Source organism: Bradyrhizobium sp. GW821-FHT13H05, from assembly GCF_058804065.1.
In genome coordinates this window covers 336,752-394,422 of the sequence record NZ_JBXAPO010000004.1, presented here as the reverse complement: position 1 = coordinate 394,422, position 57,671 = coordinate 336,752, and the positions used below count along the sequence as shown (strand labels likewise).

47 protein-coding genes (2 of these 47 running past the window's edge) are annotated in these 57,671 nt (G+C 63.8%); 25 read left to right on the top strand and 22 right to left on the bottom strand.

Annotation, left to right across the window (positions count from 1 at the left end):
- Positions 1-330, top strand: the final stretch of a protein-coding gene (locus AC1RR3_RS15130; protein WP_492823871.1) for a lipopolysaccharide biosynthesis protein. The gene continues 1,128 nt to the left of window position 1, outside the view; only the last 330 of its 1,458 coding nucleotides appear in the window; its start codon lies off the left edge, out of view; the stop codon is at positions 328-330.
- Positions 331-349: 19 nt separating this feature from the next.
- Positions 350-1,714: a polysaccharide pyruvyl transferase family protein gene (locus AC1RR3_RS15125; RefSeq protein ID WP_492823869.1), complete on the top strand. Its 1,365-nt coding sequence runs from the start codon at positions 350-352 to the stop codon at positions 1,712-1,714.
- 14 nt (positions 1,715-1,728) lie between these two features.
- On the opposite strand, the gene AC1RR3_RS15120 is transcribed toward AC1RR3_RS15125, so the two are convergent.
- From AC1RR3_RS15120 to AC1RR3_RS15090, 7 genes are all read right to left on the bottom strand, one after another.
- Positions 1,729-2,850: an acyltransferase family protein gene (locus AC1RR3_RS15120; RefSeq protein WP_492823867.1), complete on the bottom strand. Its 1,122-nt coding sequence runs from the start codon at positions 2,848-2,850 to the stop codon at positions 1,729-1,731.
- Positions 2,851-3,094: 244 nt separating this feature from the next.
- The gene (locus AC1RR3_RS15115; RefSeq protein WP_492823865.1) at positions 3,095-7,006 is read right to left on the bottom strand and encodes an RHS repeat protein; all 3,912 of its coding nucleotides are present in this window, start codon (positions 7,004-7,006) and stop codon (positions 3,095-3,097) included.
- A 531-nt stretch (positions 7,007-7,537) separates the two neighbouring features.
- Positions 7,538-8,929 (bottom strand): hypothetical protein, encoded by a 1,392-nt coding sequence (locus AC1RR3_RS15110; protein ID WP_492823863.1) that lies wholly within the window; start codon positions 8,927-8,929, stop codon positions 7,538-7,540.
- Complete coding sequence (locus AC1RR3_RS15105; protein WP_492823861.1) at positions 8,926-10,200, bottom strand: glycosyltransferase family 4 protein; 1,275 nt, start codon at positions 10,198-10,200, stop codon at positions 8,926-8,928. Before AC1RR3_RS15105 ends, AC1RR3_RS15110 begins: the two co-directional genes overlap by 4 nt.
- 31 nt (positions 10,201-10,231) lie before the next feature.
- The gene (locus tag AC1RR3_RS15100; RefSeq protein ID WP_492823859.1) at positions 10,232-11,566 is read right to left on the bottom strand and encodes a cellulase family glycosylhydrolase; all 1,335 of its coding nucleotides are present in this window, start codon (positions 11,564-11,566) and stop codon (positions 10,232-10,234) included.
- 103 nt (positions 11,567-11,669) lie between these two features.
- Positions 11,670-12,848, bottom strand: a complete 1,179-nt coding sequence (locus AC1RR3_RS15095) for a glycosyltransferase (RefSeq protein ID WP_492823857.1) — start codon at positions 12,846-12,848, stop codon at positions 11,670-11,672.
- Positions 12,849-13,057: 209 nt separating this feature from the next.
- On the bottom strand, positions 13,058-14,161 hold the full coding sequence (locus AC1RR3_RS15090) for a glycosyltransferase family 4 protein (protein ID WP_492823855.1): 1,104 nt from the start codon (positions 14,159-14,161) through the stop codon (positions 13,058-13,060).
- A 505-nt stretch (positions 14,162-14,666) separates the two neighbouring features.
- Between AC1RR3_RS15090 and AC1RR3_RS15085 the strand changes: the two genes are divergently transcribed.
- Both AC1RR3_RS15085 and AC1RR3_RS15080 read left to right on the top strand, forming a co-directional pair.
- Positions 14,667-14,825, top strand: coding sequence for a hypothetical protein (locus tag AC1RR3_RS15085; protein ID WP_492823853.1), 159 nt, complete (start codon positions 14,667-14,669; stop codon positions 14,823-14,825).
- A 47-nt stretch (positions 14,826-14,872) separates the two neighbouring features.
- A complete protein-coding gene (locus AC1RR3_RS15080) occupies positions 14,873-16,285 on the top strand; it encodes a mannose-1-phosphate guanylyltransferase/mannose-6-phosphate isomerase (protein ID WP_492823851.1) in 1,413 nt (470 codons plus the stop codon).
- Between the two features lie 60 nt (positions 16,286-16,345).
- Here AC1RR3_RS15080 and AC1RR3_RS15075 read toward each other — a convergent pair whose 3' ends face one another.
- Positions 16,346-17,845: a phosphomannomutase/phosphoglucomutase gene (locus AC1RR3_RS15075; protein WP_492823849.1), complete on the bottom strand. Its 1,500-nt coding sequence runs from the start codon at positions 17,843-17,845 to the stop codon at positions 16,346-16,348.
- A gap of 328 nt (positions 17,846-18,173) precedes the next feature.
- Here AC1RR3_RS15075 and AC1RR3_RS15070 point away from each other — a divergent pair, with 328 nt between their 5' ends.
- Positions 18,174-19,058, top strand: a complete 885-nt coding sequence (locus AC1RR3_RS15070) for an aldose 1-epimerase family protein (RefSeq protein WP_492823847.1) — start codon at positions 18,174-18,176, stop codon at positions 19,056-19,058.
- 28 nt (positions 19,059-19,086) lie between these two features.
- Here AC1RR3_RS15070 and AC1RR3_RS15065 read toward each other — a convergent pair whose 3' ends face one another.
- Both AC1RR3_RS15065 and AC1RR3_RS15060 read right to left on the bottom strand, forming a co-directional pair.
- Entirely contained in the window at positions 19,087-19,935 is an 849-nt protein-coding gene (locus AC1RR3_RS15065) for an MBL fold metallo-hydrolase (protein WP_492823845.1), read from the bottom strand.
- Positions 19,936-20,013: 78 nt separating this feature from the next.
- Positions 20,014-21,171 (bottom strand): acyltransferase family protein, encoded by a 1,158-nt coding sequence (locus AC1RR3_RS15060; RefSeq protein WP_492823843.1) that lies wholly within the window; start codon positions 21,169-21,171, stop codon positions 20,014-20,016.
- A gap of 296 nt (positions 21,172-21,467) precedes the next feature.
- On the opposite strand from AC1RR3_RS15060, the gene AC1RR3_RS15055 reads away from it, so the two are divergent.
- Positions 21,468-22,283 (top strand): winged helix-turn-helix domain-containing protein, encoded by an 816-nt coding sequence (locus AC1RR3_RS15055; RefSeq protein ID WP_492823841.1) that lies wholly within the window; start codon positions 21,468-21,470, stop codon positions 22,281-22,283.
- Positions 22,284-22,560: 277 nt separating this feature from the next.
- Here the strand turns inward: AC1RR3_RS15055 and AC1RR3_RS15050 are convergent, their stop codons facing one another.
- Positions 22,561-23,364, bottom strand: coding sequence for a lytic transglycosylase domain-containing protein (locus tag AC1RR3_RS15050; protein ID WP_492823839.1), 804 nt, complete (start codon positions 23,362-23,364; stop codon positions 22,561-22,563).
- Between the two features lie 96 nt (positions 23,365-23,460).
- Positions 23,461-24,594 carry an alpha/beta hydrolase family protein gene (locus tag AC1RR3_RS15045; protein WP_492823837.1) on the bottom strand — a complete coding sequence of 378 codons (1,134 nt, stop codon included), beginning with the start codon at positions 24,592-24,594 and terminating at the stop codon, positions 23,461-23,463.
- A 173-nt stretch (positions 24,595-24,767) separates the two neighbouring features.
- On the opposite strand from AC1RR3_RS15045, the gene pgm reads away from it, so the two are divergent.
- The 4 genes from pgm (at position 24,768) to AC1RR3_RS15025 (ending at position 29,507) form a co-directional block, all read left to right on the top strand.
- On the top strand, positions 24,768-26,414 hold the full coding sequence (gene pgm, locus AC1RR3_RS15040; protein WP_492823835.1) for a phosphoglucomutase (alpha-D-glucose-1,6-bisphosphate-dependent): 1,647 nt from the start codon (positions 24,768-24,770) through the stop codon (positions 26,412-26,414).
- 292 nt (positions 26,415-26,706) lie between these two features.
- Positions 26,707-27,756: an aromatic ring-hydroxylating dioxygenase subunit alpha gene (locus tag AC1RR3_RS15035; protein WP_492823833.1), complete on the top strand. Its 1,050-nt coding sequence runs from the start codon at positions 26,707-26,709 to the stop codon at positions 27,754-27,756.
- Between the two features lie 6 nt (positions 27,757-27,762).
- On the top strand, positions 27,763-28,515 hold the full coding sequence (locus AC1RR3_RS15030; protein ID WP_492823831.1) for a GntR family transcriptional regulator: 753 nt from the start codon (positions 27,763-27,765) through the stop codon (positions 28,513-28,515).
- 11 nt (positions 28,516-28,526) lie between these two features.
- A complete protein-coding gene (locus tag AC1RR3_RS15025; protein ID WP_492823829.1) occupies positions 28,527-29,507 on the top strand; it encodes a PDR/VanB family oxidoreductase in 981 nt (326 codons plus the stop codon).
- Positions 29,508-29,554: 47 nt separating this feature from the next.
- Here the strand turns inward: AC1RR3_RS15025 and AC1RR3_RS15020 are convergent, their stop codons facing one another.
- Together AC1RR3_RS15020 and AC1RR3_RS15015 are read right to left on the bottom strand one after the other, a co-directional pair.
- Positions 29,555-31,516, bottom strand: a complete 1,962-nt coding sequence (locus AC1RR3_RS15020; protein ID WP_492823827.1) for a putative bifunctional diguanylate cyclase/phosphodiesterase — start codon at positions 31,514-31,516, stop codon at positions 29,555-29,557.
- Between the two features lie 293 nt (positions 31,517-31,809).
- Positions 31,810-33,303, bottom strand: a complete 1,494-nt coding sequence (locus AC1RR3_RS15015) for an FAD-dependent oxidoreductase (protein ID WP_492823825.1) — start codon at positions 33,301-33,303, stop codon at positions 31,810-31,812.
- A gap of 50 nt (positions 33,304-33,353) precedes the next feature.
- On the opposite strand from AC1RR3_RS15015, the gene AC1RR3_RS15010 reads away from it, so the two are divergent.
- The 3 genes from AC1RR3_RS15010 to AC1RR3_RS15000 all read left to right on the top strand — a co-directional run bounded on the left by AC1RR3_RS15010 (position 33,354) and on the right by AC1RR3_RS15000 (position 38,353).
- Positions 33,354-33,833: a MarR family winged helix-turn-helix transcriptional regulator gene (locus AC1RR3_RS15010; RefSeq protein ID WP_492823824.1), complete on the top strand. Its 480-nt coding sequence runs from the start codon at positions 33,354-33,356 to the stop codon at positions 33,831-33,833.
- Positions 33,834-33,857: 24 nt separating this feature from the next.
- Positions 33,858-34,301: an arsenate-mycothiol transferase ArsC gene (locus AC1RR3_RS15005; protein WP_492823823.1), complete on the top strand. Its 444-nt coding sequence runs from the start codon at positions 33,858-33,860 to the stop codon at positions 34,299-34,301.
- Between the two features lie 233 nt (positions 34,302-34,534).
- Positions 34,535-38,353: an autotransporter outer membrane beta-barrel domain-containing protein gene (locus tag AC1RR3_RS15000; RefSeq protein WP_492823822.1), complete on the top strand. Its 3,819-nt coding sequence runs from the start codon at positions 34,535-34,537 to the stop codon at positions 38,351-38,353.
- Positions 38,354-38,372: 19 nt separating this feature from the next.
- On the opposite strand, the gene AC1RR3_RS14995 is transcribed toward AC1RR3_RS15000, so the two are convergent.
- A complete protein-coding gene (locus AC1RR3_RS14995; RefSeq protein WP_492823821.1) occupies positions 38,373-38,738 on the bottom strand; it encodes a nuclear transport factor 2 family protein in 366 nt (121 codons plus the stop codon).
- A gap of 301 nt (positions 38,739-39,039) precedes the next feature.
- Between AC1RR3_RS14995 and AC1RR3_RS14990 the strand changes: the two genes are divergently transcribed.
- The 3 genes from AC1RR3_RS14990 to hemC are packed head-to-tail and all read left to right on the top strand — an operon-like array spanning position 39,040 to position 42,317.
- Positions 39,040-39,630, top strand: coding sequence for a TetR/AcrR family transcriptional regulator (locus tag AC1RR3_RS14990; RefSeq protein WP_492823819.1), 591 nt, complete (start codon positions 39,040-39,042; stop codon positions 39,628-39,630).
- A gap of 53 nt (positions 39,631-39,683) precedes the next feature.
- Positions 39,684-41,309 carry a GMC family oxidoreductase gene (locus tag AC1RR3_RS14985; RefSeq protein WP_492823817.1) on the top strand — a complete coding sequence of 542 codons (1,626 nt, stop codon included), beginning with the start codon at positions 39,684-39,686 and terminating at the stop codon, positions 41,307-41,309.
- A 27-nt stretch (positions 41,310-41,336) separates the two neighbouring features.
- Complete coding sequence (gene hemC / locus AC1RR3_RS14980) at positions 41,337-42,317, top strand: hydroxymethylbilane synthase (RefSeq protein ID WP_492823815.1); 981 nt, start codon at positions 41,337-41,339, stop codon at positions 42,315-42,317.
- A 330-nt stretch (positions 42,318-42,647) separates the two neighbouring features.
- Here hemC and hemE read toward each other — a convergent pair whose 3' ends face one another.
- Entirely contained in the window at positions 42,648-43,682 is a 1,035-nt protein-coding gene (hemE, locus tag AC1RR3_RS14975; RefSeq protein ID WP_492823813.1) for a uroporphyrinogen decarboxylase, read from the bottom strand.
- A gap of 105 nt (positions 43,683-43,787) precedes the next feature.
- On the opposite strand from hemE, the gene AC1RR3_RS14970 reads away from it, so the two are divergent.
- Both AC1RR3_RS14970 and AC1RR3_RS14965 read left to right on the top strand, forming a co-directional pair.
- Positions 43,788-44,003 carry a hypothetical protein gene (locus tag AC1RR3_RS14970; protein WP_492823811.1) on the top strand — a complete coding sequence of 72 codons (216 nt, stop codon included), beginning with the start codon at positions 43,788-43,790 and terminating at the stop codon, positions 44,001-44,003.
- A 173-nt stretch (positions 44,004-44,176) separates the two neighbouring features.
- Positions 44,177-46,078: a diguanylate cyclase domain-containing protein gene (locus tag AC1RR3_RS14965; protein WP_492823809.1), complete on the top strand. Its 1,902-nt coding sequence runs from the start codon at positions 44,177-44,179 to the stop codon at positions 46,076-46,078.
- A gap of 6 nt (positions 46,079-46,084) precedes the next feature.
- On the opposite strand, the gene AC1RR3_RS14960 is transcribed toward AC1RR3_RS14965, so the two are convergent.
- Together AC1RR3_RS14960 and trhO are read right to left on the bottom strand one after the other, a co-directional pair.
- Entirely contained in the window at positions 46,085-46,303 is a 219-nt protein-coding gene (locus tag AC1RR3_RS14960; protein WP_492823807.1) for a SlyX family protein, read from the bottom strand.
- Positions 46,293-47,045, bottom strand: coding sequence for an oxygen-dependent tRNA uridine(34) hydroxylase TrhO (trhO, locus tag AC1RR3_RS14955; protein ID WP_492823805.1), 753 nt, complete (start codon positions 47,043-47,045; stop codon positions 46,293-46,295). Before trhO ends, AC1RR3_RS14960 begins: the two co-directional genes overlap by 11 nt.
- Before the next feature lie 208 nt (positions 47,046-47,253).
- Here trhO and ggt point away from each other — a divergent pair, with 208 nt between their 5' ends.
- Positions 47,254-48,840 carry a gamma-glutamyltransferase gene (gene ggt, locus AC1RR3_RS14950; RefSeq protein ID WP_492823803.1) on the top strand — a complete coding sequence of 529 codons (1,587 nt, stop codon included), beginning with the start codon at positions 47,254-47,256 and terminating at the stop codon, positions 48,838-48,840.
- Positions 48,841-48,910: 70 nt separating this feature from the next.
- Complete coding sequence (locus AC1RR3_RS14945; RefSeq protein ID WP_492823801.1) at positions 48,911-49,375, top strand: FKBP-type peptidyl-prolyl cis-trans isomerase; 465 nt, start codon at positions 48,911-48,913, stop codon at positions 49,373-49,375.
- A 164-nt stretch (positions 49,376-49,539) separates the two neighbouring features.
- On the opposite strand, the gene AC1RR3_RS14940 is transcribed toward AC1RR3_RS14945, so the two are convergent.
- Positions 49,540-49,758, bottom strand: coding sequence for a CsbD family protein (locus AC1RR3_RS14940; protein WP_492823799.1), 219 nt, complete (start codon positions 49,756-49,758; stop codon positions 49,540-49,542).
- 127 nt (positions 49,759-49,885) lie between these two features.
- Between AC1RR3_RS14940 and AC1RR3_RS14935 the strand changes: the two genes are divergently transcribed.
- The 3 genes from AC1RR3_RS14935 (at position 49,886) to AC1RR3_RS14925 (ending at position 51,489) form a co-directional block, all read left to right on the top strand.
- Entirely contained in the window at positions 49,886-50,398 is a 513-nt protein-coding gene (locus AC1RR3_RS14935; RefSeq protein ID WP_011085194.1) for a cupin domain-containing protein, read from the top strand.
- A gap of 130 nt (positions 50,399-50,528) precedes the next feature.
- Positions 50,529-50,957 carry a VOC family protein gene (locus tag AC1RR3_RS14930; RefSeq protein WP_492823795.1) on the top strand — a complete coding sequence of 143 codons (429 nt, stop codon included), beginning with the start codon at positions 50,529-50,531 and terminating at the stop codon, positions 50,955-50,957.
- Between the two features lie 43 nt (positions 50,958-51,000).
- Complete coding sequence (locus AC1RR3_RS14925) at positions 51,001-51,489, top strand: VOC family protein (RefSeq protein WP_492823793.1); 489 nt, start codon at positions 51,001-51,003, stop codon at positions 51,487-51,489.
- Between the two features lie 128 nt (positions 51,490-51,617).
- Here AC1RR3_RS14925 and AC1RR3_RS14920 read toward each other — a convergent pair whose 3' ends face one another.
- The gene (locus tag AC1RR3_RS14920) at positions 51,618-52,772 is read right to left on the bottom strand and encodes a hypothetical protein (RefSeq protein ID WP_492823791.1); all 1,155 of its coding nucleotides are present in this window, start codon (positions 52,770-52,772) and stop codon (positions 51,618-51,620) included.
- Positions 52,773-52,774: 2 nt separating this feature from the next.
- Complete coding sequence (locus tag AC1RR3_RS14915) at positions 52,775-53,476, bottom strand: FecR family protein (protein WP_492823789.1); 702 nt, start codon at positions 53,474-53,476, stop codon at positions 52,775-52,777.
- Between the two features lie 51 nt (positions 53,477-53,527).
- On the opposite strand from AC1RR3_RS14915, the gene AC1RR3_RS14910 reads away from it, so the two are divergent.
- Together AC1RR3_RS14910 and AC1RR3_RS14905 are read left to right on the top strand one after the other, a co-directional pair.
- A complete protein-coding gene (locus tag AC1RR3_RS14910) occupies positions 53,528-54,958 on the top strand; it encodes a phospholipid carrier-dependent glycosyltransferase (RefSeq protein ID WP_492823787.1) in 1,431 nt (476 codons plus the stop codon).
- A 96-nt stretch (positions 54,959-55,054) separates the two neighbouring features.
- A complete protein-coding gene (locus AC1RR3_RS14905) occupies positions 55,055-57,004 on the top strand; it encodes a hybrid sensor histidine kinase/response regulator (RefSeq protein WP_492823785.1) in 1,950 nt (649 codons plus the stop codon).
- Between the two features lie 46 nt (positions 57,005-57,050).
- Here AC1RR3_RS14905 and AC1RR3_RS14900 read toward each other — a convergent pair whose 3' ends face one another.
- Positions 57,051-57,671: the 3' portion of an OmpA family protein gene (locus tag AC1RR3_RS14900; RefSeq protein WP_492823783.1), read on the bottom strand. Its footprint extends 18 nt past the window's final position; only the last 621 of its 639 coding nucleotides appear in the window; its start codon lies beyond the right edge, outside the window — the gene reads right to left on this strand; its stop codon occupies positions 57,051-57,053.

Genomic DNA, 57,671 nt, shown 5'->3' with positions numbered 1-57,671 from the left:
CCGTCCCACGACATAGGCCAGCTCGCCACGATATTCGCCTTTGCGCAGCTCGTGGTGACACCGGTGACTTTCGCGCTGGCGCTCCGGCTGCTGGGTTTGAGCTGGAGTCAGTTTCTGCGGCCGATCGCCGGCTGCCTTTGCGCCATTGTCCTGGCCTATGGGGCGGTCGTGCTGTGCCGTGAGGCGACCCCGAATCTGAACCCCTATTTGCGGATGGGGCTGCTGTCGTCGTGCTTCGGAGCGACGTATCTGGTGAGTATCCTGCTGTTCTGGCGGAAGCAGCTCTTCTCCCTGATCGATTTCGTCGTGAAGCGCGGTGCGGCCGCTTAATGAAGACGTGGAGGATGTCGTGAAGCAATTGATCCCCGTGCCCGTCCGCAGGCACCTCCGAGGCTGGCTCAACAGCGCGAAGAATACACCCTTTGCAGTCGATCTGCTCGAGCTGCGCAGGTGGCAGATTGCGAGGAAGGACGTCGGCGTCAACGCCGCGCCGCGCAACGATCCGCGGCGGCTCGTTCTGCTGCCGTCCGATCCCTGGAGCATCCATCAATCGCGCGGCGATGAGGCGATGATCGAGGCGGCGGCCGGCGAGGTCAAGCGAACCTATCCGGACGTCGAGATCCACATCGTCACCGCAACTGCGGCGGCCAGCGCCGACGTGCGCGCCATGGGCTACAAGCCGCTGGAGATCTGGAGGCAGCCGTTTTCCTACGAGACGGTGGCGCGGGAGTTGTCCCTGATCCGGCCGGACTTCGGACTGGTGTTGGGGGCCGATGTGCTTGACGGCTATTATTCTCCGGTGGACGCCGCGCGCATGCTGCTCGTTGCCGACCTGATGGCGGCGTTCGGCGCCAAGGTGAGCGTACTCGGCTTCAGTTTCAATTCCCGGCCGGCGAGGGCGCTGCGCGAAGTGTTTCGATTGCTGGATCCGGGCGTGGTCCTGAATCTGCGCGATGCGATATCCCTCCGTCGTTTCGACGACTTCGCTCAGAAGCGCGCGCGTCTCGTCGCCGACGCAGCGTTCATGCTGACGCCGCGCACCGAGACCGCCTCGGTAAAGCAGATTGCAGCCACGATCGCGCGGCAGCGTGAGCAGGGTCGCAAGGTCTTCGTTTTCAACATCCATCCGATGTTGTTCAAGAAGCCGGAGCCCGCCAAGCTCCAGCAGATGATCGAGCTTGCGGCGGGGGCCATGGAGCGCCTGACGCGGGAGCACAACGTGAGCTGGTTGTTGCTCGCGCACGACTATCGCCCCGGCATCGCCGACGACAATTGTCTTCGGCCGCTGGCCGATCGGCTTCGCACCACGCTTGGCGAGCACGTACATCATGTCGAGCTGGTTCTGTCGGCTGGCGAGATCAAGGCCGTGGTTGGTCTGGTCGACGGCGTGATCACCGGCCGCATGCATTTGGCGATTGCTGCGCTGGGGCAGGGAACGCCCGTCGCGGCGATCACCTACCAGGACAAGTTCCAGGGCCTGTTCGCGCATTTTGGCGTCAGCGAATCCCTGCTGCTATCGCCGGCCCAGTTCCTCGTCGCGGACAGTTTTGAGAGGTTTCTGCTGCATTTCTTCGGCACGTACCAAGCCGCCGGCGAGCAGGTGCGCCAGGTGCTGCCGGGCGTCATGGAGCTGTCCCGTGCCAACATTGCGCCGCTGCTGGGCGAGGGCGCAGCGATGCGGATCGTGCAGGAGGCCGGCGGGAGGGTCGCCTGAGCGCCTTGCAGGCGTCAGTTGGTTGCCTGCTCCGTGTTGTCGAAACGCAGTGGTGTTTCGACGGGCTGAGCCTTGCGTGCGGGCATGGATCCGGCGTCGGCCCAGCGATTGATCAGGCGCCGCGTGGGGTTTTCGAAATAGGCGTAGGTGCGATCTGCGATGATCGTCAGCACCGCGCAGCAGGCCAGGGCGAACAGGCCGAACTGGTCCGTGCGCAGTCCGAGTGCGGTCCACAACGGCTTGAACGCACCGATGAGAACGGCATCGTGCAGCATGTAGATTGCATATGACGTGTTGCCGAGCCGTCCGAGCAGCCGCGCGCCCGGGACTTTGGCGAAGGCGCTTTCGCCCACAGCGGTGAGGAGGATGGCGCCGGAGAACAGCAGAATGGCCAGATCTGGCTTGGCGAAGACGTTGAGCACGAGCACGGAGACGGCGAACATGGCGATGCCGGCGAACACGACCCGCTTGTCCCGGTAAGGCGGCGACAGGCGGAACAGAATGGCGAGCAGAATGCCGTTCAGGAAGCTCGGCAGCGCACGGAGCATGCCGTAGTCGTAATTGGCCCCGTACATCTGCGATCGTTCCTGCCAGATCGGCAGATGGCCATGCGCCAGGACCAGATAGAGAACCGCGACGATCGCTGCCAGCACCACCGGCTTGACCTTGCGGGCGAGCAGCATCAGCAGCGGAAAGATCAGATAGCAGAAGAATTCGGCGCTGATCGACCAGGACGGCGAGTTGAAGCTGAGGTGATCGCTGACGCCCCAAGCCTGGACCAGAAAGAGGTTGTACAGGAAGTCTAGCGGGGTCGACCTTGCCGTGCGCTCCAGGCCGACGCCGATGAGCAGCACGAAGATGAGCAGGCTCAGCAGATGCAGGGGATAGATCCGCGCAATGCGGCGGATCATGAAGCGGGAGTAGCCGCGCACGCCACGTGCGTCCGACGGATAGGAATATGAGATCACGAAGCCCGACAAGATGAAGAACATGTCGACGAAAAGGCCATAGGACCCGTTCCAGGCCGGCGAGATGCCCTGATCAATGGTCTTCAGATGGAAGATGAAAACGCCGAGCGCGGCAACGAAGCGGTAGAAGTCGAGAACGACAAAACGTCTTGCTTCACTGACTTCCATCGGGCGTCGAATTCCTTGCGGCGGTGGCTCCTTCTAGAGATCAATTGTGACGCAAGTTCGCTGCGTCCGATCGACCGACACGGCGCAGTTGCAGATCAGCTCGCTTGGAATGGCGGACCTGGCCAGCTTCGCACAAAACTGAATCATCAAAGCGCAGGCGCCTGCCTCTCGGTGAGGCAGGCGCCTAGCTAATTTACAAGGCAGGGGCCTGCCTTGGCCGGTCCCGCATGACGATCTGCGGCGATCAGACGAACACGAAGTCGTGGCTCGTCAGGCTGCTCACATAGACGTTCTTCAGCAGGATCGAATCGCTCTCCGACAGCGTGATGACGGCGTTGTTGCCGGACTGCGTGATCTGCAGATGGCCGTAGTCCGCAGCCAGCAGTTTCGAGATCGCGATCGTGTCGTGATTGGTGGCATCGCCGGCATGGAAGTTCAGGATCTGGTCCTGGCCGTGATCGTAGGCGACGGTCGTCGAGCCTGGCGCCGTCGAGAACACGTCGTTGCCGGCCCCGCCCTGGATGGTCACGCCGCTCGCGACGGCCGTGACGTTGTGCGTGCCGTCGGTCTTGGTGTCGTCGAAGTACTGCAGCGCGCTGGCCGCATTGTAGTGCTCGTGCTGCGTCGTGCCGGTCTGTCCGTTGAAGTTGAACAGGAAGACGTCCTTGCTGCCGTCGGCGTTGTTGGCGACCTCCTGGGTCTTGGTGCCGGAGCTGTCGTAGATGTCGGTCAGCTTGCTGCCGTCATTGTTGACGATTTGGGTGTAGTCCAGCGTGCCGTCGGCGTGGGTCCGGGTGAGGGCCACGATGTTCCCGGATGCATCGAGGTGCTGATGCTGGGTGGTGTAGGATTGTCCGGTGATGTTGAAGCCCCAATTGTCGGATGTGCCGTCGGCGTTCTTGATGTAGGCGGCGGTTTTCACGCCGCCGGTATAGACGGTCGTCGAACTGTAGCCGTCGAGCTTCGTCGTGACCTCGCTGGTCAGGACCCCCTTGGAATCATACCAGTCCGAGGTCTTGGTGCCGTCGGCGGTCTGCGCCAGCGTGAAGGCCAGGCTGTTGTCGGCATGGGTGCGCACGATGCTGGTGAGGAAGCCCGTCGTATCGTAAGCGTCGTGCTCGGTCGTATAGGTCTGGCCGACGATGTTGAACAGGAACACGTCCTTCGAACCGTTGGCGTGATAGTCGGTTTCCGTCGTCTTGATGCCGGATGCATCGTAGTTGGTGACGACGCTGCTGCCGTCGCTGTTGATTACCTGGGTGTAGTCGAGCGAGCCGTCGGCATGGGAACGGACAACCTCGGTCGTGTTTCCGGATGGGTCGAGGTGCTGATGCTGCGTCGTATAGCTCTGGCCGGTGATGTTGTAGCTGTAATTGTCGTGGCTCTGATCGGCATTGGTGATGTAGAGCGCGGTTTTAACTCCGCTGGTGTACACCGTCGTCGCATTGTAGCCGCTCGGCTTCTGAAGGACCTCGCTGGTGAGAACGCCGCTGGCGTCGTACCAGTCCGTCGTCTTGATCCCGTCGCTGCTCTGCACCAGCCGGAAGGCGAGGCTGCCGTCGGCGTGGCTGCGCACCAGCGTGGTGAGGAAGCCGGTCGTATCGTAGATGTCGTGCTCGCTGGTGTAGTTCTGACCGGTGATGTTGAAGAGGAAGACATCCTTGCTGCCGTCGGCGCGAGTGTCGGTTTCCCTCGTCCGCGCTCCCGCGGCATCGTAATTGGTGACGACGCTGCTGCCGTCGGCATTGATGACCTGCGTATAGTCTAGCGTGCCGTCGGCATGCTTGCGGGTCACGGCCGTGACCTTGCCGGACGGATCGACGTGCTGGATCAGCGTGGTGTAGCTCTGGCCGGTGACGCCATAGGCGTAATTGTCCTGGCTACCGTCGGCATTCTTGACATAGGCGTTGGTCTTGACGCCGTTGCTGTAGAGCGTGGTCGAGGTAAAGCCGTCGGCCTTCTGAACGACCTCGCTGGTGAGGCTGCCGGCGGCATTGTACCAATCGGTCGTCTTGGTGCCGTCGGCCGTCTGGACCAGCTTGAAGGCGGGGCTGCCGTCGCTGTGCAGGCGCGTCAGCGTGGTGAGGAAGCCGGTCGCGTCATAGACGTCGTGCTCGGTCGTGTAGGTCTGGCCCTTGATGTTGTAAGTCCAGACGTCCTTGCTGTGGTCGGCATGATAGGTCGTCTCGACCAGCTTGACCCCCGTGGCGCTGTACGTGGTGATCACGCTGCTGCCGTCGCTGTTGAAGACCTGGGTCGAATCCAGCGAACCGTCGGCATGGGTACGGGTCACCGAAGTGACCTTCCCCGTCGAATCAAGATGCTGGACCTGGGTCGTGTAGGTCTGTCCCTTGATGTTGTAGGTATAGTTGTCCTGGGAATGATCGGCATTCTTGACGTAGGCGGCGGTCTTCACGCCGCTCGTATAGAGCGTGGTGGAGTAATAGCCATCGGACTTCTGGACGACTTCGTTCAGAAGAGTTCCGGCCGTGTTGTAGGTGTCGGTGGTCCTGGTTGCGTCGGTGCCGATATGAACGAATTTCGTCTTCACACCGGCGGTGTAGCTGATCAGGTCCTGGGAACCATCGGTGTAGACGACGGTGGTCGAGGTCGGCTGCCCGCTTGAATTGAGGCCGGTGTCAGACTTCGAGAGGAGCTTTCCGCTCGCGTCGTAAGTCTTCGTGTTGGTCCAGGTCGCGGCCGAGTTCGTCACCGAGAACGAGTATCCGTCCTGGATCTTGGAGAGGGCGCTGCCGTAATGAGCGATGATGTAATCCATGGTCGCCGTCGAGGCGACCGGCAGGACGTGCGAGTCGGTCAGCGTGATGGTCTGCAGCGCCGTCGACGTGCTGAGGTCGGACAGTTGCGGTACGATCTCGGCAGCCGTACCGCTGACACTGGTCCTTGTGTCCGGCGGAGTTCCGGTGGTGGCAGGCGCATCGATCTCGATGATCAGCGGGTGATCGCTGACCGGAATGGTGATCGTGCTGACGTCGGTGTAGCTGGCGATCGCCGTGGTTCCCGTCAGCGTATCGTAAACCTTCACCGTATGGTGCACGGCGCCGAGGTTCACCGTGACCGTCTGGGCCGTGTTGGCGACTTCGGTATCGGTGGCGTCGTTCCAGAGTTTCGGCTCGGCCCACACGACCAACTCGTAGGCACCGTTGCTCTTGCCGAGCACCATGCTGTTGCCCGAGGCCGGCATGTTGCTCAGGGTGTAGTTCAACGGATCAGTAGGCTGCTGACTACCCTTGCCGTCATCGGCCAGAATGGTCGTCAAGTTGTGGATCGCGGTCGCGGCGAGCTTGGGCGTCCCGTCGGAATTGAACAGTCCGAAATTGGCTTCGGGATTGGTGTTGCTCGCGGACGAGTCGCGGTCGAACAATTCGTACAGATAAGTCGCGCTCACGCCGGCCTTGTAGGCATCGACCAGGGTGTTCAGGATCGACTTGGCCTGCACCGTCTCGTTGACACCGAGATATTGGGTGTTGGCTTGCGTGGTGTAGCCGGTTTCCGTGATGACGACGGGCTTTCCTGGTGCCGCGGTCGAGACGGCGCTCAGTGTTGCCGCAAGTGAGCTGCTGGGTGTCAGGCTGGTGCTGACATAGGCGTGCGCGTTGGCGTAGTCGACCGAGCCCGACATGTTGCCGAGCTGGCTGTAACCCTGGGGATCGTTGTAGGCCAATGACAGATTGTAGACGGGGATGCTGGCGAGCGCGGCATCGGCATTGACGGCCTGATAGAGCGCACTCTGGAACTGAGCGGCGGCCGTGAGGCTCGAGCTACCGTTGTAGCTGAATGGCTGGTGATTGGCCTCGTTGAGTCCCTCGATGGCGCTGATGCTGCCCGGATGGCTCGCCACGAATTTCTCGAGCGACACGATGTAGTTCTGCAGTCCGGTCGTGCCGGTCTGGGGCAGGGCGGACGACACCAGGAAGTCGAACTTGTAGCCGGCGGCGGCCAGACCCTCGATGACAGGTTGCGCAGCCGGGCTGGTTCCCATCGCGTCGCGGAGATGGGTGACGCCGAGATACTTGAGGTCATCGACCATCATGGCGAGGTTGTTGTAGTCGGTCCACCCGAAGCCGGCATGCGTATTGACGCCGATGGAGTTGATGAAGCCGCTGGCGGAAAGGACGGTTTGATCTGACGACATTTCACACTCGAATTTCAGCGCGAGCAAAATTGCTCGCAGGGATTTGCGTTCAGTCTTCTCTGTCGAGTGTGAATTTCAGATAAAAATCGAAGCTACAAATCGCTGGCGAAGCGGGGTTCCTTGTGCAGGAACAGGCTTGCTCATGTGCAGCACAATATCGATCTGATGCCGGCGTACGATGGCGTGAGGAAGGCGCTTTCGAGATTTCCACGCTCTGCGCTGCTGAATGAATGCGCAGTTCGCGCGACTTTCGCTCCACGCATCGGACTTTGGCCGAGCGGTGCAACCTGCTCGCAGCACAATTGGGGGATAACGTTGTCGTCCTGTCTGCTGTTCGCGTCGAATTATCCCGCCTCTTATGCAATCTCATTCGTCCGACTGCACGAGGCGGGTGCATCTGCCTTTTCTGTAGGCGGGTAGATGGAGTAATTTTATCGTCATGGTTGTGTCATGCTCAGGCATGGCGCAAACCGCCGCTTGACATGACAGGGGTGACCGGCGGTTCCGCGTCAGAGCCGGAGACCGGCGGAGTCAGCCGCGGCGCGCCAACATGAGAAAGTCCCCGCGCCAGCCGATCGTGGCCGTTGCGATCGCAGCGATTGCGATCTTGCCGGCAAGCCATGCCGCCGGCTCCGTTGGCATGGAGCCGAGCGATCCGATCAGGATCGCGGCCACCAGCGCCTGCATGACCAGCGACCAGCGCGGGAATGCCTCGAATCGCAGGGTCGGGCCGAGGGCGACCAGAATCGTGGCGAGCGTTGCGGCCGCGGCGCAGCCGACCGCCCCTCGCGGCGACAGTCCGGCCAGCACCGCGACCAGGGACGAGGCCACGACGATCGCAAGCTGGCTGGCCGCGACGACGACGAGCCTGGTCGCAAGCTTCTCCAGATGGGGAACGACCGCGATGGTCGCCTGCAGATGGGTATGCAGGAAATAGAAGGCGGCGACCGTGGGCGCCGTCTCGAGGAATCCAGCGAGGCTCTCCTGCGGGACCAGGATACGGGCTGCATCCGGGATGAAGCCGACCAGACCGCCGAGCAGCACCAGGGTCGTGCAGATCATGAATTCGAACATCCGCCGGGCCGATTGGACCGATTTTGCGACGGTCCCATTTTCGAAGTCGTTGACCACCTCGGGATAGCTCACAGTGTGGATGGCCGCGTTGAGCACCCAGAAGGGACGTTGCAGCAAATCGAGCGCGATCGAAAATCCGGCCCCGGCCCCCGTCGCACCCAACCGGCCAATGACAATGACACGAAGCAGCACCGGCACCGACAGATGGATGACCGACGCGCCCGCCGCGAGCATGCCGTAGCGGGAGAACTCCTTCCAGTCAGCGAGCGTCGTGCGCAGCGACACGCGCTCCAATGGCGTGCGATAGGCGACCAGCGCGGCGAGGAGGCCCAGAGCGTGCCCCGACGCGATCCCTGATAGCGCAGCTTCGGCCGTTCCTGAAATCACACCTCCAGCAGCGGCCCCGGTCAAAAGCGCGGTGGCGCGCAGCGCAAGAAGAAGAGACGCGACGCCCAGCCGGTCAGACAGACGCACCGAGAGGAAATAGAGGTCGGCCAAGCCCTGAAGGACGGATATGCCGAGGCCAAGCGCGATGATCCCGGTCGGAAGAGCGCTGGCCAGAGAGGCACAGCTCCCGACCACGATGAGTGCTCCGGCACTCGTCAGACCCGCTGCAAACAGCGACCATCTCAGCCGGGGCGTTTCGTTCTCCCGGGCGGCGGCCAGAAAGCGCAGCCCGGCGAGCTGGAGCCACTCGAACGTCAGGACGCAGAGCAATTGGCTCGAGGCGAGTGCGAGGGAGAAGTTGGTGTAGTCGGCCGCAGGCAGCAGATGGCTGATCGCGAAGATCAGGACGATCGCCGCGGCGCTCTGATAGAAATAGCCCGCGATCGCGAAGAGGCGTGTCATCTCGGAATGAGGCGTTCCTTGCCCACCGTCGGTCCTTGCGGCGCCTCCGCCGTCGCGGCATGCAGGCGGGACATCCGCTGTTGACGCAATTGTTCATACAGGTTCTTGTATGAAGACAGCACGTCGGCAAAAATCCACTTGTTGGTATCTGCGATGAGGCGCCGGCTGATCTCGTCGATCTTCTGTGGATCCGCCGCGACTGCGAGCATGCTCTTGGCCAGGGATTGCGGATCGGCTTCGGTGAGCCAGCCGGTCACGCCGTGCTCAATGACTTCAGGCATGCCGCCAAAGCGCGTCCCGAGCAGCGGCCTGCCGGCGGCCTTGGCGTCTGCGACGACGAGCGGGCCGGGATCGTGCCAGATTGATGGGGCGACCACCACGTCGACCTGCTTGTAGAAATCATCCGGCACCACGAAGCCCATGAACTCGATTCGCGCATCCGGCGCGAGCGCCCTGAGGCGTCGTTTCTCCTCGTCGCTAACACGACCTGCGATCAACATCCGAATGCGGTCACGGGGCAGCAGAGCAAGCGCCCGCATCAGATTCTCGATGCCCTTTTCCTCCGTGAGACGGCCGATGAATCCGAACGTTACTTCCGTGGTGCAGACCGGACGCGGATAGGGCGCACGCGGTGGCTCGGTCGAAGCATTGCGGATTACGGTGCGAATTGGCGTCTCGGCGAACATGCCCATGTCGGTATGAATAGACAGGACGCGTTCACTCACGCCGACTACGGCGCTGAGCCAATGCGTGGCACGTTTGCGGTGAAAGGTCAGAATTCCGCAGCTCGTGCAGGTGTGTTCGCAAGAGCGTCCCGTCTCAAAGCGAGAGCAGCGCGGACAGGTCAGATAATAGTCGTGAAGCGTATGGAGTACGGGAACGCCGAGCTGGGCGGCAACGCGCCAGATCGCGGTCGTCAGGCCCGACAAGTTGTTGGAATGCAATACGTCGGGCTTGAATGCCCGGACACGCTCCGCAATCAACGGGGCTTGCATCTGCCAGTCGTCGACGGCGTGCCAGATGCTGCGCAGCGCGAGGTTCTTCCGCTCGGCGAAGGGCAGATAGATGTTCCGCACCGGCGAGGAATAAACGTTGATGCCGTTGCAGCTTTCGCGCGCCTGCCCAGGCGAGGACGCGGCCCGTATCACCTCCACCTCGTCACCGCGCTGGACCAGGCCTTCGGCGAAACGCCGCGCGAAGATCTCTGCACCCCCAACGATCTTCGGGGCCTGAGGCGTCGGATAAAGCGTGGACGTCAAAAGAACTTTCATCGCGTCAACCTCATGCCTGCAAAAATTGCGTTTACCGCGCCGGCCTTATCTCCAGGACGGGAACGGCACTGTCATTGGCTGCAATCAGGACCGGTGTGCTCGAGACCGGGATCCAGACGCCGGAGGCAGGTCTTGCCGCTGAGTCGCACGGCGTTGCAAAGCTTGCACCTTGCGGATCGCCCTTGAGCCGGATTTCGTAGCGCCGGTCCGGAGTCTCGGACCAGACCGCAACTCTGCCGCCGGACGTCGTTGATGCATTGATCGACACGACGCCGCTGGCGAGCTCTCGTCGCTCCGCGCCCAGGCTGGAGCGAATGAAGGCCCAGGCTCCCTGAGCCGCGCAGGCAACCGGCTTCGGCGAATTGTCGAAACGATAGAGGCCGAAATTGTCCTCGAGCTCCGACGGATTCTTCCCACTGTCCTTGAGCTCGTAGATCCACATCCCCTTCAGCCAGCGTGCGGCGGTCGACGCCCACAGGATCAGCTGGGCCGTATTGTCCGCTTGAGCCTGCTCGCTGACGCCACATTTGTTGGTCGCAGTGGTCCAGCCGGTCTCGGTGACATAGACAGGGAAGTCGACGTTTCCGCTGGCCTGGCCGACGAGGCGGTGAAACGCCGTGAGCCGGTCGATGACCTCAGCCGAGGTGCGCTTGGATGGTCCCATGCAGAAATTGTACAGATGGATCGATGCGCCGTCGGCATATTGGAGAATGCCGGTCTGGAGCATCTTCTCCGTCCACGTCCAACCCGGATCGTCGCCGAGCGCGCCGATCAAGAAAGGTGCATTCGGCGCGACCCGCTTGACCGCCGGTCGCGTGACCTCGGCAAGCGCCCGATAGTTTTCGGGTGAGAATGCGGGATCTTTCTTCGCCGCAAGGTTCCATTCATTCCACAGTTCGAACACCGGATGCTGCGGCAACACCGATTGCGCCGCTGCTGCAGCATAGTCGGAAAACCGCTGCCGGGCTTCGTCGGTCGTTGGAGGGGAGGAATTCGGGACGAGATGATGACCGAATGCGAGAATGAGGAGGGGGCGGGCGACGCCGGACCTGACTTGCGCCTCGAGCCTACTGAGCCGCGGAGTGAAGCCCATCCGGCGTCCAGCCAGCTCGAAATCGGACCAGGGAAAATCATCGCGGAAGGCGTTGAAGCCCAGTTGCTTGATCTGGGCGATGTTCTCCGAAGGCGCATATCCGCGCGCGCTGACCGGGCCACCAAGCCCCTGATGGGTGCCGACACCGAGCAGGAATCGAGCATCCAGCGGTTGAGCTTGCTGAGCACAGACAGGGGCCGACAGAAGAACGGATGCGATGATGATGCTTGTGAGGCGGAGGGTATCGCGAACCAAGATGCGTGGCAGTGTCATCGGCTAGATCATGCTCGAGAGTAATGCGTTCGCGGTGACACCAAATCCGGTCCATGACATTGCCATCGCGATCTCCTGCGTCTGCGAGGGCAAGCGTGGACCATCAGAAATTCTTGGAGAGATCCGATTGCAACCCCGCCTCGGCCTCGATCGGTGTCCGGTTGTCCTGGAGGAGCTCGGCGTAGACCTGCTGCAATTGTCCATGCGTCTTCTGAACGTCATAAAGCTGCTTGAACCGATCGTAGCCGCGCTGCCCCAACACTTTGAGATCGAGATCGAGCGCTCGTCGGAAACCTTCGACGAGCGGTTGAATGGCGACGGGCTCGCAAAGCACGCCGGTAACGCCATCGACGACGATCTCGGGTAGTGCTCCGCTGCGGAAGGCCAGGATCGGCTTGGCTGCGCGCATCGCTTCCAGGGCAACGAGGCCGAAGGCTTCCCATCGTGACGGGATCACGACGAGATCGGCGGCCTCGAGCTGGGTCTCGATGGTCGGGCGGTCCAGCCATCCCAGCAAGGACACGTTGGTTGGGACGGAAGGGCCTTCGAACTTATTGACGACGGAGGCGCCGACGATGCGGACGTCCAGGACGTCCTCAAGCAGCCGTGCGGCTTCGATCAGGAGATCGAAGCCCTTCTGCCGGTCCAGGCGCCCGATGAACAGGACCTTGATCTTCTTGGACGTCCAATCTGCCGCGACGGGGTGCGGCGTGCGGCTCTTCGATATGCCGTTGTGGACGAGGGTAAGGCGCTCGGCAGGAATTCCAGCGCGGACCGCTTCGTTGAACTCGTCGCCGGAGATGCAGATGATTCGGTCGGAGGTGCGCGCTAAAAGATTCTCCGCTGCCCTCGTCACGAGATGACTGAGGCGGCCGGTCTCGCGTGAAAACGCCCATCCGTGTGGACAATAGACCACACGCGGCCCTTCGGAACGGGCCGCCAGCGCGGGGCGAAGCACCAGACCTGCAAACGAGGAGTGCAGATGCACCACGTCCGGCCGAAAGGCATCCAGCGCTTGCATGCTGGCGCGCAGCATCTGAAACAGCCCGGAAATGCTGCGGCCCGACCGTTCGAACGTCGTGATCTGGCTGTCATCTATCGCGGCGAGGTCATGACGATGATCGGAGGGCACCACGTAGTGAACGTTCTCGATCCCGAAGCTTGCCTGTTGCTCCGGGTGCAGCTCGTTCAGGTAGCTTGCGATTCCGCCGCGGATCGTCTCGGCGACGTGCAGCACCTTCATCGTTTGCCTTGCGTAGGGCTGCGTGGGAGAGCCGGACATCGTGGATCCTCATTCTGAGCTCGCTGATGCGAACAGAGTTCCTCGAATACGTAGCGATATTGGGGCAGGGATGTGGTGATCTTGCGCCAAGATCTTTGGTGGGAGATTCTCGCAAGACCGAAAAAATTTTCATGGAACTATGCATGGGGCCGCGAGTTGCAAACTGTTTGTGCAAAACCATTGCGCGCGACAGGGAGTTTCTTCGAATTTCAGGTGGCGCTGGCGATGTTTGCCGGCCCAGCGAGATGATCGAGCAGGGCTTTCGCCGACTTCGTCCACGAATAGAATGCCACGCGATCCTGCTGCCTCATGCGTTCCTGATCAGAGATTGCGCCGGCCGCCAATCTTTCGAGCATAAGCTGCTTCAGCGCTTCGGCATCGTTGGCGCGAAAATACGCAGCCGCGTCACCGCACGTCTCCACGACGGCATCAGCTGTTGAGGCGATGACCGGACAACCGAAGATCATGGCTTCGAGCGGTGGCACGCCGAACCCTTCGTAAAGCGAAGGGAACACGAATGCCGACGCATGCGCATAAAGGGCTGCGATCTCACTGTCCGTCAGACGCCCGGCCAGCAGCAGGCCGGAAGTGCCTTCGCCCGAATTGTCCTGAAATACCTTGCTGTTGTCGCCACCGACGATGACCAGAGGAACGTCGGCCCGGTCAAGCAACCGGAGGGCGCGGATCGCGACAGAAAGATTCTTGTTCTTGGTCCTCGAGCCTACGTAGAGAAAGAATTTTTGCGACTGGACGCCGAGCCGGTCAATAATGCCGGGATCTGGCTTCGTCTTTGCGAAATGTTCTGCGCTGTTGGGGAAGACCGGGATCTCCGTTGCCGATAGTTTCAACACCTCGGCAAGTTCTCTGCGGGAAAAGGCCGATACGGTTGCAACGATTGCGTGCCGGGCGAGTAGCCGGTCCATCGTTCGGTGGACTGCCATATATCGCCAGTTGAAGAAGTCGGGCCTGCGAAAGACCTGCGCGTCGTGGATGACGACAAGGTGGTCGCGGTGGAGCACTGGGCCGGAATTGGCGAGGCTCAAGAGACGCGTGCCGGCGGCAGCGCGTGCTAAATCGATTTGATCCCACGCGTGTCCCTTCAATGTTCCGACTTGTTTGATTTGAATGTGGCGAAGTTCAGTCAGCTTTTGCGCGCCGGGCGGTACGAAAATTTTCCACTCTGCGTCCAAGAGTTGTCGTGGGGCCTCCCCGTTCGTGAGCAGGTGATCCATCGCTTTGACCATTTCGGCGGCGTAGCGCTGAACACCCGTTAGCGACTGTGACAGGAACCGACCGTTGATGGAGACTTTCAAAGCTGACCCTATTTGCTACGCGTCATCGCCCGCGCTTGCCTTAAGACTGAGCAGTCGCGCCGATCATACGATGTATTGCATATGTGACGCTTAAGTTAGAGCATTTGCAGCCGATAGCATGCGGCCATGCACGATGCCATCATGTTCCTGTCCATTTCGATGCGCTCGCTCGGAGCCGCTTGGTCATGACGGTTGTCGCAATCGTGTTGGACTTGCCTCTCATGTCTTGGTCTGGCATTCCTATGCGAATGGATGCGTTGATACTCTTGCGGCCGGTGATCGTTACTGGCGCTGCCGGCTTTGTCGGAATGCATGTTTGTGAGCGGCCGTTGATGCGCGGTAGCGCTTGTATTCGACGAGGTCTGGCCCGACCGCGTCGTGCATCTGGCGCGCAGCCCGACATGCGCGTGATCGACGCTCCCATCACCAGCAACCGCGTCAATTATGACGGTCTTGTCACTGTGCTCGAACCGGCCTGCATGGCCGGGAGTATCGCGTCTACGCCTTGTCGAACTCGGTGTATAGCGCAGACTACGTCCTGCCGCATTCGACCGAGCATTCCGCGAAGCAGCCGGTCAGCCCTTTCGCCGCGAACGTCCGGCGCGACATCGGCTTCGCGCCATCGACGCCGCTCGTCGAGACCCTGGAACGCTTCGTTCAATGATATCGACAGTATCACCATGTATAACCCCTCGCGTGAGTAGCTCGCCAATGTCCTCAAAAATCATCCCCCTGATCATGTGCGGCGGTGCCGGCACGCGGCTGTGGCCGGCCTCGCGCGAGGTGCGCCCCAAGCAATTCCTGCCGCTGTTCGGCACACGCTCGACCTTCCAGGACACGCTGCTGCGCGTCTCGGACGCCGCGCTGTTCGACCGCCCGATCGTCATCACCAACGCATCCTATCGCTTCATGGTGCTGGAGCAGCTCGCCGAGATCGGCATCGAGGCCGACGTGATCCTCGAGCCGATGCGCCGCGATTCCGGTCCCGCGATCGCAGCCGGCGCGGTGTTCGCGCAGAACCGCGCCAGCGATGCGATCGTGCTCGCGCTCGCAGCCGACCACGTCGTGCAGGACAACGCCGCCTTCGTCGCCGCCTGCCGTGAGGGCCTCACTGCCGCCAGCGCCGGGCGCATCGTCACCTTCGGCGTCAAGCCGGAACGGCCGGCGACCGAATACGGCTATATCAGCCCGGGCGAGGTGATATCAGGCGCGGTGCACGCGGTCGCGCGCTTCGTCGAGAAGCCGGATGCGGTGAAGGCCGCTGATTACGTCAGTTCGGGCTACTTCTGGAACAGCGGCAACTTCATGTTCCCGGCAACCGTTCTGCTCGACGAATACCGCAGGGTCGATGCGGCAAGCGTGGAGGCGATCGCCGATGCCGTCACCAATGCCGGCCGCGACCTCGGCTTCGTGACGCTGGAGCCGCAGGCGTTCGGCTCCGCCAAGGCGATCTCGATCGACTATGCGGTGATGGAGAAGACCTCGCGCGCAGCGGTGGTGCCGGTGTCCTGCGGCTGGTCCGACGTCGGCTCCTGGCACGCGGTGTGGGAGCTGTCCGACAAGGACGCGCAGGGCAACGCGTCGCACGGCGCCGCCGTGTTCGAAGACTCCCGCAATTGCAACGTCACCACCGATGCCGCGCTGGTCGCGCTCGAAGGCGTCGACGATCTCGTCGTGGTCGCCACCGCAGACGCGGTGCTGGTTTCGCGCCAGAAGGATGCCAACGGCCTGAAGCGCCTCGTGACGAAGCTGAAGACGGTCGCGCCGAAAGTGACCGAGGAGCATCTCAAGGTGCACCGGCCCTGGGGCAGCTATCAGTCGGTCGACAATGGCGAGCGCCACCAGGTCAAGCGCATCGTGGTGAAGCCGGGCGGGCGGCTGTCGCTGCAGAAGCACCATCATCGTGCCGAGCACTGGATCGTGGTCCGCGGCGCGGCCCGCGTCACCGTCAACGAGACCGTCAAGACCGTGCACGAGAACGAGTCTATCTACATCCCGATGGGCGCGGTGCACCGGATGGAGAACCCCGGCAAGATCATGCTGGAGCTGATCGAGGTCCAGACTGGAAGCTATCTCGGGGAAGACGACATCATCCGGATTGAAGACGACTACAAGCGAAGTTAGGCCGCTTGTAGTCGTCTTGTGGTCGCGTACGACGCAGCGGCCAGAGTTGTTCGGTCGCGGCTATATCGTCTGATTGTACTCGCCGACTTCGGGATGGGTGCGCAGCACGCTGTTCACCATCTCGAACATGTCGTGCATGCGCTGCTCGGAGACCGGGCTCTCGACCACGACCACGAGCTCGGGCTTGTTGGATGAGGCGCGCACCAGGCCCCAGCTGCCGTCCTCGACCGTGACGCGGACACCATTGACGGTGACGAGGTCGCGGATCGCCTGTCCCCCGATCTTGGCACCCTTGGCTTGCAAGCCCTCGAAATGCTTCACCACCTGGTCGATGACGCCGTATTTGACCTCGTCGGCGCAATGCGGCGACATGGTCGGCGACGACCAGGTCTTCGGCAGCGCGTTCTTCAGGTCCGCCATCGACTTGCCGGGGGCGCGGTCGAGCATGTCGCAGATCGCGAGCGCCGAGACGAGGCCATCGTCATAGCCGCGTCCATACGGCTTGTTGAAGAAGAAGTGGCCCGACTTCTCGAAGCCGGCGAGCGCGCCTGTCTCGTGGGTGCGGCGCTTCATGTAGGAATGGCCGGTCTTCCAATAGGTGGTCCTGGCGCCCTGCTTCTGCAGCACCGGATCGGTAATGAAGAGGCCGGTCGATTTCACGTCGACGATGAAGTGCGCGTCCTTGTGGATCGCCGACATGTCGCGCGCCAGCATCACGCCGACCTTGTCGGCAAAAATCTCCTCGCCGGTATTGTCGACGACGCCGCAGCGGTCGCCGTCGCCGTCGAAGCCGAGCCCGACATCGGCCTTGTGCTGCAGCACCGCGTCGCGGATCGCGTGCAGCATCTCCATGTCTTCCGGATTCGGATTGTATTTCGGGAAGGTGTGGTCGAGCTCGGTGTCGAGTGGGATCAGCTCGCAGCCGATCGCCTCCAGCACCTGCGGCGCGAATGCGCCGGCCGTGCCGTTGCCGCAGGCCGCGACGACCTTCAACTTGCGCTTCAGCTTCGGACGGTTGGTGAGGTCGGCGATATAGCGCGCCGGATAATTTTCGTGGAACTGGTAGGAGCCGCCGGCCTTGTTCTTGAATTCGGCGTTGAGGACGATCTCCTTCAGTCGCGTCATCTCGTCAGGGCCGAAGGTCAGCGGACGGTTGGCGCCCATCTTCACGCCGGTCCAGCCATTGTCGTTATGCGAGGCCGTGACCATGGCGCAGCAGGGCACGTCGAGGTCGAACTGCGCAAAATAGGCCATGGGCGTCACCGCAAGCCCGATGTCGTGAACCTTGCAGCCGGCCGCCATCAGGCCGGAGATCAGCGCGTATTTGATCGAGGCGGAATAGCCGCGGAAATCGTGGCCGGTCACGATCTCCTGGCTAACCCCGAGCTCGGCGATCAGCGCGCCCAGGCCCATGCCGAGCGCCTGCACACCCATCAGGTTGATTTCCTTCTGGAACAGCCAGCGCGCGTCGTATTCGCGGAAACCCGTTGCCTTCACCATCGGCTCGGATTCGAAGGCGTAGGTGTTGGGCAGCAAGACGGATTTCGGCTTGGGGAACATGGAGACGGTCTCGTGAAACTGGCGGGAATTGATGCAGCCTTAGCGAACGTCAGGCCGTGGCGGAAGGCGGGATTGGCGCCTTATGGATGATAATTGCGGCAGTTTAGTAACGGGGAAAAACTCATAGATTTGATGCCCCATCTTGCAGTAGCTGTCATCAGGGTCGTGAGACTGTTGCGGCCCGCTCGGAACGGCGCCTCACGGGATGCCCATTGGCGGCGTGGCAACACACCTCCCTGGATATGCCTTGAGAACGGATGACGGATCGGGCGATTTTGGTCACGGGAGCCGCCGGCTGATATCGGGGCTACTTCAAGGTTTAATGGTCATGATCGACGACACGCACACCCTCCGTACCACCAGTCTCACCGCGACCATCAAGGCACACGGCGCCGAACTCTGCTCACTGACGGACGGCAGCGGCACCGAATTCATCTGGCAGGCAGGTCCCGCCTGGCAACGCCATGCGCCGCTGCTGTTTCCGATCGTCGGGCGCCTCGCCAATGACGAAATGCGGCACCGGGGCAAGACCTACCGGATGACCCAGCACGGTTTTGCGCGCGACAGCCGTTTTGCGTGGGCGGAGCGCAATGAGAGCAGCTGTGCCCTGGTGCTCGAGGACAGCGAAGCGACGCGCGCGCTCTATCCGTTCGCGTTCCGGCTCACGGCCACCTACACGCTTGACGCCGCCGGTCTCGATCTCTCGCTCACGGTCGTCAACACCGGCAGCGAGACATTGCCGGTGTCGCTCGGCGGCCATCCCGCCTTCAACTGGCCGCTTCAGGCCGGCGTGCCGAAACAGAGCTACGCGCTGACGTTCACGGACGAGGAGCCGTCTCCGGTTCGCCGTGTCGAGGGTGGACTGTTGCTCGCCGCAACGGATCCGAGCCCCGTCCGGGGCACCGTGCTTCCCCTGTCGGAATCGCTTTTCACCAACGACGCCGTCATCCTCGATCCCGTCAACAGCCATGCGGTCCGCTATGCGGCCGGGCAGGGCGCCGGTCCCTGGCTCAAGATGTCATGGCGCGGCTTTCGCGAGCTCGGCGTCTGGTCAAAACCATCAGGCGCGCCGTTCCTCTGCATCGAGCCCTGGCGCGGCTATGCCAGCCCCAAGGATTTCGACGGCGAGTTCAGCGACAAGCCGGGCCTGATGCACATCGCGGCCGGCGCGGAAGAGGAGCTGTCGTACCGGATCGAGGTGGGATCGTCCTGAGGCCGGATCGACTTTGAACGAATGACCCTCAGACCTCGATCCGCGTGAGGTCCTCGCCGAGCACGACGGGACCCGAATAGTCCTTCCGGACATCCGCGAGCAGCGCGTTCAACATGGCATCGTCGGTACGCGGCCGGTGATGGGTCAGTGCGAGCTTTTTGACGCCGGCCTTGGCGGCGACCTTGCCGACGGTGTCGCCGCAGGCGATCGTGTATTTCGCAAGCCGGCGCAAATGCTCGTTGTTGATCTCCGGCGTCGCGAGAAAACAGACCTGGACGAGCAGGTCGGCGCCCTCAGCCAGCCGCTCGAGACCGGGGCAGGGGACCGTGTCACCGGAAATCGCGATGACCTTGCCCTCTGCCTCGAAGCGGTAGCCGAGACACATCCAGCGCGCGAGAAACGCCGGCGACATGTCGAGGCCGTCGCCATGCGAGACGAGCTCGGCGCTGATCTTCCAGCGTCCGGTGTCGAGAACGGGACCCGGAATGATGTCCGTTGCGACCACCGGCTTCCAGCCGCCGAATGTCGGCTCACCCTGATCGCGCCAGGCGATGTCCTTGTCGTAGACCTGCGTGACCAGCGTGTTGACGAGCCGTTCGGTATCCGGCGGTCCATAGATGTGCAGATCGTCCTTGCGCCCGTGCATCCACGAATTCAGCATCACGTCGTAGAGGTCGCCGATATGGTCGAAGTGATGATGGGTGAGAAAGACCGTGTTGATGGCGCCGAGCGGCACGCCCGCCTTGCTGAGCTGCACCATGACGCCGCGGCCGGCGTCGAACAGGATGTTCTCCTCGCCGAGCCTGATCAGCGTGGTCGTCGCCATGCGGCGCGGGTCCGGGCGCGGGCCGCCGGTGCCGAGCAATATGACTTCCATGGCGTCTACTCCAGGATGAAGCCGGCCGAAGAGTAGATTCGAAGATGGCGGCGAGGCAAGCCGCATCAGCCCTTGCGGTCAGCGCATGCCCGTCGCGGGGGCCGCGATCGTCGGCTGGATAATGGAGCGGCTTGATCCGGAAGATGTCAGCCGATGCGCGAGGTCCTGCGCGCGCCGCTCGACCAGGTGCCATGTCGCGCGCGCGACGAGATAGCTGAGCGCAGCGACGGCCACATAGGCGATCAGCAGCGAGACCAGTCCATCCGCGAGCGGCCAGATCTGGCGCAGGCCAAAGATCACCGCGAAATGCGACAAATACATCGAGTAGGAATTGCGGCCGAGCGCCTCGAGCGGTTGCAGGCGGATCGCGAAACGAATGCAGCCGGCAACACCCGCTCCGAGCACGAGGTTGATCATCAGATAGTTGAACTCATGCGAGCCGGTCGCGCGATCGGCGATGAAGGACAGGGCGGTGAAGGCGGCGAAGATCGCCGCATCCGATTTGGCAAAGCCGTCACGCAGCGAGAAGAATAGCGCGCAGCCGACGAGGAAGACCGGAAGCTGGTTCAGGAAGCTGAGATGCAGCGCGTTCCAGACGAAGGCCTCGTGGCCGGGTCCGTAATAGGCCGAGAACAACATGTAGGCCCAGGGCTTGAACAGGCAGACATTGACGAGATGCAGCGCGATCGCCAGTGCGAGATAGAGATAGCGGCGCGATCCGAAGGCCGAGATCACGAACGGGAACACCAGGTAGAAAGTCATCTCCGCCGCGATCGACCAGTCGCCCGGCACCACGCTGTTGACGCTGTCAGGCCAGAAGCCGTGCAGGAAGGTTGCGGTCAGGATCACCTGGAGCGGCCCGATGCCGTCAGGTGCGTTGTAGCTCGGGCCCGTGCCGTTGATGACGAGGTAGAGCGGGATCGCGAGCCAGAACAGCGGTGCGATGCGTATGAAGCGGCGGATGTAGAATTTGCGCGTCGGGTTCGTTTCGCTGCGCTGGGTCCACATCAGGCACATCGTCATGGCGCTGACGAAATAGAACACGTTGACGCCGGTCCAGCCGCACATGAGGGCGAAGTCGACGGCATGGATGTTCGACGGAAAAGATTGTGAAACGTGAATTGCCATCACGCCGACGATGGCGAGCCCGCGCAGGAAGTCGAGGCTGTGCGAACGACTGCGGTGCGTCGCTCCGTCCTCAGTTCGACCTCCAGCCAACCGGGCTTGCCCCTGCATCACGCCTGCTCCGTGGTTTCCCATCCGCGAGTGCGGACCATAGAGGCGTGGCCGGCTTTTCCGAAGCCGAAGGCTTTCTTTACGTTAACCGGCGGTTGAATCCGGAGCCGGATGTACGGAATTGGCGGTGTCGAGCCGGCGTTGCGGCACCCGCGCGGGCCAGGCCGGCATGATGATGCACGGGATGAGAATTGTGGGGCAATTCATACTTAATACTTCGAGACTGTGACCAATATTGTTTGGGCAGCACAACACGCCTAGTATCCAGCAGGCAATTTCGGGGGCTCGAACCAGTCGTGAATGTTCGTTCACAGGACGGCGCCTTGCGCGACGACTTGAATTTTCAGGCCGCTCCGCAGGCACACAGGACATCCAACATCGTGGCTGATTCCGGACGTCAGGACGTGCGTCCGGCGGGCCGTGAGCGGCTGATCGTCGTCGAGGACGATCCGGTGACGCGGACAATGCTGGTCGGCTATTTCAGCGAGAACAACTTTGACGTGGTCGGCGCCGGCTCCTGTGCGGAATGCCGCCAGGCGCTGCGCGGGCGTGCCGACCTCGTCTTCCTCGACGTGCAATTGCCCGACGGCGACGGTTTTGAGCTCGCCAAGGAGATCCAGGCGACCAGCAACGCCGGCATCATCTTCGTGACCCGCCGCGACACCGACGTCGATCGCATCCTCGGCCTCGAGATCGCCGGCGACCATTATGTCACCAAGCCGATCAATTTGCGCGACCTGCTCGCGCGCGCGCGCAGCGTGCTGCGCCGGCGCTCGATCGATCGCAAGGCGGCGCGCAACCATAATTCGATCGCCTTCGGCGACTGGATCATCGACCTGACGCGGCGCGAGCTGCTCGGCAGCGACGGCAAGCCGGTGTCGCTGACGCGCGCCGAATTCGATCTGCTCGCGGCGCTGGTCGGCGCCGACGGCAGGCCGCTCAGCCGCGACTATCTGATCGAGGTCGTCAGCAACCGCCAGGCCGAGGTCGATATCCGCACCGTCGATGCGCTGGTGGCGCGGCTGCGCCGCAAGCTCGTCGGCAGTGGCACGCCCGTGATCGCGACGGTGACAGGCGTCGGCTACAAGCTCGCGCTCAGCGAGCGGCTCTAGGCGCGTGCGCCCAAGACGGTGCGGCGCCGGCTGGTTCAGCCGCTGAAGCCGACGACGAGCCGGATGGCGATGAAGGTGGACGTGGCCACGGCGGCGGTCGCAAAGATTGCGAATAAAACTCTCAAACTGTTGTGCATGATCTCTATTCGGGTTTACGCAAAAAAAACTGTTGATCCAATTGCTACGTCCGCCGCGAAAAACAGGCGCCCGCAGTTTTCCATCGACGGTGACAGGCTCGTCAAGGGTCGTGATGTCCGCCCAATAGCGAACGGTCTTGTCAGCGCGATGCTACGCTTTTCCACCTCGCTTCGATACGCGCTTTAATGAGGCTGATCCGGGCTTCGTGCGCGGCCCAATAGGCGCGGCTGGCGGCTGCCGTGCCCTGGCGGTAGCGTGCATAGACGTCCTTGGGCTGTGTCGGCGCTTTCTGATTTCGGACTGATTTCGTCGTCGGGGCCGGTGTCGCAGCTGCCTCCGGCGGCGGTGCCGGAGGCAGCGCGGCCACAGCTTGCGTTAACGCGGCCGAATTCATTGCGACAAGGCGGTTGCGGGCGCGATTGCAATAGACTTGTGAACGCGGGGTCATGATCTCCTCGCCGTGGCCCGCCCGATATTTCATCAGCGCGCGACAAAGGTCACCACCGGCCAGGCGCCATGCGCGGCTGAGATAAAGCACACCATAATGGATGTTGAGATCCGGCTCCGCGAGCTCGGCATTGCTGCCGCGGAACCCGAGCATCGCCGCGGTTTCGGGCCGCACCTGCATCAGGCCGATCTCGCCGACGCTGCCGACGACGGCCGAGTTGTACCCGCTTTCGACGAAGACGACCGCCTCGGCGATGTCGGCAGGCAGACTGGTCTTGGCGGTTTCTCGTTCGATGATTTTCCGGATCTCGGCCCGGGAGGCCGGCGTCTCACCCGCGCCGATGTCAGCATTCCTGCTGGAAATGGCCGACGTCGTGTCCGCGTCGTTCAAGCCGTCATCCCCGGCATGGGCGCAGTTCGATGCGAGCCCGAGCACGACGATCGCGACGTGTCTCCAAGCCGTGTTGAACTTGAGGTGTGCCGGATCCCACAGCATGGGCCCGTGATATCTCTTTCGAGTTAACAACCAATTTGCCGTGCGCCGCGGTCGTGGCCCGCAGATGGCAGGTCGGCAGGCCATGGCGCAGTGTCGCTAGCGCGCGCGGGCGCTCTGGTCCGTTAACGTCCTTTGCGCAGGTCCGGCCAGCCGGTCGTCGACCGCATAGAGCGTGCAGGTCGGCGACCATTTCATGCAGGCGCTGAGCGAATCGCGCTGGGCGTCGTCGGCGGTGGTCCGGCCCGAACGCCAGCCGTAACCGCCGTTCGGCGACACCGCAAACGCCTTGTGCGGCATCGTGCTGGCGAGATAGCGCGTGAACTCGGCGCGCGCGGCCTCGTTGAGCTGGCCCGGCGGCGGCAGCGGGTCGGGTGGGCTCAGGATGTCGTGGCCGAGCCCGCGCTCGCGCAGGAAGGCGTCGAGATACGGCGTCCATTGCGGGCGCGCGACGACCGAGTAGAGATAATGGCCGTCGTCACCATAGGGCGGCGCGGCAATGAACTTCGCGTTGCCGCCATTGCCGCGAAACCCGTCATAGAGCCGGCGCGCCAGATCAGGACCGAAGAACAGATCATTGGTCGCATAGACCCACAGCATCGGCACGCGCGAGGTCTTACCGAAGCTGGCGAAGGCCTGCACCAGCCCATCCTCGTTGCAGACGTCGTCGTCATCGCGCGAGCCACGGCCGCCGGCAAAGCTGATCGCGGCGACGAGACCGGAAGGTGCCTGCGCCGTCAGCGCGACTGTGGCGAGGCCGCCGGCGGAATGGCCGGCGGCGATCATGCCTGATGTCGTGACGTCGGACCTGCGTCCCATCGCATCGATCGCTGCGCGCAAATCCGCAACTGCAACGGCCGTCGCAGGCAAATAGGCGGCATTGGCGCAGCCGCCGACGCTGTCGACGCGCCCGCCGGGCGAAGTGCCGTAGCCGCGCCGCATCACGATCAGTGCTGCAAAGCCGCGCCGGGCATATTCCAGCGCGATGCCATAATATTTGTGCGCCGACATCGTCGCGCGGTCCTCGAAACTGCGCGGCGAGCCATGGCTGAGCAGCGCCAACGGATAACGCTGCGTCCCCGTCGGTCGCACCAGGAACGCCTCCAGCCCCTGCGGCCCGGCCTCCGTCATGGGGATGCGGAGGTCCTCGGTATAGAACTCCGCAGCGCGCGCCGGCGCGCTGGCCAGGATGAGGCCGGCGATCAGCAGAAGCAGCTTGCGCGGGAGGATCATGGGACGATTCGAAAAGCCTCGATGGTGGCGGAGCATAGCACGATCCCGGGTTACAACCCCCGTCGCGGTCGGCCCAAGGAACGCCATCCCCATCAGCTGTGTTGTGCCCTTGGCGGATGCCCGGCCGATGCTATGCTGCTCCGCAATCTCTGCGACAGAACGAGGATCTTTCAGTGGCTGATGTTCATCCCGCGGCGGGTAAATTGGTCTCGCCGGACGCGCTCACCGACATTCCGCGGCTGGTGACGGCCTATTTCGCCGGCAAGCCCGATGTTGCGGACCCCGCGCAGCGGGTGGCGTTCGGCACCTCCGGCCATCGCGGCACTTCGCTCAAGAACACGTTCAACGAGGGCCACATCCTCGCGACCACGCAGGCCATTTGTGACTACCGACAGGAAAAGGGGCTGACCGGCCCGCTCTTCATCGGCATCGATACCCATGCGCTGGCCGAGCCGGCGCTGGTGAGCGCCGTCGAGGTGTTCGCGGCCAACGGCGTCGACATCATGATCGACAAGGACGGTGGCTACACGCCGACGCCTGTGATCTCGCACGCGATCCTGACCTACAACAAGGGCCGCACTGGCGGCCTTGCCGACGGCGTCGTCGTCACGCCGTCGCACAATCCGCCGGAGGACGGCGGCTACAAATACAACCCGCCGCATGGCGGGCCGGCCGACACCGACGTCACCGGCATCGTCGAGAAGCGCGCCAACGCCTATCTCGCCGACGGCCTCAAGGGCGTGAAGCGTATCGACTATGCCAAGGCGCGTAAGTCCGCGAACGTCCACGCCTACGACTTCATTACGCCCTACGTCGCCGATCTCGGCAATGTCGTCGATCTCGATCTCGTCAAATCGGCCGGCATCAATATCGGCATCGATCCGCTCGGCGGCGCCGCCGTGCACTACTGGCATCCGATCATCGCGCGCTATGGCCTGAAGGCCACTGTCGTGAACGAGGCGATCGATCCGACCTTCCGCTTCATGACAGTCGACTGGGACGGCAAGATCCGCATGGACTGCTCCTCGCCCTACGCGATGGCGAGCCTGATCGCGATGCGCGACCGCTTCGACGTCGCCTTCGCCAACGACACCGATGCCGACCGCCACGGCATCGTCACGCGCACCGGCGGGCTGATGAACCCCAACCACTATCTGGCCACCGCGACCTCCTATCTGTTCGCGCACCGCCCGAACTGGGGCAAGGACGCCGCGATCGGCAAGACCGTGGTGTCGAGCTCGATCATCGACCGCGTCGCCAAAAAGCTCGGCCGCAAGCTGGTGGAGACGCCGGTCGGCTTCAAATGGTTCGTCGACGGCCTCCTCACGGGCGGCTTCGGCTTCGGCGGCGAGGAGAGTGCAGGGGCCTCGTTCCTGCGCCGCGATGGCGGGGTGTGGACCACCGACAAGGACGGCATCATCCTCGGCCTGCTCGCCGCCGAGATCATGGCGAAGACCGGCCGCGACCCCAGCCAGCTCTTCGGTGATCTCACCGCCGAGTTAGGGGTGCCCCACTACGCGCGCATCGACGTCGCCGCCACCGCGCCACAGAAGAACATTTTGAAATCAGTCACGCCCGAGCAGCTCGGCCTGAAGGATCTCGCCGGCGATCCGGTTCGCGCGACGCTGAGCAAGGCGCCCGGCAACGGCCAGCCGTTCGGTGGCATCAAGGTCGAGACTGATTTCGGCTGGTTCGCCGCGCGGCCGTCCGGCACGGAGGACGTCTACAAGATCTACGCCGAAAGCTTCCGCAGCACCGAGCACCTGAAGCGGATTCAGGACGAAGCCCAGGCGGGGCTGAAGAAGGTCTTTGGGGCGTAGCTGCCGAGCCAAAGCGCTGCTCTCGCTGCCCTCCGGGGGGAGGTACTCGCAGTATCAACAGGTGTCATCACCCGCGAAAGCGGGTGATCCAGTACGCCGTGACGCCAATTGAGTGAACCAATGACCGCCACGGCGTGCTGGATTCCCAGCTTTCGCGGGGAATGACAGCGAGGCTAAGTCTGTATACATATCGACGGATTTAGGTATTATAATACGCCAAATTCGGCCTTGAACGATTCCGTCTCTCCGCTATTGTATACATAGAGCATACAAAAGCCTTGGGAGATCGCCGGTGACAAAACCCTTCCCGATGAACGCCTGGTACGCCGCCGCCTGGGATGCCGAGGTGAAGCCGGCGCTGCTGCCGCGGACGATCTGCGGCAAGCACGTCGTGATGTACCGCAAGGCCGATGGCTCTGTGACCGCGCTGGAGGATGCCTGCTGGCATCGCCTGGTGCCGCTGTCGAAGGGCCGGCTCGAGGGCGACACCGTCGTCTGCGGCTATCACGGCCTCAAATACAACGCGCAGGGCCGCTGCACCTTCATGCCCTCGCAGGAGACCATCAACCCGTCGGCCTGCGTGCGCGCCTATCCCGTGGTCGAGCGTCACCGCTACATCTGGCTCTGGATGGGCGATCCCGCGCTGGCCGATCCCGCGCTGGTCCCCGACATGCACTGGAATCACGATCCGGCCTGGGCCGGCGACGGCAAGACCATCCGCGTCAATTGCGACTACCGCCTCGTGCTCGACAATCTCATGGACCTCACCCACGAGACCTTCGTGCACGGCTCCTCGATCGGCAACGACGCCGTGGCGGAGGCGCCGTTCGACGTCACCCATGGCGAGAAGACGGTCACGGTGACGCGCTGGATGCGCGGCATCGAGGCGCCGCCGTTCTGGGCGAAACAACTCGGCAAGTCCGGCCTGGTCGACCGCTGGCAGATCATCCGCTTCGAGGCTCCCTGCACCATCGCCATCGACGTCGGCGTGGCGCCAACAGGCACCGGCGCGCCGGAAGGCGACCGCTCGCAGGGCGTCAATGGCTTCGTGCTCAACACCATCACGCCCGAGACCGAGAAGACCTGCCACTATTTCTGGGCCTTCGTCCGCAACTACCAGATCGGCGAGCAGCGCATCACCACCGAGATCCGCGAAGGCGTCTCCGGTATCTTCCACGAGGACGAGCTGATCCTCGAAGCGCAGCAGCGCGCGATGGACGAGAACCCCGACCGCATCTTCTACAATCTCAACATCGACGCCGGTGCGATGTGGACGCGCAAGCTGATCGACAGAATGGTGGCGAAGGAAAACACGCCGCAGCAGCTTCAGGCCGCGGAGTAAGTCGACATGGCCGAGCGCGAGGTCGATCGCTCCGTCTCGCAGACGGTGAAGGCGCAGCTCGCGCTGCGCGACCAGATCCTGTCGGGATCATTGCGTCCGGGCGAGCGCATCTCCGAGCTTCAGGCGGTGGAGACCACCGGCGCCTCGCGCACGCCGGTGCGCATGGCGCTGGTGCGGCTGGAGGAGGAGGGCCTGCTGGAAGCCATCCCCTCCGGCGGCTTCATGGTGAAGGCGTTCTCCGAGCGCGACATCTCCGATTCCATCGAGCTGCGCGGCACACTGGAAGGCCTCGCCGCGCGCTTTGCCGCCGAGCGCGGCGTGTCCGCGCGCGAGCTCGAGTCGCTGAAGGAATGCCTTGCCGCGATCGACGAGCTGCTGCGCCAGGTGCCGATCTCGGTCGATGCCTTCTCGTCCTATGTCACGCTGAACGCGCGCTTTCACGCACTCCTCACCGAATTGTCGCGCAGCCCGCCTTTGATCCGTCAGATCGACCGTGCCTCGGCGTTGCCGTTTGCTTCCCCAAGCGGTTTTGTGATGGCGCAATCGGCGCTGCCCGAGGCGCAGCAGATCCTGATCATCGGGCAGGAGCATCATCGCGTCGTGATCGACGCGATCGAGAACCGCGAAGGCGCGCGCGCCGAGGCCGTGATGCGCGAGCACGCGCGGCTCGCCGTGCGCAATTTGCGGCTCGCACTGCGCAACCGCACCCATCTCGACCTCTTGCCGGCGCTCGCGCTGATCAAGACCGCAACCGATTGAGGGCAGTCACCATGCGCTTTATCGAAACCTGGATTCCGGCGACGCTTGTCTCGACGCGCGATCTTGCCCCCGGCATCCGCGAATTCCTGATCCTGCCGGATCAGTTCGACGGCGCAGCCTATCCGGTCGGCAGCCACATCAATGTCAGCGTCACCATCGACGGCCTGCCGGAGACGCGGTCCTATTCGCTGGTCGGCGAAGCCACCTCGCGCGGCCTCAAAATCGCGGTGCGCCGCGCCGAGGATTCCCGCGGCGGCTCGCGTTACATGTGGTCTTTGCAGCCGGGCGCGCGGCTCGATATCACGCAGCCAGCTTCGCTGCTCGCGGTGGACTGGGCACGTCAAAACTATTGCCTGATCGCCGGCGGCATCGGCATCACGCCGATCCTGGGCGCGGCGCAAGCGCTGGCGCGGCGCGGGGCCGATGTCACCCTGCATTATGCCGTGCGCTCACGCACTGAGGCCGCCTATCTCGACGATCTCTCAGGGATGCTCGGTGAGCGCCTTGTGGTTCATGCCAGCGATGAAGGCCGCCGGCTCGATCTCGACGCGCTGTTCGCCTCACTGCCGCATGGCGCGCTGGCGCTGTTCTGCGGCCCGATGCGGCTGCTGGATGCCGCGCGCCACGCCTGGATCGGCGCCGGCCATCCGCTCCCAGATCTCCGCTACGAGACTTTCGGCTCCAGCGGCACGCTGCCGACCGAAACGTTTCGCGTGCGCTTGAAGGGCTCGAACGTCGAGCTCGAAATCCCCCGCGAGCGCTCGATGCTGGATGTGCTCAACGCCAGCGGTCACGACGTGATGTACGATTGCAAGCGCGGCGAATGCGGCCTCTGCGCCATCGACGTCGTCGCCGTCGACGGCGAGATCGACCACCGCGATGTCTTCTTCAGCGACCATCAGAAGCAAAGCAACCAGAAGATCTGCGCCTGCGTTTCACGTGCACGGGGTACGATCACGGTGGATACGCTGCTCCGCGCGGATGCGGTGTGAGGCGGCGCCTCGGGAGACGGCAGCAAGGAAGGATGGCGGCAGAAAAACTACGCCGCAAAAGTCGCCCGATACTTCTTCGTGTTCAGCAGCGCCAGCACGCCATCGGCCGACACCGGCCGGCTGATCAGATAGCCCTGCACCTCGTCGCAGCTGAACTGCCTGAGATATTCGAGCTGATCGGCAGTCTCGACGCCCTCCGCGACCACGCCGATATTGAGGTCCCGCGCCAGCGAGATCACCGATTTTACGATCGCGGCGCAGTCGGGCTGCACCAGCATGTCGCGGATGAAGGACTGGTCGATCTTGATGCGGCTGAACGGCAGCTTGCGCAGATAAGTCAGTGACGAAAAGCCGGTGCCGAAATCGTCGAGCGCGACCGTCGCGCCGAGTTCCAGCAGCGCGTTGAGGATCGACGCGGCCGAGCCGTATTTCGACAGCAGCATCGATTCCGTAATCTCGATCTCCAGCCGGTGCGGGGCGACCTTTGCGTCCGCAAGCGCCTGCACGATGGTCTGGAGGATGCCGGCGTTGTGAAACTGCGCCGCGGAGAAGTTTACGGCGACCCTGATCTCCTCCGGCCAGTCCGCCAGCGTCGCGCAGGCGCGCCTGATCACCCATTCGCCGATCTCGTGGATCAGCCCGGTCTCCTCGGCGATTCCGATGAACTCGCTCGGCGGCACCAATCCGCGTGAGGGATGCTGCCAGCGCAGCAGTGCCTCGAAGCCGGTGATGCGGTTGTTGTCGAGATCGAGGAATGGCTGGAACGCGAGGAACAGCTCGTCGCGCGCGACCGCGCCTTCGAGGTCTGCCTGCAACGCCTTGCGGTCGCGCGAGGCCCTGTCGTCGGCTTCCTCGAAGAAGCAGACCGTGCCGGGTCCGGCCTTCTTGGCGCGATAGAGCGCGGCGTCGGCGTTCTTCATGACGTCGAGCGGCGTGTTGCCGTCACGCGGCGCCAGCACGATGCCGACACTGGTTGCGCCGACGATCTCGCACCCCTCGATCAGGAACGGTTCGGCGAAGGCCGTGACGAAGCGCTCGGCAATCTCGAGCGCATCCTCGGGGCGCGCCAGATTGGCCATCACCAGAGCGAACTCGTCGCCGCCGATCCGAGCGACGTGCTCGGCCGCGCGCGTGCAGCGCTGCAGCCGGTTTGCGACCTGGACCAGGAATTCATCGCCGGCGGGATGGCCGAACTTGTCGTTGACCTCCTTGAAGCGGTCGAGGTCGAGCAGCAGCACCGCGAACTCTTCGCCCGACAGCGCGAGGCGCCTGAGCGCGGCATCGAGTGTCTCGTTGAAGGCGAAGCGGTTGGGCAGCAGCGTCAGCGGATCCTGCCGCACCGTGCGCTCGGCCTCGACCTGCCGGATCACGCGCCGCGCAAACGACAGCGAATTGACGAACACCGCGCGGAGCAACACGGTTCCGTAGACCGCCACCAGGATCGCCACCAGCACATAGGCGGGATCGCCGTCGCGGCCGAGGCAGATCGCGATGCCGATGAAGATGGGGGTCGTGAAGGCAATCGCTGCGATCGGGAGGGTCGCGAAGGCCAGCGCACCGCCGGCCAGCATGCCGGAGCAGAGGCAGGTGATGACGAGCTGGCCGCCGGTCGCGGCGTTCGCGAAGAAGGCAACGGGCACGATGCCCCAGGCCGCTCCGAGCACGAAGGCATTGCGCACCAGCCGGTGCACGGCGCGCTGCGAGACGAATTGCGGCTTGGTGATGCGGCGCGAGGCGTGGGATTGCAGCCCGAACGCGATCGCGGCACCGGCGACGACGACCGCCCAGATCAGGGCAAGCTTCCAGTCCGGCGAATGCCACAGCGCAATCGCCAGCACGATGGCGTTGCAGGCATTGGCGAGCATGATGCCGACCGAATAGCCGAGCACCAGCGCCATCTGTTCGGCGCGGATATGGCCAGCCATCGCGTCGTCGGTTGCGGGACCGCCGAACGCCGACAGATCGCCGGCGAACAGCCGCGCGAAATAGCTGGTCAGTTGAGTCCGCATTCCAGAGCCTAGCAGCTTGGGCCGTTCGTCCGGCTCGATCGGGAGAATTCTCCGCAAACCTTTGACGAACTATGAATTATCCTTGGCTGCTGCGATCGCCGCGACCACTTCTGCGTGTTCAATCCGGAGTATCGATAACAAATCGATACAAATGCGGCGCGCTGCGTTACGGCTGTAACGGGGAGAGTGTTCGCGATCACCTCCGCTGTCATGCCCCGGTCAAGCCGGGCGATGACGCCAGTGTCCGGGACGCGCGTTCTGCGTCCCAACTGCATCCGCAATAGAACCGTTCTTCAGACCAGCCCCTGTTCGTCCAGGAAACGCGCGAGCGCATCGGTCTGCTGCGCGCCGACGAAGGCGCCGACGTAGCCGTCTGGACGCACCAGCACCCAGTCCCCGGGCGAGACGGCATATGCACCGCGGAAGTGCTGGCCTTCATCGATCAGCTCGCCGTCCGGGCCGATACAGTGGATATGCAGTCCCGTGCGTGCCGGCACGGCTCCGCGTTTCACCCGATAGCCAAGCAGTGTCCAGTGCGGGCCCTTGAGCAGCTCGAACAGGCGCATGGACTGTCCGGCCGCACCGCGCAGCGGTGCATCCGGTGCACGATCTCCCGCGAGCAAACCTGCCGCGCGCTCCGGCTGCTCGAGCGCCAGCGGCGATCCGGGATAGCCGATGTCGAGTTGCTGCACCTCGCGGCCGCGCTTCAGCTCGCCGCGCTTGGCGGCTTCCAGCAATTCGGTGGCAAGGCCAAGCATGCTTGCAGCGACGGGACGGCGTTCGCTCTCATAGCTGTCGAGCAGAATCGCGGAGGCCCCGCCGATCACCGCGGCGAGCTTCCAGCCGAGATTGTAGGCATCCTGCACGCTGGTATTGAGGCCCTGTCCTCCGGTCGGGGGATGAATGTGAGCCGCATCGCCGATCAGGAACGCGCGGCCGTCTCTGTAGTGATCGGCGAGACGCGCGTTCATCTGATAGGCCGAGGCCCAATGCACGGCGTGAACGCGAATGTCGCGGCGCCCGGTGCGCTCGGCGATCATCTTCGAAAGTCCTTCCGCCGACAGATCGACCTCGCCTTCGAGCGGGACCGGCGCCTGCAACTGAAAGAGCTCCGTTCCGGCCAGTGGACACAGCGCGATCTGGCGATCCATCGCGCCATCGTTGAAGCGGTGCCATGCCGTGCGGTCGAGGCCCGTCAGGACAACATCGGCGACGACGGCGCGCACGCCGAGCGTCTTGCCGGGAAAGCCGATATCGAGTGCGTGACGCACGAAGCTGCGGCCGCCATCGGCGCCGACGAGGTAGCGCACCCGTATCGTCTCCTCGCCGGTCCCGCCTGACAGACGCGCGGTCACGCCGTCCTCGTCCTGCGCGAGGCCGACCAGTTCGCAGCCGAACTCCACCCTTTGTCCGAGTTCGCGCAGGCGTTCGCGCATCACGCCCTCGGTCAGGAATTGCGGGATCATCAGTGCCGTGTGGTAGGGCTCGGCGGGCGTCGGATCGATGCGCTCGACGACATCGGACTCGGTGAAGCTGCCATCGCCGCTGTATTTGCGCTCCGGCGGGTAAAGGCCGCCGGCCGCCACGATGCGGTCGAGGATGCCGAGATCCTCAAAGATCTCCTGGGTGCGCGGCTGGATGCCCTTGCCGCGGGAGCCGTGGAACGGAGCGTCTTTCGTCTCGATCAGCCGAAAGGATACGCCCCGCCGTGCAAGATCGATGGCGAGCGTGAGGCCGGCCGCACCCGCTCCGCAGATCAGGACGTCCGCCGTGAATTGCTTTGTCATGGGTCCCTCAATATGTGTAATATGCACACATTAGGGCGAGGGCAGTCGGGATGTCAAGAAGAGTGCAAAATACACATATTAAAAAGCAGGTCCGTTCGCTTCACGAGGCGTTGATCGACATCATCAGCGTCATCAACCGCAAGCAGGGTGACGAGATGATGATCCGCGAAGCCGGCATCTCGCTCGATCGCGCCCTGTTTCCACTGCTGGTCGGTATCGAGCGCCGCGGCCCGATCGGCGTCGTCGATCTCGCCGACCGGATGGGGCGGGACTACACGACAGTGAGCCGGCAGGTCGCGAAGCTGGAAAGCCTGGGCTTGGTCAGGCGCCACGCCAGCGAAGCCGACCGCCGCGTCAGCGAGGCCACGGTCACGCCGAGCGGCAAGGCCATGACGGACGCGGTGGATCGGGCGCGCGAACGGATCGTCGGCGGGATGTTTGCAAGCTGGGACGATCGGGATGTCGAAGATCTCGTGCGCTTGATGCGCAAGCTCGCAGACGCGATGATCGCGCCGGGCGACCCAACCTAGAATTGATTCCGAAAGCGCTGCCTGATGAGCAAGACCAATCGCGTGCTGTTTCTCTGCACCGGCAATTATTATCGAAGCCGCTATGCCGAGGAGATTTTCAACCATCGCGCCCGGCTGGAGGGACTTGGGTGGCTTTCGTTCTCGCGTGCCGTGGCCGAAAAACTCTCGCCTGAGAACGTCGGGCCGATTTCGCCCCATGCGCTGCACGCCCTGCAAGCGAAGGGCATCGAAGCGGGAGGCGCTGCGCGGCTTCCGATATTGTGCACGCTCGCCGACTTCGCAGACACGGATCTCGTGGTCGCGCTGAAGGAGGCCGAGCATCGTCCCATGATCGAGCTTCGCTTTTCGGCGGTCGCCGATCGCATCGAATATTGGGACGTGGATGATATCGAATTCCTCGATCCCCGGACGGCGCTCGGCAAGATCGACGAACTGGTACGCGGGCTGATCGGGCGCCTGAAAATCTAGTGCCCCAGCTGTAGAACCGCTCCTCGATCAACTGATCGGCCCGCCAAGTCTTTCACGCTGTCTCATCCAGCGCACAAATGCGCTCCCGTCGCAGCCTCGCGCGTCGAAATATGATGGCTGGTATCAGATTGCCGCGCAGTGTTGCCTATTGGACATAGTGCGAACTTAAGGTTCCATTTACTCTATCTAGACGCGAATTTTGGAATTTGGAATTGCCGGTGGTTGGAATGGGAATGAAGCGTCTGCTGCTCGCGACCTCGGCACTGGCGAGCTGTCTGTTTGCAATTCCGGCTCAGGCCCAATCGATCTGGGGCGGCGCGGGCAGCACCACCACCACAGGCTTTTACAATCTCTTCACCAACTGGTCCAACGGCACGCCGCCCACGGCTGCCGGTGAGTCCGCCCAATTCGGCGATGGCGGCGCGGGCCCGGCGAGTACGGCGATCAACACGGGCGGCGGCGTGATCGCGCCGGATTCGTGGACATTCACTGCAACGTCCCAGAGCTACACGATTTCGGGCTCGACCGTGAACTTCAACGGCGCCGGGCCGAACCTCGTCAACAACGCCAATGCCGGCCAGTCCATCTCGATCAGCAACAACATGACCGGCGCGGGAATTTCGCAGGCCGGCGCCAGCACGCTGACGCTGAGCGGGACCAATTCGTTCACCACGACCAGCATCACCGCCGGCACGCTCGTGAACAGCGGCTCGCTCACCTCGACCATCACCAACAGCGCGACCTTCACGAACAGCAACAACGTCGTTGGTGACATCACCAACTCCGGCATCTTCGGCAACAATGGCACCGTGACGGGTGCGCTCAGCCAGTCGGCGGGAAGCACGACCAACGCAGGAACCATCACCAGCACGGTCTCTCTGACGGGCGGCTCGATCACCAACAACGTCGGCGGCCAGATCCAGGGCGCGACCACCAACAACGGCGGCACGGTGACCAACTACGCCACCATGGCCGGCGTGACCAACACCTCCGGCACGTTCAATAACTACAACGGCGGTACGATCACGACGCTGAACAACAACGGCGGTAGCGCCATCAATGCGACCGGCGCGACGATCTCCGGCGCCGCGACCATGTCGGCGGGCAGCTTGGGGAACTACGGTACGATCGCCGGCACGCTCGACATGACGGGCGGCAGCCTGATCAACGGCGTTCACGGGCAGATCCAGGGCACCACCACCAACAACGGCGGCGACGCCAGCAACTACGACTCCATGGCCGGCGTGATCAACACGTCCGGAACATTCACCAATTACTACATCGGTTCGATCACGACACTGAACAACAATGGTGGGACCTTCGACAACAATGGAACGATTTCCGGCGCCGTGACGGTCTCGGCCGGCACCCTCACGAACGTCGGTTCTTATGCCCAAATCCAGGGCGCGACCACCAACAACGGCGGCACCGTGATCAACAGCTTCGCCACGATGGCCGGCGTGACCAACACGTCCGGAACGTTCAACAACAACAACGGTGGTTCGATCACGACGCTCAACAACAATGGCGGCACCTTCGCGAATGCGAGCGGCGCGACGGTCTCCGGCGCCGCGACGGTCTCCGCGGGCACCGTGACCAACGCTGGCACCTTCTCCAGCACGCTCGGCCTGACCGGCGGCACGTTCACCAACAACGTCGGCGGCCAGGTCCAGGGTGCCACGACCAACAACGGCGGCACGGTGAACAACAACGCCACGATGGCCGGCGTGACCAACACCTCCGGAACGTTCAGGAACAACAACAACGCCACGATCACGACGCTGACCAACGATGGCGGCACCTTCCAGAACGATGATCAGGGCAGGGTCACTGGCGCCGCGACCATATCTTCAGGCATCGTGCAGAATGCCGGCACGTTTGCGAGCACCCTCGGACTGACGGGCGGCTCATTCCTCAATGCCGGCACCGCCTTTGTCCAGGGCGCGACGACGAACAACGGCGGCACGGTGACCAACTTCGGCCAGATGGCCGGTGTGACCAACACGTCCGGAACGTTCAACAACAACGGCGGTTCGATCACGACGCTGACCAACAACGGCGGCACCTTCAACAATACCGGCACGATCAGCGGGGCGGCGACGATCTCCGGCGGCACGGTGTTCGTGACCGGCAGCGGCACCATCGGCGGCGCGGTGAGCCTCACCAACGCGGCGGGAACGCTCGACATCTCCGGCGTCACCACGGGTCTTTCGATCACCGATTTCTCGGGCGTCAGCGGCAGCACCGTGAAGCTCGGCGCCAAGGATTTGACGATTGCGGGCGGCACGCAGGTCTTTGCCGGCGCCATCCAGGGCAGCGGCAATCTGATCATTTCCAGTGGCGTCTCCGAGGCGCTGACGGGCACCAGCAGCTACACCGGGACGACCACGGTCGACGGCGGCCTGCTCAAGGTCGATGGCTCGATTGCCACCTCGTCGATGACGACCTTGAACGGCGGCTCAATCCTGGGTGTCGGCACCGTCGGGAATCTCACCGTCAATGGGGGCGTCTTCACGCCCGGCGGAGGCACGGTCGGCGGATCCATGACGGTTTCCGGAAGCCTCGTCATGGCCGCCGCTTCGACGTATCTCGTGGAAGTGACGCCGGCGACGTCCACCTCTGGCATCGTCACCGGCAATGCGAATCTCGGTGGCGCGATCCTGGGTGCGAACTTTGCAGCCGGCAGCTATGTCGCGAAGCAATACACGGTCCTGTCCGCCGGCAGCATCACCGGCGCGTTCGATCCCACCGTCTCGACCCTTGGTCTGCCCGCGGGCTTCAGCACCAGCATCAGCTATGACGCAGGCCACACCCACGCGTATCTGAACCTGATCCTGAACTTTGCGCCGCCGTCGGGCAACCTGAACGTCAACCAGCAGAACGTCGGCAATACGATCGTCAACTTCTTCAACACCACCGGCGGGATCCCGATGGCGTTTGGCAGCCTGACGCCGTCAGGGCTGACGCAACTCTCCGGCGAGGTCGGCAGCGCGCCGCAACAGTCGACGTTCAACGCCATGACCCAGTTCATGGGTGTGATGACGGACCCCTTCGTTGCTGGTCGCGGCGATCCCGTCAGCGCCGGCGGTGCGCCGAATGCCTATGCCGATGACAGCATGGCTTACGCGGCGACCGGGAAGGGCCGTGCGGCCAGTGCACGCGATGCCTTCGCCGCCTACACCAAGGCCCCCGTCGCGCCGTCCTTCGCGCAGCGCTGGAGCGTCTGGGCGGCCGGCTTCGGTGGCTCGCAGCAGACCGACGGCAGTTCGGCGCTCGGCTCCAACACCACCACCAGCAGCCTCTATGCGACCGCGGTCGGTGCGGATTATCGCCTGTCGCGCGACACGCTGCTCGGCTTCGCGCTCGCCGGTGGCGGCACCAATTTCTCCGTGGCGGGCAATCTCGGCGGCGGCCGCTCGGACCTGTTCCAGGCCGGCGCCTTCTTCCGTCACAACGCGGGACCGGCCTACATCACCGGCGCGCTGGCCTATGGCTGGCAGGACATCACCACCGATCGCACCGTCACCGTTGCCGGCGTCGATCGCCTGCGCGCCGAGTTCAACGCCAATACATATTCGGGCCGGCTCGAGGGCGGCTATCGTTTCGTCTCGCAGGGCATCGGCCTGACGCCGTATGCGGCGGCGCAGGTCACCGCGTTCGACCTGCCGGCCTATGCCGAACAGGCGATCTCAGGCAGCAACCAGTTCGCGCTCGCCTATGGCGCCAAGAGCGTCACCGACACCCGCAGCGAGCTCGGCCTGCGCACCGACAAGGCGTTCGCGCAAGACGACGGCATCGTCACGCTGCGCGGCCGTGTCGCCTGGGCGCACGACTTCAATTCCAACCGTTCGATCGGGGCCACGTTCCAGATATTGCCCGGCGCCAGCTTCGTCGTGAATGGTGCCGCGATGGCGTCCGACGCGGCGCTGGTCACCGCATCAGCCGAGAAGAAGTGGCTGAACGGCTGGGCGGCGGCTGCGACGTTCGAGGGCGAATTCTCGGACGTCACGCGCAGCTATGCCGGCAAGGGCGTGGTGCGTTACGCCTGGTGAGGCCGGTTCTCTCCAGACGTCATCGCCCGAGCTGCTTCGGGTCGTAAAAGAACCGCTCCTCGGCAATCTGATCGCCGCGCCATGTCTGCCACGCAATCTCCTCCAGATTGCGCGTGACGCCCTCAGCATTGGTGAAGCTGAAGATCCAGCGCGAGGCGACGTTGTCGCCCTCGATCAGGCTCGGCCCGACGCGGACGGCCTTGACCTCCCGGGACATCGCCAGCACGCCGCGCTCCTTGGCGACGAGGTTGTTGCGGCCAACGGTGGGCGCGGTGTTATTCTCATAGGTCACGGCGTCCGGCGTGCAGAACTGCTCAATCGCGCCGATGAAGTCCCCATCCTCCAGGCGCTTCGCAAAAGCTTCGACGATGTCACGGCTCGGCATACGCACCTCACATTAAACCGACTAATGGTCGGTAAATACCGACCGATGGTCGAAAAGTCAATGGCGCTGGTTTCCTTCCTTCTCCCCTTGTGGGAGAAGGTGGCGCGAAGCGCCGGATGAGGGGTCTCTATCCATTTGCGAGGCTGCGCTTGAGGATAGAAACCCCTCACCCGTCTCGCCGCTCGCGCGGCGAGCCACCCTCTCCCACAAGGGGAGAGGGTGCAGCGTCAGTGTGGCTCGACGTGTCCAGTCATCACAGAACTGACCGGCCGCCTCGTGCGAATTCGATTAGACGAGACCCATGGCCAAACAGGCAGAGCGACGCGCGGCGACATCGGAGGCGATCCTGACAGCGGCGCGCCGGCTGTTCGGGACGCAGGGTTTTGCAGCCACCACCATGGATGCGATTGCCGAGGCAGCAGGCGTCGCCAAAGGCGCGGTCTATCATCACTTCAAGACCAAGGAGGCGGTGTTCGAGGCCGTGTTCGACCTCGTCTCGCGCGATCTCGTCGCCGAGATCGACCGCACCGCGCGGGCCGAGAAGGATGTGCTCGCCGCGATGGTCGCCGGCACCCAGCATTACTTTGCGGCGACCGCCAAGGGCCCGACCGGTCAGATCATTTTGCGCGACGGCCCCGCCGTGCTCGGCTGGGAACGCTGGCGCGAGATCGACGCGCAGCACTTTGGCGGCAAGATGCCGCGCGCGATCGCTGCCGCCATGGAGGCCGGCCTGATCGCAAAGCAGCCGGTCGAGCCGCTGGCGCGGCTGCTGCTCGGCGCGGTGACGGAGGCCGCGGTCGCCTGCGCCGGACGCGCCGATATCGCAAGGGCGGGCGCGGAATATGCCCGTGCGTTCAAGTCACTGGTCGAGGCGCTGCGCGTCGCTGCATGATTGTGCTAACCACGACACGGAAACGCCCACACCAACAAGAAGAACAGTAGCGCATGAACGCAAATCCCTCCCTCACGCCGTCAGATCCTGAGTTCGACTACATCATCGTTGGCGCCGGCTCTGCCGGCTGTGTGCTCGCCAACCGGCTCTCGGCGAACGGCAAACACTCGGTGCTGCTGCTTGAGGCCGGCCCGAAGGATTCCAACATCTGGATCCACGTGCCGCTCGGCTATGGAAAGCTGTTCAAGGAGAAGAGCGTCAACTGGATGTACCAGACCGAGCCGGAGCCCGAGCTGAAGGGCCGGCAGGTGTTCCAGCCGCGTGGAAAAACGCTGGGCGGATCGAGCTCGATCAACGGCTTGCTCTATGTGCGCGGCCAGCACGAGGACTACGATCGCTGGCGCCAGCACGGCAATGCCGGCTGGGGCTATGACGACGTGCTGCCCTATTTCAAGAAGGCCGAGAACCAGGCGCGCGGCGCCGATCAATATCACGGCAGCGGCGGGCCGCTGCCGGTCTCCAACATGGTGGTGACCGATCCGCTGTCGAAAGCGTTCATGGACGCCGCGGTCGAGACCGGTCTGCCCTATAATCCCGACTTCAACGGCGCCACGCAGGAAGGCGTTGGCCTGTTCCAGACCACGACGCGCAACGGACGCCGCGCTTCGACCGCGGTGGCCTATCTCGGTCCTGCGAAGACACGCAGCAATCTCAAGATCGAGACCGAGGCGCTCGGCCAGCGCGTGCTGTTCGAGGGACGCCGCGCCGTCGGCGTCGAATACCGGCAAGGTGCAAATGTGCGCCGTGCGCGGGCAAGCAGGGAGATCGTGCTGTCGAGCGGCGCCTACAACTCGCCGCAGCTGCTCCAGCTCTCCGGCGTCGGTCCCGCCGATCTCCTGCGCAAGCATGGCATTGACGTGGTCCTCGACGCGCAGGGCGTTGGCCACGATCTCCAGGATCACATGCAGGTCCGCATCGTGATGCGCTGCTCGCAAAAGATCACGCTCAACGACACCGTCAATAATCCGCTTCGGCGCACGCTGGCCGGCGCGCGCTATGCGCTGTTCCGGAAAGGCTGGCTGACGATCGCAGCCGGCACGGCCGGCGCGTTCTTCAAGACCAATCCGCGGCTCGCTTCGCCGGATATCCAGGTCCACTTCCTGCCGTTCTCGACCGACAAGATGGGCGAGAAGCTGCATGATTTTTCCGGTTTCACGGCCTCGGTCTGCCAGCTCCGGCCCGAAAGCCGTGGCTCCCTACGCATCAAAAGCGCCGATCCGACCGTGCCGCCGGAGATCCGCATCAACTACATGTCGACCGAGACCGACCGCACCACCAACGTCGAAGGGCTCAAGATCCTGCGCAGGATATTGAACGCGCCGGCGCTGAAGCCGTTCGTGGTCAATGAGTATGATCCCGGGGCGAAGGTATCGACGGATGCCGAACTGCTGGATTATTGCCGTGAGCGTGGCAGCACCATCTACCATCCGACCTCGACCTGTCGTATGGGCAATGACGCGCTGTCGGTGGTCGACCAGCGGCTGAAGGTGAGGGGGCTTGAGGGCCTTCGCGTCGTTGACGGCTCGATCATGCCGGACCTCGTGTCGGGGAACACCAACGCGCCGATCATCATGATCGCCGAGAAGGCCTCCGACATGATATTGGAGGAGGTGCGGTAAATCCGCGCGTCTTGAGAGGATAAGAGCTTGGCTACTCGACTACGGATCGGCACCCGCAAGAGCGTGATGGCGCTGGCACAGACGGAAGAGATCGCGCGCCGCCTGACCGCAGCCGTGCCCGGTCTCGATGTCGAGATCGTCAAGTTCGACACCACGGGCGACCTCGACCAGACCAGCAAGCTGTTGCCGCATGGCGGCAAGGGCGGCGCCTTCGTGGCGCAGATCCGCGCCGCCGTGCTGTCGGGCGAACTCCAGGCGGCGATGCATTCGCTGAAGGACATGCCTGGCAACGAGGATACGCCCGGCCTCGTCATCGGCGCCACGCTGTCACGCGATCCGCCCAATGACGCGCTGGTGCTGCGCGACGGCGTGACGCTGGAAGCACTGCGCCAGTCGCGCGGCAAGGGTTTCAAGATCGGCACCAATGCGGTGCGCCGCGCCGCCTATGCGCGGCGGCTGTTTCCCGACGTCGAGGTGATCCACTTCCGCGGCGCGGCCGACACGCGCGTGCGAAAGCTGGACAACGGTGAGAAGCAGAAGTTGCCGGATGGTGGTTCGGTCGGTCCCGCCGATGCGCTGATCATGGCGCGCTCAGGTCTCGACCGCGTCGGCCTGTCCAGCCGTATCGCCTACGAATTCACTGCAGCAGAGATGCTGCCCGCGGCAGGGCAAGGCATCGTCGCCGTGGAATGCGCGGCGCAGGACTGGCAAACGCGGCAGATCCTGTCATCGATCGACGATCCCGCTGCACACGCCTGCGCCGATGCCGAGCGCGAGGTGCTTTGGGTGCTCAACGGCCACTGCAATTCGCCGGTCGCGGGTTTCTCGACCATCGCAGGCGATCAGATGTCGCTGACGGCGTCCGTGCTCGACCTCTCCGGTAACACCATCATCGAGGCCTCAGGCACTGGCCCGGCGAACCGTCCGCGTGAGCTCGGCCGTGCGGTGGGACTGGATCTGCTGACGAAGGGCGCCGCCGAGATCATCGAGCGCAGCCGGCCGCGCTAGTCTTCCCCGCATTCTCCGCCGTCATTGCGAGCGCAGCGAAGCAATCCAGACTGTCTCCGCGGATAGATTCTGGATTGCTTCGCTGCGCTCGCAATGACGAGGGGGACAGCGCTGTGATGATGCCATTATGCGCCTGTGTTGCCCGACGTGTCAAACGATATTTCGGAAAATACAAACCCGGTGCGATGTCAAATTCTTCAATGACTTGTCTACTGTGCATGGGGTTGTTTTCGCATTTTTGTTCGGGGGGCGCCGCAAATCAGGACCTCATCCTGAGGAGCGCGCTCTTGCGCGCATCTCGAAGGATGGCCGCAAAAGAGGTGCTGACCTCTACCCCCGCACCCGCTTCAGCATCTGCTCGACATGGGCGATCGGCGTCTCCGGCTGGATGCCGTGGCCGAGATTGAAGATGAAGCGCCCCTGCGCAAAGTTCGCCAGCACATTGTCCACCGCGCGGTCGAGCGCGGCGCCGCCGGTGATCAGCACCAGCGGATCGAGATTGCCCTGAATGGCGACGCGTGATTGCACGCGCTCGCGGATGAAGGCCGGCTCCGCGGTCCAGTCGATGCTGACGCCGTCGACGCCGGTCGCCTCGACATAACCAGGCAATTGCGCGCCGGCGCCGCGCGGAAAGCCGATGATCTTCGCGTCAGGCACCTTCGCGCGCACGCCCTCGACGATGCGCCGGGTCGGCTCGACCGACCAGCGCGCGAACTCGGCCGGTGGCAGCACGCCGGCCCAGGTGTCGAAGATCTGCAAGGCATTGGCACCCGCGGCGAGCTGCGCCAGCAGATACGCGATCGAGCTCTCGACCAGCACGTCGATGATCTTGGAGAACGCCTCCGGATGCCGGTAGGCCATCATCCGCGCCGGCGCCTGGTCGGGCGTGCCGTGGCCCGCGACCATGTAGGTCGCCACCGTCCAGGGCGCGCCGCAGAAGCCGATCAGCGCGGTCCTGGGATCGAGCGCATTGCGTACGAGCTTGAGTGCCTCGAACACCGGCGCGAGCTTGCCGAAATCGGCGTGCGCAGCGAGCGTTGCGACCTTGGCGGGATCATCCAGCGGCTCGAGCCGCGGACCTTCGCCGACCTCGAAGCGCACGGAGCGGCCGAGCGCATAGGGGATCACCAGAATGTCCGAGAAGATGATCGCCGCATCGAAGCCGAACCGGCGGATCGGTTGCAGCGTGACTTCGGCGGCAAGCTCCGGATTGAAGCAGAGATCGAGGAAGCCGCCGGCCTTGGCCCGCACCTCGCGATACTCCGGCAGATAGCGGCCGGCCTGCCGCATCATCCACATGGGCGGAACGGCTTGGCGCTGGCCGGAGAGCACGTCGATGAAGGGCTTTGTCGCAGACTGGGGCACGAACGATCCTGATGCAGGTTGGCGTCCCTGATACACCGCCTGCGGCCCGAGCGGAACAGGGGAACAAGCGCAAATGCGCCGCGTTGACCTGCCATGGAGGAGATCATGGCTGAGACATTCAATCCCGCGCCGCACGACAAGCACGCGGACGATCTGCACGAGGCGCACGCTGCCGATCGTCATGCCAAGCTCGATACCGCTCTGGAAGACAGCTTCCCGGCGTCCGATCCCGTAAGCGCCGCGCAGCCGACGCCCTCGAAGGCCGATGCCGACGCCGACAGCCCCTCGCTCTGGGACAAGGTTAAGGCGATCTTCAGCTAGCGGGAGGGGCGCCGGATTCCGATAGGTTCGCTAATGTCTTGTTAGCGATGCGCTGATCCTTGCGTCCGTAGGACTACGGGAAACTGGGGATATGGCTGCGGATTTCGGCAGCCATTTCAGAGTTCAATAACAGAAGCGGCAGAGGTTCCGAGCGATCGGAGAACCCTGCCGTTATGAGCGCTGCTACCCAAAGAGCCGGATGGAGCCGCCTGCCGCTGCGCGCGGCGGCGTTTGTCGTGCTGACCTGCGCGACCATCCTCGGCGTCAGCGGCTGGCGCGAATGGGCCGCCCGCGACGCGGTGCTCAAGGGCGCCGAGACCGAGATGTCGAACGTCGCGCGCTCGCTGACGCAGCATGCCGAGGACAGCCTCGACCTGCTCGATTCCGGCGTCGTCGGCGTGGTCAGCCGGCTGGAGATGGACGGCACCGATCCCGCCACGATCGCCAAGCTCAAGAACCTCATGGAGGTGCGCAAGAAGTCGATGGAGCGCGTGCACAGCTTTGCCATCATCGACGATCAGGGCAATTGGCTGACCGCGCCCGGCACCATCGGCTCGACGCTCGGCGACGACGCCTTCTTCCGCTATCACCAGCTCTCCCCGAAACGCGAGGCTCATATCGGCCGTCCCGTGAACAGCCTGCTCGACGGCGAATGGGTCGTCACCCTGTCGCGTCGCTTCAACAAGCCGGACGGCAGCTTTGGCGGCGTGGTGCTCGCGACCATCAGCTCGAAATATCTTTCGCATTTCTACGAGCAGTTCGAGATCGGCCGCAACAGCTCGGTGGCGTTGATGCATGGCGAAGGCATGATCGTCGCGCGCAACCCCAGCAACGACAAGTTCGTCGGCCGCAGTGTCGCCGACACCCCGTTGTTCCGTGACGCCAGCCTGCAACGGCCGAGCGGCGCCTATCATTTCAAGTCGCCGCTGGACGGCGCTGAACGCGTCAGCTTCTTCAAGCGCTCCGGCCGCTTTCCGCTCGTCCTGCTTGCGACCGTCGACAAGGACGAGCTGCTGGCGCCCTGGCGCGCGGCTGCGGTCTCCCGCATGCTCTATGTCCTCGCGCTCGTCATGCTGATCGCGGTGATCGGTGCGGTGCTGGTGCGGCAGCTGCAACGGGGCCAGAGCATGGCGGCTGCCTTGGTCGAGAAGGAAGCGCATTTCCGCCTGCTCGCGGAGGGCTCCAGCGACATGGTCACCCGCATCGGGCTCGACGAGCGGCTGCGTTACGTCTCGCCGTCGTCGAACCGCGTCGTCGGCTGGCGCGCCAATCAGCTGGTCGGAACGGACGCGCTCGCAGGCATCCATCCGGAGGATCGGCCTCAGGTCCAGGCCGTCGTCGACGCCATGAAACGCGGCGAGAAGGACGAAGCGCGCATCACCTATCGCAACGTGCACCGGACAAACACCGAGGTCTGGCTCGAATCGACCATGCGCGTAACGCGCAAGGACAACGGCAATGTCGACGGCGTGGTCGCGATCTCGCGCGACATCACCGAGCAGAAGAAGCTCGAGACCAAGCTCGAGACGCTTGCGATCGAGGACGGTCTCACCGGACTCGCCAACCGCCGCCATTTCGACGAGCGGCTGAACGAGGAATGGGCGCGCGCCTATCGCGACCGCTCGAGCCTTGCGTTGCTGATGATCGACGTCGATAGCTTCAAGGCCTATAACGACGAATACGGCCATCCCGCGGGCGATGCGTGCCTGCGGGTGGTAGCTCAGGTCATCGCGGCGGAGATGAAGCGCCCTGGTGATCTGGCGGCGCGCTATGGCGGCGAGGAATTCGCCATGCTGCTGCCGAACACCGATGCTGCGGGCTGTGCCAGCGTCGGCGAACGGATCCGCAAGGCCATCCGCGAGGCCGGCCTCGTCCATACCACCAATCGAGCGTCGGGCTACGTCACCGCCTCACTCGGCGGTGCGATCTGCCGGCCGGCGCTGGAGCGCACCGCCGGTGTCGGCACGCTCGTCGAGGCCGCCGATCAGGCGCTCTATGCCGCCAAGGAAGCCGGGCGCGACCGCCTGATGATGTCGGTTCGGGTGGCGAATCTTCCCAAGGCGGTCGGCCAGTAATATCACTCAATAATGCGGCGGGGGCTCGTTGGCGGGGCCCGGCGCATTCGCTTCGGCTTCCTGCAACCGTTCACTGAGCTGCGCGAACTGCCGCGTCAACGCGTCGATCTGCTTCCATTGCGCCGTGATGGTCTGGTTCAGCGTCTCGATGGTGTCGTCCTGATAGGCCAGGCGCGTCTCCAGCGTGTCGATGCGCTCGCTCAGCGTCTTGATCTCATTCGTCACGTCTCGCGTCCTTGTCCCGTTGCCGCAGCCCATGGCCGAGCGCGACGCGCTCGTCGAACACAAAACATTCGCCGCGCCAGCGGCTCTGCGCCTCCGGCACCTCTTCCAGATATTTCAGAATGCCGCCCTTGAGGTGATAGACCTCGGTAAAGCCGCGCGCGAGCAGATGCGCGCTGGCCTTCTCGCAGCGGATGCCGCCGGTGCAGAACATCGCGATCCTGCGGTGCTTGGCCGGATCGAGCCGCTCGGCGGCAAAATCCTTGAACTGGCCAAAGCGCTTGATCTCAGGATCGACCGCGCCCTCGAACGTCCCCATCGCCACCTCGAAGGCGTTGCGGGTATCGAGCACCAGCGTATCGGGCGCCGCAATCAGCGCGTTCCATTCGCTCGCATCGACATAGGTGCCGACCTGCCGGGTCGGGTCGGCGGCCGCATCGCCGAGCGTGACGATCTCCTTCTTCAGCCGCACCTTGAGCCGGCCGAACGGCATCGCTTCCGCAGTCGAGAATTTGAGTTCGAGATTGTTGAGGCGCCCCCCGAACAGGTCGCCGTGCGCCAGTTCGTGGGCGAAGGCGTCGATCGCCTCAGGCGCGCCGGCGATCGTGCCGTTGATGCCTTCGCCGGCCAGCAACACGCTGCCCTTCAGCGCCAGCCTAGCGCAGAGCGCGCGCAAGGGCTCGCGCAGCTCGCGGTAATCGGGCAGGGCGGCGAATTGGTAGAAGGCGGCGACCTTGTGGATCATGGCGGCTCGTTTAGCAGGCGGGCGCCGCCCAGAAAACCCGCATGGCCGGGAGTGGCAAAAGGTCTATACGCCCAGCGGATGGCAGCCATTTCCCTGGTATGCCAGCATTGCCCGGGCAGCCCGGAATGTGCCATGAAGACCTGATTTTCGCGACGGCGCGCCACCCGCGCCCCAAGGCCTAGCTGAGAAGCCAAGAGAGCAGAATTCGATGAGAAACTTCCACTTCCCGGGCAGGTCCACGGTCCACGCCACCAACGCGATGGTCGCAACCTCGCATCCGCAGGCCTCTCTGGCCGCGATCGAGGTGCTGCGTGAGGGCGGCACGGCGGTGGACGCGGCGGTCGCGGGTTCGGCCGTGCTCGGCGTGATCGAGCCGCAATCGACCGGCATCGGCGGCGACTGCTTTGCGCTGATCCAGCCGCGCGGCGAGGGCAAGATCATCGCCTATAACGGCTCCGGCCGCGCGCCGAAGGCGGCGAGCGCCGACTGGTATCTCGAGCGCAAGATCACCTCCGTGCCGCTGACCTCGGCGCATGCGGTCTCGATCCCCGGCGTGATCGACGCCTTTGCGACCGTGCTGCGCGATCACGGCAAGTTCGGCTTCGATCGGCTGCTCCAGCCTGCGATCAAGGCGGCCGAGGAAGGCTACGTCGTTGCCCCCCGCATCGCCTTCGACTGGAAGAACCAGTTCGAGAAACTGAAGAACGGCACCAACACGGTGCGCTACCTGCTGCCGGGCGGCAAACCGCCGGTGGCCGGCGATGTCATCCGCCAGGCCGAGCTCGGCAAGACGCTGCGCGCCATCGCCAAGGACGGCCGTGATGCCTTCTACAAGGGGCCGATCGCGGAGGACATGGTCGAGACCCTGCGCGGCATCGGCGGCCTGCACACGCTCGACGATTTCGCCGCGCACACCACCGAAACGACCACGCCGATCGGCACCATGTACAAGGGCTACGACGTCTGGCAGTGCCCGCCGAACGGCCCGGGCGTCACTGCGCTCTTGATGCTCAACATCCTGTCGCGCTTCGACCTGACCAAGTATGCGCCCGTCAGCGTCGAGCGCTTCCATCTCGAGGCGGAAGCCGCGCGCATCGCCTACATGAATCGCGAGATGCATGTCGCCTCTCCCGAGCATATGAAGATCAACGTCGCCGAAATGCTCGAAAAGGGCTTTGCCGACGAGTACATCAGCAAGATCCGCCTGGACGGCATGCTCGACCTGCCTGATGTCGCGCCGCCGATGAATCCCTCGACCATCTACATCACGGTGGTGGACAAGGACCGCAACGTCTGCTCGTTCATCAATTCGGTCGCACATTCGTTCGGCTCGGCGATCGTCTCGAACAAGACCGGCGTGCTGTTCCAGAATCGCGCCGGCGGCTTCCGCATCCAGCCGGGCCATCCCAACTGCATCGAGGGCGGCAAGCGTCCGCTGCACACGATCATGCCGGGCCTGCTCACCAAGGGCGGACGTTCCACGATGTCGTTCGCAGTGATGGGCGGCCAGTACCAGCCGACCGGCCAGACTCATCTCTTGACCAACATCCTCGACTATGGCTGCGACGTGCAGGAAGCGATCGACATGCCGCGCGGCCTGCACTACGAGGGCCAGTACCAGCTTGAGGACAGCGTGCCCGCTGACATCGTCGAGGGCCTGAAGAAGCTCGGCCACAAGACCACCAGCGTGGTCGGCCCGCTCGGCGGCGCCCAGGCGATCTGGATCGATTGGGACAAGGGTACGCTGACCGGCGGTTCCGATCCCCGCAAGGACGGCTGCGCACTCGGCTATTGAGCGAGACCCAGGGCTGGAAACGACACCTGCATTGCGCTAGACACCTCCCGCCTCGAACGGAAGGTATCTTATGCAGCGTTTCCAGCGCGCACTCCTCGTCATCATGTCGGCACTCGCGATCACCGTGATCGCAGGCGTGTCCGGCTTCGTCTCCACCACGGCCTCGGCCCAGACCGCAGGAAAGTCCATGACCACAGCTTCAGGCTTGCAAGTAATCGACAGCGTCGTCGGCACCGGTGCCTCTCCCAAGCCCGGCCAGATCTGCGTGATGCACTATACCGGCTGGCTCTATGAGAACGGCCAGAAGGGCAAGAAATTCGACTCATCGGTCGATCGCAACGAGCCGTTCGAGTTTCCGATCGGCAAGGGCCGTGTCATCGCCGGCTGGGACGAGGGCGTTAGCACGATGAAGATCGGCGGCAAGCGCACGCTGATCATCCCGCCGCAGCTTGGCTACGGCGCCCGCGGCGCCGGCGGCGTGATCCCGCCGAACGCGACGCTGATGTTCGACGTGGAATTGCTCGCGGTGAAGTGACGACGCTATGCGTCGTCATGGCCGGGCTTGTCCCGGCCATCCACGTCTTGGCGATTTAAAGAAGAAACGTGGATGCCCGGGACAAGCCCGGGCATGACGGAGAGAGTTCAGAACAAAAAAGACCGGCCTTGCGGCCGGTCTTTTCATTTTCGGTCTAACGCGTGTTACTCAGCCGCGCGACGTGCCGCCGCAGCGGCGCGATCGATCGCTTCCTTCGCGGCGTCCTTGGCATCGCCCATGGCCTTCTGGCCTTTACCCTGGACCTCCTGGACCACGCCTTCGCCCTTCAGGCGGTCGGACCCGGTGGCTTCGCCGATGCCCTGCTTGGCCTTGCCGATGGCCTCGTTGGCGGTGCCCTTGATCTTGTCGCTCGTGCTACCCATGAAACTCTCCTTCCGGTTTGCTCGCGGTGACAACGTCTGGCGGCTATGAGAGTTCCTTTTTTGGTATGGCTTGATGTCGCGGCTTTGGTTAGCTTGCCGCGCACGGAACCAACAGAAAGCAAGACCAATGACCGGCCATGACCACACGCATTCCCACCATGCACACGATCATGACGATCGCTGGAAACATGACGGCGTGCGCGTCATTCCCGGCAATCAGCTCGATACCAACGTGCCGTCCACGGCAGGCATGGACCGCGCGGCCGCGATCAATTTCGCCCGCGTCGGCGCGCAGAAATTGTGGGCGGGCACGGTCAGCATCAAGCCTGATGCCAAGACCGGCGCGCATCACCACGGCCATCTCGAAAGCGTCATCTACGTGGTGAAGGGCAAGGCGCGGATGCGCTGGGGCGAGAGCCTGCAATTCACCGCCGAGGCCGGCCCCGGCGATTTCATCTTCGTGCCGCCTTACGTCCCGCATCAGGAGATCAACGCCAGCCCGGACGAGGTGCTGGAATGCGTGCTGGTGCGCAGCGACGGCGAGGCGGTGGCGATCAACCTCGACATCGAGCCGGTCGAGAAGCCCGAGACCGTGCTGTGGATCGACCCGGTGCATCGGGACCCGAACGAGAAGAAGTAAGGCCTGCCCCAGCCTGCTGGTTCTCTGCGACAGAACCCCGCAGGCGGGCCTTGAAAAAATATCCGGAAGCCGTGTCGGATGGCTCTTGGGCCATCCGTCCTTGGGCAAAACCCCGCCCAAGGAGCTTCCGATGCCCAAGATGATTTTCGTCAACCTGCCGGTGACTGACCTCAAGCGCGCGACGGCCTTTTATGAGGCGGTCGGCGCGATCAGGAACCCGCAATTTTCCGACGAGACGGCGAGCTGCATGGTCTTCTCCGAGACCATTTTCGCCATGCTCCTGACCCACGACAAGTTCCGCCAGTTTACGCCGAAGCCGATCGCGGATGCCAAGACCTCGAACCAGGTGCTGCTCTGCCTGTCCGCCGACAGCCGCGACGACGTCGACGACATCGTCGGCAGAGCCGAGGCCGCGGGCGGGGTGGCCGATCCCAGCCCGAAAGATGAGTACAGCTTCATGTACGGCCGCAGCTTCGAGGATCCGGATGGCCATATGTGGGGCGTGAACTGGATGGACCTCGCGGCGGCTCCGACTCAGCCCGCCATGGCGAGCGCCTGATCGAAGCCTGCGAACATTGAAAACCTGAAGAGGAGCATTCCCCATGTCGAAGGTCGTGCCCTGCATGTGGTTCAACGGCGATGCCGAGGAAGCCGCAAAATTCTACGTCTCGCTCGTGCCGAATTCGGAGATCACGCACGTTCAGCGCAACGTGTCGGACAACCCGTCCGGCAAGGCAGGCTCGGTGCTTGTCGTCGAGTTCACGGTGGCCGGACAGCCTCTGGTCGCGCTCAATGGCGGCATGAAGGTGGAATACACCCACGCAATTTCGCTGATGATCCATTGCGACGATCAAGCCCAGGTCGACGGCGTCTGGAGCGCGTTCCTTGCTCATGGTGGCAAGGAGCAGCAGTGCGGCTGGATCAGCGATCGCTGGGGCGTGTCCTGGCAGGTGGTGCCGAAGGTGATGTTCGAGTTCCTCACGAGCCCCGACAGGGCCGCGGCCGCGCGTGCAATGCAGGCCATGATGAAGATGGTGAAGCTGGACGTGGAAGTGCTGCGCCGCGCGTTCGAGGGCAAGTCGGCGGCGTGACTTGCGCCACGTACTCAATGCCGTAGGGTGGACCAAGCGAAGCATGCCCACGTCCTTTCGCAAATAGAGACAAATGGTGGGCACGGCGCTTGCGCGCCTTTGCCCTCCCTACGAGACCATGCCCGGTCTCAATAATTAATCCTCAGCCCCACGCCGCCGTGGATGGTGTTGCCCACCGGCTGCGGGCCCAGCGTGCCGTTCGCGAACAGGTCCACGATCCAGCCCTTCTGCACGCGGAGGCCGAGGCGGCCGCCATATTCGAACCAGCCCTGGTTGCCCATGGTCGGCACCACCGTGCCGTCGCCGGTGACGGTGGCGACGATGCCGCTATGGCTGGCGAAGGACTGCACCCAGCCGCCATTGATATTGGTCTCGATGTTGCTGCCGAAGAGATGCGTCCACTGGCCGCCGATCTTGACAAGGCTGGTGCGGTCGGTGCCGGTCGCAATCGTGGCGTCGAATGGATTGAACGCCACCGCGCTGTCGCTATAGCCGGAGACGCGCTGCCAGAGCTGCCAGACCTCGATCGAGGCGGCGACTTCGTCGCGCGGCGACACGCGGCTCATCCAGCCGGCGCGGCCGTAGACGGCGTAGTTCGCAGCGTTGGTCGAGCCTGTGACGCTGACCGGGCCGAGGCTGGTGTTGTAGCTGCGGGTGTAGCGCGCCTTCTCCCACGGCGTCAGGATGGTGCCGATGTCGAAGAACGGGCGCGAAGAGCCCCAGTCGGTGAAATCATAGCGCAACGCGAAAGCGCCGATCGGCGCGCTGGTGATGTGGTAGCCGCCCTCGCTGTATTGCGTGTAGGCGATGCCGGCGAGCAGCGACAGATTGTTGGTGAGCTCCTTGCGGCCGTGGATGCCGGCCGAGAACGAGCCCGCCGAGCCGAACGCGCTGATGCAGTCGCTGCAATTGACCTGTTCGTTGACGCCGAGCAGCACCGTGCCGAGCACCCGGTTGGTGATCATCTGGTTGAAGCGCTGGCCCGCGAGGCCGCCGATTGAATTGCCGCTGGAGTCCGCTCCCGTCGGGCCCGGCGGTGGATAAGGGCTCGGTGACGGCGACGGATAGGGGCTCGGCGAGGGGGAGGGCGTCGGTGTCGGCGTGTATGTCGGCGACGGGGACGGCGAATAAGTCGGCGCCGGGGTGGGCGTCGGCTCGCCGCATTCGACCTCGCAAGCCGCCTGGGCTGCGGCCGGCCGGGCATCGAACGCGACAAGCGCAAACGCAGCAGCAGCGGTCAGCGCAGCCGTGAGGATCAATCGCCCGACGCGGAAATTCGCCATCGTCACCGCCCGCACAGCATGCCGTCGTCATGGACGGCGGGCGCGATGGTCGGCGAGGCGTCGGCATATTGGTTGACCGCGCACAGCCCGGCGCTTGCGGCGCAACTGGCGGCGAAGGTCCAGGGCGGCGTGTTGGTCTTGGTGATCGAGACCTTGCCGCCAGTTGAGATGATGATCGCGGTGTCGCCGGGCTGGGTGAGCTGCACGCATTGGAAGTTCGTCGTACAGACGCTGGCGGCGCCGTCCTGAAGCACGACGACGGAGCGGCCGCGCTGCGAGAGGATGTCGAGCGTGGTGCCGCGCACGCCGATGGTCGCGAGCGGCGTCGTGATCTTGTAGGCAGCCTTCTCGGAATGTCCGGTGACGAAACGGAACGCGCCGGTTGTCATGCGGATCACGACGTCGCGGTAGCTATGCTCGTCGTTGAAGACGGTGCGGTCGAGCTTGAGCGTTGCGCTCGATCCGAGCGAGAGGTTGGTGCTGTCGGCCATGACGAAGCGCGCCGCGCTGTCGGCGCCGGTGCGCACGGTCTCGTCGCGCAGCATGCTGTCGCCGACATTGATCGGCGTCGTGCTCGCGGCCACGCGCACGACTTCGTTCTGGATCACGACGGCTTCGCCGACGCGCGTCTGGGCCTGCGCGCAAGGCGCGGAGCACACTAAGGCCGAGAACAATGTGGGGAAAAGCCAGAAACGCAAATTCATTTCGCAACCGATCGATGTGTCCCTGATCGTACCGGATCGCGCGCGCTTCTGATGTGGCGAAATTATCACAAGCGGCGCGGGTCGTGCGTTATGCTTAGTGACAGTTGCGACGGAATGCGTTCAATGAAAAGTGCCATCCAGATTTTTCTCCGCGGTGAAGCAGATTTGCCACGCAAAACAGCCCCACAAAGACCGCTTGATTTGCCTGCAGTTCCGAAGATGTCGCGGAGCGCAGTGATTGCTGTCGCAATTTTCCTGCTCTCACATCTGGCGCTGATGATCGGGCTGACGACGCCGGATAAATTCGTTTTCGACGAAGTGCATTACGTGCCGGCTGCGCGGCAGATGCTGGCGCCCGCGATGTCGCAGCCGATGCTCAATCCGATGCATCCGCCGCTGGCCAAGGAGCTGATCGCCGCGTCGATTGCGACGTTCGGCGACAATGCGCTCGGCTGGCGCTATCCGGCGACTTTGTTCGGCGCGCTCGCGGTCGTCGCGATCTATCTGTGCGGCCTGGCGCTGTTCTCCGCGCAAGGGCCCGCGATCGCCGCGGCGCTGATCGCGGCCTTCAACCAGATGCTCTACGTGCAGGCGCGTATCGCGATGCTCGACATTTTCGCGCTCGGCTTCGGTCTGCTCGCGACTGCCGCCTTCTTGCATGGCTTCCGCAAGGAGCGGCCGCACGCGCTGTTCGCGCTTGCGGGCAGCCTGTTCGGCTGTGCCGCGGCCTGCAAATGGAGCGGCCTGTTTCCGCTCGGCATCTGCATCGTTATCGTTGCGGTCGTCCGCCTGATGCAGGGCTGGCGCACGCTGTTCGCCGACGCGAAGCCGGACGATTGGTATCGGCCCGACCTCTGGCCCGACTTCAGGGCGCCGCATATTGCGCTCTGCTTCGCCGTGCTGCCGGCGATGACATATCTTGCCGCGTTCGTCCCGCTCTACGGATTGTCGCTGCCCGATCTGATCGAGGCGCAACGCAGGATCTTTGCCGACAACACCACGACAGCAATCGCCGGCCACACTTACATGAGCTCGTGGCCATCCTGGCCGCTGCTCGCCCGCCCGGTGTGGTTCCTGTTCGACAAGATTGCCGAGGACAACGTCTCCGCCATCGTCTTCCTCGGCAACCCGCTGGTGCTATGGCCGGCGCTGCTCGCGCTTGCGATCGTGCTGCGGGACGTCGTCGTCGCGCGACGCTGGGATGCGTTCCTGATCGCGGCGTTCTATTTCGGCTGCTGGCTCGCCTGGGCGCTGCTGCCGCGCACGCTGGGTTTCATCTATTACTATCTGCCGGCCGCAACCGTTGCGTCGCTTGCGCTGGTCTACGTGCTGCGCAGGCAAGGCCTGCCGCGCTGGCTGCTGTGGGCCTATGTCGGGATCGCCGCGGTCAGCTTTGCGGTCATGCTGCCGATCTCGGCGGCCTTCATCGGCACGTCGATGCAGAGCTTCAACCGGCTGATGCTGTTTCAGAGCTGGATCTAATGCCCGGTTGCGTGCATAGCCACGGTAGAATTGTCTTGCTTGAATCAATCAAGGCGTGTGGACTGGCGGCCGTCGTCGGAACCGGAGACTCGCCGGGTGAATATAGAAAACGGCATCGCCAGACCGGATCGTTCCAGTGCGGAATGGCTGCGTGCGGTCGTCGATACCGCGGTCGACGGCGTGATCCTGATCGATGCCCGCGGTTGCATCCTGATGTTCAATCCGGCCTGCGAAGGCCTGTTCGGCTATCCCGAGGACGAGGTCATCGGCCTGAACGTCAAGGTCTTGATGCCGTCGTCCTACCGCGACGCTCACGACGGGTTCCTGCACAATTATCACACCACCGGCGACCGCAAGATCATCGGCATCGGCCGCGAGGTGGTGGGGCAGCGCAAGGACGGCTCGACCTTCCTGATGCATCTCTCGGTCGGTGAGACGAAGCGGGCCGGGGAAGAGTCGATCTTCGTCGGCATCATTCACGATCTCACGGGCCGCGAGCGGGTCGAGCGAGAACTGCGCGAGAGCGCGGCGCGGCTGCGCGCGGTCGTCGACACCGCCGTCGACGGCGTGATCCTGATCGATTCCGACGGCAGCATCCTGAAATTCAATCCCGCCTGCGAAAAACTGTTCAAATATCACGACGAGGAGGTTCTCGGGCAGAACGTCCGGATGCTGATGCCGGAACCCTATCGCTCCGGGCATGACGGTTACATCCACAATTTCCTCGCCACCGGTGAGAGGAAGATCATCGGCATCGGCCGCGAGGTGATGGGCCAGCGCAAGGACGGCACGACCTTCCCGATGGACCTGTCGGTCGGCGAGGCCAAGCAGGACGGCTCCTCCATCTTCGTCGGCATGATCCACGACCTGACGGATCGCAAGCGTACCGAGGCGCAGCTCATGCAGGCGCAGAAGATGGAAGCGGTCGGGCAGCTCTCCGGCGGCATCGCCCACGACTTCAACAATCTCCTCACCGTGATCGTCGGCAACGCCGAGCATCTGGCCGAGCAGTTGGTGTCGCGAGGGGATTTGAAACGGCTCGCTGATGACATCTGCAGCGCCGGCGAACGCGGCGCGGAGCTGACGCAGCGGCTGCTCGCCTTCAGCCGCAAGCAGTTGCTGCGGCCGGTGGAGACCGAATGCAACAAGCTCGTCGAATCCATGCACAAGCTGCTGCGGCGGACCCTTCGCGAGGATATCGAGCTATCGACCCATTCCGATCCCACGCTGCGGCACGCCTTCGCCGATCCGGTGCAACTCGAATCCGCGATCCTCAACCTCGCGCTCAACGCGCAGGACGCGATGGCGTCCGGCGGCCGCCTGACCATATCGACGGCGAACGCGTCGCTCGATGCCGGCGATCACAACGCGCATCCCGAGGTCGGGCCCGGCGAATACGTCGTGGTCGCCGTGACCGACAATGGTTGCGGCATGCCGAGGCGGGTGCTGGAACGAGCGTTCGAGCCCTTCTTCACCACCAAGGAGGTCGGCAAGGGCAGTGGGCTGGGGCTCAGCATGGTCTACGGCTTCGCCAAGCAATCCAACGGCCATGTCACGATCTACAGCGAGCCGGGCCTCGGGACAACGGTGCGGATCTATCTTCCCGCGGCGCTCGAGAAGACGCAGGGCGTGCCGCTGGCGGTCGAGAAGGAAGTGGTGCAGAGCGGCTCCGAAACCGTGCTGGTGGTCGAGGACGATCCGTTCGTCCGCTCCTATGCGGTCATGAGCCTGGAGAGTCTGGGCTACAAGGTGGTCTCCGCGGTCGATGGCAAGGAGGCCCTGCAGACGCTCGCTGCGGCACCGCATGTCGACCTGCTGTTCACCGACGTAGTGATGCCCGGCGGGGTGAATGGCTGGGAGCTTGCGGGGCTCGCGCGCAAGGCAAGGCCCGAACTGCGCGTGCTGCTGACGTCGGGTTACGCCCTCGAAACACTGGCGGCGAACGGCCATCTTCGGCAGGGCGCCCTGATCCTCGAAAAGCCTTACCGCAAGGCCGAGCTTGCGCGGCTGGTGCGCGAGGCACTTGCCGCTCCTGTGCCGGTCTGAGCCGCGGGCCGCCCGCCGCGTCGGCGGCAGGCGGGTCGTCTTCAAATCATTTTGACGCGGTCTTGGTGTCCATGTTCACGACCTGGACGCGGCGGTTGATCGGGTCGGCGCCGTTGGCGGTGTCCTTCAGCTTGGTCTTGCCGTAGCCGACGGTGACGAGATCGGTGCCGGTGAGGCCGTAGTTCTGCACCAGGTAGTTCTTGATGGTGTCGGCGCGCCGCTCGGAGAGCCCCTGATTGTACTCTTCGGTGCCGATGGCATCGGTGTGGCCGGCGACCACGAAGGTCGAGCCCTTCAGCGCCGGGTCGGACAGCGCCTTGCCGAGCGCCTGCACCGACGGCACTGAGGTCTTGGCGATGTCGGCCGAGTTGTAGTCGAACTGGATCTCCAGATCGATCTTCGGCTTGGTTGCAGCGAGCTCGGCGATCTGTTCGCGCTCGCCGGTCGAGAGTGACCGGGTCGAGCGGTTGCGCACCGTGTTCAGGAACGTCGCTTCCTTGGCCTGCACGGTCGGATCAGCCTGCGGACCGACGGACAGGCCGCGGGTTGCCGGCTTCGGCTTCAACGCATCCAGGATCTTGTCGGAAGAGACAGTGTCGCCGGCGAAAGCCAAGCCGGCCGTCATCGACAGCGCGGCCGTGAGAGTAATCGCCTTCAGTCCAAAAAA

Excerpts from the sequence above, each read along its gene's own strand:
- AC1RR3_RS15120 (WP_492823867.1), bottom strand. The coding sequence starts at position 2,850 with ATGGAAGTCAGTGAAGCAAGACGTTTTGTCGTTCTCGACTTCTACCGC.
- AC1RR3_RS15115 (WP_492823865.1), bottom strand. The coding sequence starts at position 7,006 with ATGTCGTCAGATCAAACCGTCCTTTCCGCCAGCGGCTTCATCAACTCC.
- AC1RR3_RS15110 (WP_492823863.1), bottom strand. The coding sequence starts at position 8,929 with ATGACACGCCTCTTCGCGATCGCGGGCTATTTCTATCAGAGCGCCGCG.
- AC1RR3_RS15105 (WP_492823861.1), bottom strand. The coding sequence starts at position 10,200 with ATGAAAGTTCTTTTGACGTCCACGCTTTATCCGACGCCTCAGGCCCCG.
- AC1RR3_RS15100 (WP_492823859.1), bottom strand. The coding sequence starts at position 11,566 with ATGACACTGCCACGCATCTTGGTTCGCGATACCCTCCGCCTCACAAGC.
- AC1RR3_RS15095 (WP_492823857.1), bottom strand. The coding sequence starts at position 12,848 with ATGTCCGGCTCTCCCACGCAGCCCTACGCAAGGCAAACGATGAAGGTG.
- AC1RR3_RS15080 (WP_492823851.1), top strand. The coding sequence starts at position 14,873 with ATGTCCTCAAAAATCATCCCCCTGATCATGTGCGGCGGTGCCGGCACG.
- AC1RR3_RS15075 (WP_492823849.1), bottom strand. The coding sequence starts at position 17,845 with ATGTTCCCCAAGCCGAAATCCGTCTTGCTGCCCAACACCTACGCCTTC.
- AC1RR3_RS15070 (WP_492823847.1), top strand. The coding sequence starts at position 18,174 with ATGATCGACGACACGCACACCCTCCGTACCACCAGTCTCACCGCGACC.
- AC1RR3_RS15065 (WP_492823845.1), bottom strand. The coding sequence starts at position 19,935 with ATGGAAGTCATATTGCTCGGCACCGGCGGCCCGCGCCCGGACCCGCGC.
- AC1RR3_RS15060 (WP_492823843.1), bottom strand. The coding sequence starts at position 21,171 with ATGCAGGGGCAAGCCCGGTTGGCTGGAGGTCGAACTGAGGACGGAGCG.
- AC1RR3_RS15050 (WP_492823839.1), bottom strand. The coding sequence starts at position 23,364 with ATGCTGTGGGATCCGGCACACCTCAAGTTCAACACGGCTTGGAGACAC.
- AC1RR3_RS15045 (WP_492823837.1), bottom strand. The coding sequence starts at position 24,594 with ATGATCCTCCCGCGCAAGCTGCTTCTGCTGATCGCCGGCCTCATCCTG.
- AC1RR3_RS15030 (WP_492823831.1), top strand. The coding sequence starts at position 27,763 with ATGGCCGAGCGCGAGGTCGATCGCTCCGTCTCGCAGACGGTGAAGGCG.
- AC1RR3_RS15025 (WP_492823829.1), top strand. The coding sequence starts at position 28,527 with ATGCGCTTTATCGAAACCTGGATTCCGGCGACGCTTGTCTCGACGCGC.
- AC1RR3_RS15020 (WP_492823827.1), bottom strand. The coding sequence starts at position 31,516 with ATGCGGACTCAACTGACCAGCTATTTCGCGCGGCTGTTCGCCGGCGAT.
- AC1RR3_RS15015 (WP_492823825.1), bottom strand. The coding sequence starts at position 33,303 with ATGACAAAGCAATTCACGGCGGACGTCCTGATCTGCGGAGCGGGTGCG.
- AC1RR3_RS15010 (WP_492823824.1), top strand. The coding sequence starts at position 33,354 with ATGTCAAGAAGAGTGCAAAATACACATATTAAAAAGCAGGTCCGTTCG.
- AC1RR3_RS15005 (WP_492823823.1), top strand. The coding sequence starts at position 33,858 with ATGAGCAAGACCAATCGCGTGCTGTTTCTCTGCACCGGCAATTATTAT.
- AC1RR3_RS15000 (WP_492823822.1), top strand. The coding sequence starts at position 34,535 with ATGAAGCGTCTGCTGCTCGCGACCTCGGCACTGGCGAGCTGTCTGTTT.
- AC1RR3_RS14995 (WP_492823821.1), bottom strand. The coding sequence starts at position 38,738 with ATGCCGAGCCGTGACATCGTCGAAGCTTTTGCGAAGCGCCTGGAGGAT.
- AC1RR3_RS14990 (WP_492823819.1), top strand. The coding sequence starts at position 39,040 with ATGGCCAAACAGGCAGAGCGACGCGCGGCGACATCGGAGGCGATCCTG.
- AC1RR3_RS14985 (WP_492823817.1), top strand. The coding sequence starts at position 39,684 with ATGAACGCAAATCCCTCCCTCACGCCGTCAGATCCTGAGTTCGACTAC.
- AC1RR3_RS14970 (WP_492823811.1), top strand. The coding sequence starts at position 43,788 with ATGGCTGAGACATTCAATCCCGCGCCGCACGACAAGCACGCGGACGAT.
- AC1RR3_RS14965 (WP_492823809.1), top strand. The coding sequence starts at position 44,177 with ATGAGCGCTGCTACCCAAAGAGCCGGATGGAGCCGCCTGCCGCTGCGC.
- trhO (WP_492823805.1), bottom strand. The coding sequence starts at position 47,045 with ATGATCCACAAGGTCGCCGCCTTCTACCAATTCGCCGCCCTGCCCGAT.
- ggt (WP_492823803.1), top strand. The coding sequence starts at position 47,254 with ATGAGAAACTTCCACTTCCCGGGCAGGTCCACGGTCCACGCCACCAAC.
- AC1RR3_RS14945 (WP_492823801.1), top strand. The coding sequence starts at position 48,911 with ATGCAGCGTTTCCAGCGCGCACTCCTCGTCATCATGTCGGCACTCGCG.
- AC1RR3_RS14940 (WP_492823799.1), bottom strand. The coding sequence starts at position 49,758 with ATGGGTAGCACGAGCGACAAGATCAAGGGCACCGCCAACGAGGCCATC.
- AC1RR3_RS14935 (WP_011085194.1), top strand. The coding sequence starts at position 49,886 with ATGACCGGCCATGACCACACGCATTCCCACCATGCACACGATCATGAC.
- AC1RR3_RS14930 (WP_492823795.1), top strand. The coding sequence starts at position 50,529 with ATGCCCAAGATGATTTTCGTCAACCTGCCGGTGACTGACCTCAAGCGC.
- AC1RR3_RS14925 (WP_492823793.1), top strand. The coding sequence starts at position 51,001 with ATGTCGAAGGTCGTGCCCTGCATGTGGTTCAACGGCGATGCCGAGGAA.
- AC1RR3_RS14920 (WP_492823791.1), bottom strand. The coding sequence starts at position 52,772 with ATGGCGAATTTCCGCGTCGGGCGATTGATCCTCACGGCTGCGCTGACC.
- AC1RR3_RS14915 (WP_492823789.1), bottom strand. The coding sequence starts at position 53,476 with ATGAATTTGCGTTTCTGGCTTTTCCCCACATTGTTCTCGGCCTTAGTG.
- AC1RR3_RS14910 (WP_492823787.1), top strand. The coding sequence starts at position 53,528 with ATGTGGCGAAATTATCACAAGCGGCGCGGGTCGTGCGTTATGCTTAGT.